The organism is Nonomuraea sp. bgisy101 (genome assembly GCF_057708945.1).
On record NZ_JBYITD010000009.1, the window covers coordinates 1 to 54,423 of the forward strand.

At 70.3% G+C, this 54,423-nt stretch carries 56 protein-coding genes and 1 pseudogene (1 of these 57 only partly in view); 36 read left to right on the top strand and 21 right to left on the bottom strand.

What is annotated here, in order from left to right:
* Nucleotides 1-253: 253 nt before the first annotated feature.
* The 3 genes from AC3EO4_RS18100 (at nucleotide 254) to AC3EO4_RS18110 (ending at nucleotide 3,836) form a co-directional block, all read left to right on the top strand.
* Nucleotides 254-610 carry an ArsR/SmtB family transcription factor gene (locus tag AC3EO4_RS18100; RefSeq protein WP_431896675.1) on the top strand — a complete coding sequence of 119 codons (357 nt, stop codon included), beginning with the start codon at nucleotides 254-256 and terminating at the stop codon, nucleotides 608-610.
* A gap of 201 nt (nucleotides 611-811) precedes the next feature.
* Nucleotides 812-1,105, top strand: a complete 294-nt coding sequence (locus tag AC3EO4_RS18105) for a DUF4158 domain-containing protein (RefSeq protein WP_431896678.1) — start codon at nucleotides 812-814, stop codon at nucleotides 1,103-1,105.
* Complete coding sequence (locus AC3EO4_RS18110) at nucleotides 1,017-3,836, top strand: Tn3 family transposase (protein WP_431896680.1); 2,820 nt, start codon at nucleotides 1,017-1,019, stop codon at nucleotides 3,834-3,836. Before AC3EO4_RS18105 ends, AC3EO4_RS18110 begins: the two co-directional genes overlap by 89 nt.
* A gap of 373 nt (nucleotides 3,837-4,209) precedes the next feature.
* On the opposite strand, the gene AC3EO4_RS18115 is transcribed toward AC3EO4_RS18110, so the two are convergent.
* Entirely contained in the window at nucleotides 4,210-5,049 is an 840-nt protein-coding gene (locus AC3EO4_RS18115) for an NAD(P)H-binding protein (protein ID WP_431896682.1), read from the bottom strand.
* 273 nt (nucleotides 5,050-5,322) lie between these two features.
* Here AC3EO4_RS18115 and AC3EO4_RS18120 point away from each other — a divergent pair, with 273 nt between their 5' ends.
* From AC3EO4_RS18120 to AC3EO4_RS18155, 8 genes are all read left to right on the top strand, one after another.
* On the top strand, nucleotides 5,323-6,204 hold the full coding sequence (locus AC3EO4_RS18120) for a sigma-70 family RNA polymerase sigma factor (protein ID WP_431896684.1): 882 nt from the start codon (nucleotides 5,323-5,325) through the stop codon (nucleotides 6,202-6,204).
* Nucleotides 6,205-6,289: 85 nt separating this feature from the next.
* Nucleotides 6,290-6,760: a carboxymuconolactone decarboxylase family protein gene (locus AC3EO4_RS18125; protein ID WP_379572317.1), complete on the top strand. Its 471-nt coding sequence runs from the start codon at nucleotides 6,290-6,292 to the stop codon at nucleotides 6,758-6,760.
* Between the two features lie 94 nt (nucleotides 6,761-6,854).
* Entirely contained in the window at nucleotides 6,855-7,241 is a 387-nt protein-coding gene (locus tag AC3EO4_RS18130; protein WP_357631771.1) for a DoxX family protein, read from the top strand.
* Between the two features lie 420 nt (nucleotides 7,242-7,661).
* Complete coding sequence (locus AC3EO4_RS18135) at nucleotides 7,662-8,624, top strand: NADP-dependent oxidoreductase (protein WP_431896685.1); 963 nt, start codon at nucleotides 7,662-7,664, stop codon at nucleotides 8,622-8,624.
* 193 nt (nucleotides 8,625-8,817) lie between these two features.
* On the top strand, nucleotides 8,818-9,006 hold the full coding sequence (locus tag AC3EO4_RS18140; RefSeq protein ID WP_431896980.1) for an SDR family oxidoreductase: 189 nt from the start codon (nucleotides 8,818-8,820) through the stop codon (nucleotides 9,004-9,006).
* A 112-nt stretch (nucleotides 9,007-9,118) separates the two neighbouring features.
* Nucleotides 9,119-9,523, top strand: a complete 405-nt coding sequence (locus AC3EO4_RS18145) for a type II toxin-antitoxin system PemK/MazF family toxin (protein WP_379572319.1) — start codon at nucleotides 9,119-9,121, stop codon at nucleotides 9,521-9,523.
* 417 nt (nucleotides 9,524-9,940) lie between these two features.
* Complete coding sequence (locus tag AC3EO4_RS18150) at nucleotides 9,941-10,882, top strand: tyrosine-type recombinase/integrase (RefSeq protein ID WP_431896688.1); 942 nt, start codon at nucleotides 9,941-9,943, stop codon at nucleotides 10,880-10,882.
* Nucleotides 10,883-11,148: 266 nt separating this feature from the next.
* On the top strand, nucleotides 11,149-12,042 hold the full coding sequence (locus tag AC3EO4_RS18155) for a TIGR03620 family F420-dependent LLM class oxidoreductase (protein ID WP_431896689.1): 894 nt from the start codon (nucleotides 11,149-11,151) through the stop codon (nucleotides 12,040-12,042).
* Between the two features lie 74 nt (nucleotides 12,043-12,116).
* Here the strand turns inward: AC3EO4_RS18155 and AC3EO4_RS18160 are convergent, their stop codons facing one another.
* Nucleotides 12,117-12,617 carry a TetR-like C-terminal domain-containing protein gene (locus tag AC3EO4_RS18160; RefSeq protein ID WP_431896691.1) on the bottom strand — a complete coding sequence of 167 codons (501 nt, stop codon included), beginning with the start codon at nucleotides 12,615-12,617 and terminating at the stop codon, nucleotides 12,117-12,119.
* Nucleotides 12,618-12,850: 233 nt separating this feature from the next.
* Nucleotides 12,851-13,543, bottom strand: coding sequence for a hypothetical protein (locus tag AC3EO4_RS18165; RefSeq protein ID WP_379572324.1), 693 nt, complete (start codon nucleotides 13,541-13,543; stop codon nucleotides 12,851-12,853).
* Nucleotides 13,544-13,765: 222 nt separating this feature from the next.
* On the opposite strand from AC3EO4_RS18165, the gene AC3EO4_RS18170 reads away from it, so the two are divergent.
* Nucleotides 13,766-14,665: a DMT family transporter gene (locus tag AC3EO4_RS18170; protein ID WP_431896693.1), complete on the top strand. Its 900-nt coding sequence runs from the start codon at nucleotides 13,766-13,768 to the stop codon at nucleotides 14,663-14,665.
* Here the strand turns inward: AC3EO4_RS18170 and clpX are convergent.
* Entirely contained in the window at nucleotides 14,662-15,927 is a 1,266-nt protein-coding gene (gene clpX, locus AC3EO4_RS18175) for an ATP-dependent Clp protease ATP-binding subunit ClpX (RefSeq protein WP_379572326.1), read from the bottom strand. The two genes, AC3EO4_RS18170 and clpX, sit on opposite strands and share 4 nt — an antisense overlap.
* Nucleotides 15,928-15,932: 5 nt before the next feature.
* Nucleotides 15,933-17,132 carry a cytochrome P450 gene (locus AC3EO4_RS18180; RefSeq protein WP_379572327.1) on the bottom strand — a complete coding sequence of 400 codons (1,200 nt, stop codon included), beginning with the start codon at nucleotides 17,130-17,132 and terminating at the stop codon, nucleotides 15,933-15,935.
* 153 nt (nucleotides 17,133-17,285) lie between these two features.
* Between AC3EO4_RS18180 and AC3EO4_RS18185 the strand changes: the two genes are divergently transcribed.
* The 5 genes and pseudogenes from AC3EO4_RS18185 to mug all read left to right on the top strand — a co-directional run bounded on the left by AC3EO4_RS18185 (nucleotide 17,286) and on the right by mug (nucleotide 20,700).
* The gene (locus tag AC3EO4_RS18185; RefSeq protein ID WP_431896695.1) at nucleotides 17,286-17,999 is read left to right on the top strand and encodes a TetR/AcrR family transcriptional regulator; all 714 of its coding nucleotides are present in this window, start codon (nucleotides 17,286-17,288) and stop codon (nucleotides 17,997-17,999) included.
* Nucleotides 17,996-18,970, top strand: a complete 975-nt coding sequence (locus AC3EO4_RS18190) for a VOC family protein (protein ID WP_379572329.1) — start codon at nucleotides 17,996-17,998, stop codon at nucleotides 18,968-18,970. Before AC3EO4_RS18185 ends, AC3EO4_RS18190 begins: the two co-directional genes overlap by 4 nt.
* Nucleotides 18,971-19,067: 97 nt before the next feature.
* Nucleotides 19,068-19,274, top strand: a pseudogene (locus AC3EO4_RS18195) (alpha/beta fold hydrolase); the annotation flags it as partial.
* A gap of 316 nt (nucleotides 19,275-19,590) precedes the next feature.
* Nucleotides 19,591-20,094, top strand: coding sequence for a TetR/AcrR family transcriptional regulator C-terminal domain-containing protein (locus AC3EO4_RS18200; RefSeq protein WP_431896697.1), 504 nt, complete (start codon nucleotides 19,591-19,593; stop codon nucleotides 20,092-20,094).
* 111 nt (nucleotides 20,095-20,205) lie between these two features.
* Nucleotides 20,206-20,700, top strand: a complete 495-nt coding sequence (gene mug, locus AC3EO4_RS18205; RefSeq protein WP_431896699.1) for a G/U mismatch-specific DNA glycosylase — start codon at nucleotides 20,206-20,208, stop codon at nucleotides 20,698-20,700.
* A 145-nt stretch (nucleotides 20,701-20,845) separates the two neighbouring features.
* Here mug and AC3EO4_RS18210 read toward each other — a convergent pair whose 3' ends face one another.
* Nucleotides 20,846-21,262: a MarR family winged helix-turn-helix transcriptional regulator gene (locus AC3EO4_RS18210; protein ID WP_431896701.1), complete on the bottom strand. Its 417-nt coding sequence runs from the start codon at nucleotides 21,260-21,262 to the stop codon at nucleotides 20,846-20,848.
* Nucleotides 21,263-21,291: 29 nt separating this feature from the next.
* Here AC3EO4_RS18210 and AC3EO4_RS18215 point away from each other — a divergent pair, with 29 nt between their 5' ends.
* Nucleotides 21,292-22,629 (top strand): FUSC family protein, encoded by a 1,338-nt coding sequence (locus tag AC3EO4_RS18215; protein ID WP_431896702.1) that lies wholly within the window; start codon nucleotides 21,292-21,294, stop codon nucleotides 22,627-22,629.
* Between the two features lie 8 nt (nucleotides 22,630-22,637).
* On the opposite strand, the gene AC3EO4_RS18220 is transcribed toward AC3EO4_RS18215, so the two are convergent.
* Both AC3EO4_RS18220 and AC3EO4_RS18225 read right to left on the bottom strand, forming a co-directional pair.
* Nucleotides 22,638-23,834, bottom strand: a complete 1,197-nt coding sequence (locus AC3EO4_RS18220) for an MFS transporter (protein ID WP_431896704.1) — start codon at nucleotides 23,832-23,834, stop codon at nucleotides 22,638-22,640.
* Between the two features lie 50 nt (nucleotides 23,835-23,884).
* Nucleotides 23,885-24,616, bottom strand: a complete 732-nt coding sequence (locus tag AC3EO4_RS18225) for a class I SAM-dependent methyltransferase (protein ID WP_431896706.1) — start codon at nucleotides 24,614-24,616, stop codon at nucleotides 23,885-23,887.
* 95 nt (nucleotides 24,617-24,711) lie between these two features.
* On the opposite strand from AC3EO4_RS18225, the gene AC3EO4_RS18230 reads away from it, so the two are divergent.
* From AC3EO4_RS18230 to AC3EO4_RS18240, 3 genes are all read left to right on the top strand, one after another.
* Entirely contained in the window at nucleotides 24,712-25,278 is a 567-nt protein-coding gene (locus AC3EO4_RS18230) for a TetR/AcrR family transcriptional regulator (protein ID WP_379572335.1), read from the top strand.
* Between the two features lie 52 nt (nucleotides 25,279-25,330).
* Complete coding sequence (locus AC3EO4_RS18235) at nucleotides 25,331-26,497, top strand: Cmx/CmrA family chloramphenicol efflux MFS transporter (protein ID WP_379572336.1); 1,167 nt, start codon at nucleotides 25,331-25,333, stop codon at nucleotides 26,495-26,497.
* Between the two features lie 94 nt (nucleotides 26,498-26,591).
* Nucleotides 26,592-27,350 carry a carbonic anhydrase gene (locus tag AC3EO4_RS18240; protein WP_379572337.1) on the top strand — a complete coding sequence of 253 codons (759 nt, stop codon included), beginning with the start codon at nucleotides 26,592-26,594 and terminating at the stop codon, nucleotides 27,348-27,350.
* Nucleotides 27,351-27,421: 71 nt separating this feature from the next.
* On the opposite strand, the gene AC3EO4_RS18245 is transcribed toward AC3EO4_RS18240, so the two are convergent.
* Nucleotides 27,422-28,669: an MFS transporter gene (locus tag AC3EO4_RS18245; protein WP_431896708.1), complete on the bottom strand. Its 1,248-nt coding sequence runs from the start codon at nucleotides 28,667-28,669 to the stop codon at nucleotides 27,422-27,424.
* 93 nt (nucleotides 28,670-28,762) lie between these two features.
* Between AC3EO4_RS18245 and AC3EO4_RS18250 the strand changes: the two genes are divergently transcribed.
* Complete coding sequence (locus AC3EO4_RS18250) at nucleotides 28,763-29,314, top strand: CGNR zinc finger domain-containing protein (protein ID WP_431896710.1); 552 nt, start codon at nucleotides 28,763-28,765, stop codon at nucleotides 29,312-29,314.
* Nucleotides 29,315-29,411: 97 nt separating this feature from the next.
* Nucleotides 29,412-29,627 carry a hypothetical protein gene (locus AC3EO4_RS18255; protein ID WP_379572340.1) on the top strand — a complete coding sequence of 72 codons (216 nt, stop codon included), beginning with the start codon at nucleotides 29,412-29,414 and terminating at the stop codon, nucleotides 29,625-29,627.
* 175 nt (nucleotides 29,628-29,802) lie between these two features.
* On the opposite strand, the gene AC3EO4_RS18260 is transcribed toward AC3EO4_RS18255, so the two are convergent.
* The 5 genes from AC3EO4_RS18260 to AC3EO4_RS18280 all read right to left on the bottom strand — a co-directional run bounded on the left by AC3EO4_RS18260 (nucleotide 29,803) and on the right by AC3EO4_RS18280 (nucleotide 34,227).
* Nucleotides 29,803-30,123 (bottom strand): GYD domain-containing protein, encoded by a 321-nt coding sequence (locus tag AC3EO4_RS18260; RefSeq protein WP_379572341.1) that lies wholly within the window; start codon nucleotides 30,121-30,123, stop codon nucleotides 29,803-29,805.
* Nucleotides 30,124-30,313: 190 nt separating this feature from the next.
* Complete coding sequence (locus AC3EO4_RS18265) at nucleotides 30,314-31,660, bottom strand: amidase family protein (RefSeq protein WP_431896712.1); 1,347 nt, start codon at nucleotides 31,658-31,660, stop codon at nucleotides 30,314-30,316.
* The gene (locus tag AC3EO4_RS18270; RefSeq protein ID WP_379572343.1) at nucleotides 31,657-31,812 is read right to left on the bottom strand and encodes a hypothetical protein; all 156 of its coding nucleotides are present in this window, start codon (nucleotides 31,810-31,812) and stop codon (nucleotides 31,657-31,659) included. The genes AC3EO4_RS18265 and AC3EO4_RS18270 overlap by 4 nt, the downstream gene beginning before the upstream one ends.
* The gene (locus tag AC3EO4_RS18275) at nucleotides 31,803-32,453 is read right to left on the bottom strand and encodes a flavin reductase family protein (protein WP_431896714.1); all 651 of its coding nucleotides are present in this window, start codon (nucleotides 32,451-32,453) and stop codon (nucleotides 31,803-31,805) included. The genes AC3EO4_RS18270 and AC3EO4_RS18275 overlap by 10 nt, the downstream gene beginning before the upstream one ends.
* 121 nt (nucleotides 32,454-32,574) lie before the next feature.
* On the bottom strand, nucleotides 32,575-34,227 hold the full coding sequence (locus tag AC3EO4_RS18280; protein ID WP_431896716.1) for a 2-isopropylmalate synthase: 1,653 nt from the start codon (nucleotides 34,225-34,227) through the stop codon (nucleotides 32,575-32,577).
* A 53-nt stretch (nucleotides 34,228-34,280) separates the two neighbouring features.
* Between AC3EO4_RS18280 and AC3EO4_RS18285 the strand changes: the two genes are divergently transcribed.
* Nucleotides 34,281-34,994 carry a FadR/GntR family transcriptional regulator gene (locus AC3EO4_RS18285; RefSeq protein WP_431896718.1) on the top strand — a complete coding sequence of 238 codons (714 nt, stop codon included), beginning with the start codon at nucleotides 34,281-34,283 and terminating at the stop codon, nucleotides 34,992-34,994.
* Nucleotides 34,984-35,610, top strand: coding sequence for a pentapeptide repeat-containing protein (locus tag AC3EO4_RS18290; protein ID WP_379572346.1), 627 nt, complete (start codon nucleotides 34,984-34,986; stop codon nucleotides 35,608-35,610). The genes AC3EO4_RS18285 and AC3EO4_RS18290 overlap by 11 nt, the downstream gene beginning before the upstream one ends.
* A gap of 60 nt (nucleotides 35,611-35,670) precedes the next feature.
* Here AC3EO4_RS18290 and AC3EO4_RS18295 read toward each other — a convergent pair whose 3' ends face one another.
* Nucleotides 35,671-36,744, bottom strand: coding sequence for an SWIM zinc finger family protein (locus AC3EO4_RS18295; RefSeq protein WP_431896720.1), 1,074 nt, complete (start codon nucleotides 36,742-36,744; stop codon nucleotides 35,671-35,673).
* Nucleotides 36,741-39,326, bottom strand: coding sequence for an SNF2-related protein (locus AC3EO4_RS18300; RefSeq protein WP_431896722.1), 2,586 nt, complete (start codon nucleotides 39,324-39,326; stop codon nucleotides 36,741-36,743). Before AC3EO4_RS18300 ends, AC3EO4_RS18295 begins: the two co-directional genes overlap by 4 nt.
* A 102-nt stretch (nucleotides 39,327-39,428) precedes the next feature.
* On the opposite strand from AC3EO4_RS18300, the gene AC3EO4_RS18305 reads away from it, so the two are divergent.
* The 4 genes from AC3EO4_RS18305 to AC3EO4_RS18320 all read left to right on the top strand — a co-directional run bounded on the left by AC3EO4_RS18305 (nucleotide 39,429) and on the right by AC3EO4_RS18320 (nucleotide 42,916).
* Nucleotides 39,429-40,064, top strand: coding sequence for a DedA family protein (locus tag AC3EO4_RS18305; protein ID WP_379572349.1), 636 nt, complete (start codon nucleotides 39,429-39,431; stop codon nucleotides 40,062-40,064).
* The gene (locus AC3EO4_RS18310; RefSeq protein WP_431896725.1) at nucleotides 40,048-41,100 is read left to right on the top strand and encodes a sensor histidine kinase; all 1,053 of its coding nucleotides are present in this window, start codon (nucleotides 40,048-40,050) and stop codon (nucleotides 41,098-41,100) included. Before AC3EO4_RS18305 ends, AC3EO4_RS18310 begins: the two co-directional genes overlap by 17 nt.
* Nucleotides 41,091-41,732 (top strand): response regulator, encoded by a 642-nt coding sequence (locus AC3EO4_RS18315; protein WP_379572351.1) that lies wholly within the window; start codon nucleotides 41,091-41,093, stop codon nucleotides 41,730-41,732. Before AC3EO4_RS18310 ends, AC3EO4_RS18315 begins: the two co-directional genes overlap by 10 nt.
* 140 nt (nucleotides 41,733-41,872) lie before the next feature.
* Complete coding sequence (locus tag AC3EO4_RS18320; RefSeq protein WP_431896727.1) at nucleotides 41,873-42,916, top strand: winged helix DNA-binding domain-containing protein; 1,044 nt, start codon at nucleotides 41,873-41,875, stop codon at nucleotides 42,914-42,916.
* On the opposite strand, the gene AC3EO4_RS18325 is transcribed toward AC3EO4_RS18320, so the two are convergent.
* Entirely contained in the window at nucleotides 42,903-43,997 is a 1,095-nt protein-coding gene (locus AC3EO4_RS18325; protein ID WP_379572353.1) for an epoxide hydrolase family protein, read from the bottom strand. The two genes, AC3EO4_RS18320 and AC3EO4_RS18325, sit on opposite strands and share 14 nt — an antisense overlap.
* A 52-nt stretch (nucleotides 43,998-44,049) precedes the next feature.
* Between AC3EO4_RS18325 and AC3EO4_RS18330 the strand changes: the two genes are divergently transcribed.
* Both AC3EO4_RS18330 and AC3EO4_RS18335 read left to right on the top strand, forming a co-directional pair.
* Entirely contained in the window at nucleotides 44,050-45,012 is a 963-nt protein-coding gene (locus AC3EO4_RS18330; RefSeq protein WP_431896728.1) for a helix-turn-helix transcriptional regulator, read from the top strand.
* A gap of 5 nt (nucleotides 45,013-45,017) precedes the next feature.
* A complete protein-coding gene (locus tag AC3EO4_RS18335; protein WP_431896730.1) occupies nucleotides 45,018-45,428 on the top strand; it encodes an SRPBCC family protein in 411 nt (136 codons plus the stop codon).
* Here AC3EO4_RS18335 and AC3EO4_RS18340 read toward each other — a convergent pair.
* Nucleotides 45,417-46,043, bottom strand: coding sequence for a DsbA family oxidoreductase (locus tag AC3EO4_RS18340; protein ID WP_431896732.1), 627 nt, complete (start codon nucleotides 46,041-46,043; stop codon nucleotides 45,417-45,419). The genes AC3EO4_RS18335 and AC3EO4_RS18340 overlap by 12 nt on opposite strands.
* A 438-nt stretch (nucleotides 46,044-46,481) precedes the next feature.
* Here AC3EO4_RS18340 and AC3EO4_RS18345 point away from each other — a divergent pair, with 438 nt between their 5' ends.
* Entirely contained in the window at nucleotides 46,482-46,697 is a 216-nt protein-coding gene (locus AC3EO4_RS18345) for a hypothetical protein (RefSeq protein ID WP_379572357.1), read from the top strand.
* A gap of 300 nt (nucleotides 46,698-46,997) precedes the next feature.
* On the opposite strand, the gene AC3EO4_RS18350 is transcribed toward AC3EO4_RS18345, so the two are convergent.
* On the bottom strand, nucleotides 46,998-47,693 hold the full coding sequence (locus AC3EO4_RS18350) for a CTP synthase C-terminal region-related (seleno)protein (protein WP_379572358.1): 696 nt from the start codon (nucleotides 47,691-47,693) through the stop codon (nucleotides 46,998-47,000).
* Nucleotides 47,694-47,925: 232 nt separating this feature from the next.
* On the opposite strand from AC3EO4_RS18350, the gene AC3EO4_RS18355 reads away from it, so the two are divergent.
* Nucleotides 47,926-48,447, top strand: coding sequence for a DUF6584 family protein (locus AC3EO4_RS18355; protein ID WP_431896734.1), 522 nt, complete (start codon nucleotides 47,926-47,928; stop codon nucleotides 48,445-48,447).
* Nucleotides 48,448-48,609: 162 nt separating this feature from the next.
* Here AC3EO4_RS18355 and AC3EO4_RS18360 read toward each other — a convergent pair whose 3' ends face one another.
* A complete protein-coding gene (locus tag AC3EO4_RS18360; protein ID WP_431896736.1) occupies nucleotides 48,610-49,419 on the bottom strand; it encodes a DUF1761 family protein in 810 nt (269 codons plus the stop codon).
* 341 nt (nucleotides 49,420-49,760) lie between these two features.
* On the opposite strand from AC3EO4_RS18360, the gene AC3EO4_RS18365 reads away from it, so the two are divergent.
* From AC3EO4_RS18365 to AC3EO4_RS18375, 3 genes are read left to right on the top strand one after another with little or no spacing between them, the layout of a single operon-like run.
* Nucleotides 49,761-50,270, top strand: a complete 510-nt coding sequence (locus AC3EO4_RS18365) for a PadR family transcriptional regulator (RefSeq protein WP_379572362.1) — start codon at nucleotides 49,761-49,763, stop codon at nucleotides 50,268-50,270.
* Nucleotides 50,267-50,959, top strand: a complete 693-nt coding sequence (locus AC3EO4_RS18370; protein ID WP_379572363.1) for an ABC transporter ATP-binding protein — start codon at nucleotides 50,267-50,269, stop codon at nucleotides 50,957-50,959. The genes AC3EO4_RS18365 and AC3EO4_RS18370 overlap by 4 nt, the downstream gene beginning before the upstream one ends.
* On the top strand, nucleotides 50,956-53,448 hold the full coding sequence (locus AC3EO4_RS18375; RefSeq protein ID WP_431896739.1) for an FtsX-like permease family protein: 2,493 nt from the start codon (nucleotides 50,956-50,958) through the stop codon (nucleotides 53,446-53,448). Before AC3EO4_RS18370 ends, AC3EO4_RS18375 begins: the two co-directional genes overlap by 4 nt.
* A 248-nt stretch (nucleotides 53,449-53,696) precedes the next feature.
* Here AC3EO4_RS18375 and AC3EO4_RS18380 read toward each other — a convergent pair whose 3' ends face one another.
* Nucleotides 53,697-54,423: the 3' portion of an SDR family oxidoreductase gene (locus AC3EO4_RS18380; RefSeq protein ID WP_431896741.1), read on the bottom strand. Its footprint extends 29 nt past the window's final position; only the last 727 of its 756 coding nucleotides appear in the window; the start codon falls outside the window, past its right edge; it ends in the stop codon at nucleotides 53,697-53,699.

A 54,423-nucleotide genomic window follows, 5' to 3' on the forward strand; every position in this document is an offset into this window, starting at 1 on the left:
TCGGAACGGACCGCGTCCGGCTGGAACCGCACGTCACGTTCGGTTCGGTGTGCTGGTCACCGGTACGGCTCGGCGTGGAGGCGCGCGCGGGTTGCGCCTCGTCGTGCCGCGCCCTATTCGGGTCTTGCCGAGTGCAGGCTTCCGCCGCTCCTGGGGGTGGCAGGACGGGCCGCGACGCCCCGGCGCCCGGGGCGGTGCGCGTCGGGCTCATATCGAAGTTCCTCGAATCGTCGTATACTCCTCTCGAAAGCTCATGACGACACACGCCCTCCCCTCACCAGACGCCGCCGCGCCGGACGACCCCGCGCAGCTGCTCGAGGTGTTCAAGGCGCTCGCCAACCCCGTGCGACTCCAGCTGCTCCAGTGGCTGCGCGAGCCCGAACGCCACTTCCCGGTGGAGGAGGGAATCGCCGACCCCGAGGAGGTCGGCGTGTGCGTGAGCCACATTCAGGCCAAGACGGGCCTCGCGCAGTCGACCGTCTCCGCCTACATGGCATCGCTGCAGCGTGCCGGGCTGGTCCGCGCCACCCGTGTCGGGAAGTGGACGCACTATCGGCGTGACGAGCAGCGCATCGCCCAGCTCGTCGACGTCCTCGGCCGCTCCCTCTAGCCGCTCGCGGGTCGGCGAGCGGAACCTCCGCGGTTGGGGCCCCACTCGGGTCGGCGCGACCAGCCCCAAAGTAGCTCTCTGTAATGTCTCAAGTCCGCGACGTGATGGTTACGGATGAGCGGTACCGCACCGTAGCGGCATCGGTGCGAGCAGGGTGCTCCCGAATCTTCAAAGCGATCGGGGGAGAAGGGATCCCTGCCGATGCGCAGAGAGTGGGAGCTGGAGGACCTCATCGAGTGCTGGACCCTGGATGAGGCCGAGGCCGAACTACTGGCGAACAAGAGCGGCGCCACCCGTCTCGGGTTCGCGTTGATGCTGAAGTACTTCGAGCTTGAGGGTCGCTTCCCGCGCCGGGAGGACGTGCCGAAGGCCGCGGTCGACTACATGGCGGGCCAGGTGAAGGTCGATGCGGCACTGTTCGCCGAGTACCGCTGGTCGGGCAGCACGATCGAGTATCACCGGGCGCAGATCCGCCGGTTTTCACGGCTTTCGTGAGCCGACGGTCGCCGACGAGGACAAGCTGACGGTCTGGCTGGCCGAGGAGATCTGCCCGGTGGAGACGTCGCGGGAGCGGCTGCGTGCCGCGCTGCTGGCTCGCTGCCGGGAGGAACGGACCGAGCCTCCCACGCCCAAGCAGATCGAACGGCTGGGGGGCGCGGCCGAGGCGCTGTTCGAGCGGGAGTTCACCGCCGCCACGGCCCAGCGCCTGCCGGCCACGGCGGTTGCCGCGCTCAAAGACTTGATCACGGTTCCCGACCCCGAGCCGGAGGGCGAAGGCGAGGCCGGCACGGCCGCAGTGCGCAGCTTCCTGCAGGAGCTGAAAGAGGACCCAGGACCGCTGCAGCTGGAGACGCTGCTGGCCGAGATCGTCAAGCTGGAACGGGTCAAGGCGATCGGGTTACCGAACCACCTGTTCGAGGGGGTGTCGGAAAAGGTGGTGGAGGTGTGGCGGGCCCGGGCGATGCGCATGTACCCCTCCGACTTCGCCGCCGCGCCGGAGCCGATCAGGCTGACCTTGCTGGCGGCGCTGTGCTGGGTGCGCAAGGCGGAGATGATCGACGGGCTGGTGGAGTTGCCGATCCAGCTCGTGCACAAGATCAGCGTACGGGCTGAGAAGAAGGTCGAGAACGAGCTCAGCAGTGAGTTCCGGCGGGTGCAGGGCAAGCACGGCATCTTGGCCCGGCTGGCCCAGGCCGCGCTGGACCTGCCCGAGGAGCTTGTCCGCAATGCGATCTACCCGGTGGTGGGCACGGCCACGCTGGCCGACATCATCGCCGAGGCCAAGGCGAACGAGAAGGAACTGCGTACCCGCGTACGGGTCAAGCTGCGCGGCTCCTACTCGCGCCACTACCGGCGCGGCCTGCCCAAGCTGCTGCGCGCGCTGGCCTTCCGCTGCAACAACACCGCCTTCCAGCCGGTGATGGACGCCTTGGCGCTGCTGGAGCGCTACGACGGCTCCGAGGCCGTCTTCTACGACCGCGCCGAGACGGTCCCGATCGAGCACGTGGTGCCCGAGGACTGGCAGGAGGCGGTGGTCGACGACCGCGGCCGTATCGAGCGCATCCCGTACGAGTTGTGCGTGCTGGTCGCGCTGCGCAAGGCCATCCGCCGGCGGGAGATCTGGGTGGAGGGCGGCAAGATCTGGCGCAACCCCGAGGCCGACCTGCCGGCTGACTTCGACGACAACCGGGACGTGCACTACGAGGCCCTGAAGAAGCCCCGGGATCCGGCGGCGTTCCTCGCCGACCTGCAGCGCCGCCACACCGCCGCCCTGGACCGGCTGGAGGGGGCGATGCGCAAGGGCACCACCGGCGGCGTGAAGATCACGCGGAAGAAGGGCGAACCGTGGATCAGCGTCCCGCCGCTGGTCAAGCAGGAGGAGCCGACGGGCCTGAAGGCGCTGAAGGCGGAGATCTCCCGCCGATGGGGCGTGATCGACCTGCTGGACGTGCTCAAGGACGTCGCCCATGTCACCGGCTACACCTCCGCCTTCACCTCGGTGGCCTCGCGCACCGTCATTGATGAGGCGGTGCTGCAGAGACGGCTGTTGCTCTGCCTGTACGGGCTGGGGACGAATGTCGGGATCAAGCGGGTGGCCGACGGGGTGGCCGCGGCCGCGCTGCCGCCCGGGCAGCTCGACAACGAGGCGGCGCTGCGGCGCACCCGCCGGCTGTTCATCAACCGCGACAACCTCCGCGAGGCGATCCGCCTCATCGTCAACGCCACCCTCAAAGCGCGCGACACGGTGCTGTGGGGCGAGGGCACCTCGTGCGCGTCCGACTCGCGCAAGTTCGGATCCTGGTCGGCGAATTTCATGACCGAGTGGCATGAGCGCTATCACGGGCCGGGGATCATGGTGTATTGGCACGTCGAACGGCGGTCCGTGTGCATCTACAGCCAAGTGACCAGCACGACCGCCTCCGAGGTGGCCTCGATGATCGAAGGCCTGCTACGGCACCTGACTGATGCCGAGATCGATCGCCAGTACACCGATACCCACGGCGCCTCGATCGTCGGGTTCGCCTTCTCCGAACTGCTGAGCTTCAAGCTGCTGCCGCGGCTGAAGAACATCGGTTCCGCCCGGCTGTACCGGCCGGGGACCGGCGAGGACGAGGCCTGGCCGCGCCTGGAGGCGGTGCTGTCGAACAAGACCATCGACTGGGACCTGATCGCCCGCCACTACGACCAGATGATCAAATACGCGACCGCGCTCAGATTGCGCACCGCCGAGTCGCACCAGATGCTGCGCCGCTTTACCCGCGGCGGCCCCAAGCACCCCACCTACCAGGCGATCGAGGAACTAGGTCGCGTCGTCCGGACAATCTTCATCTGTGACTATCTCGCGGATGAGGAACTGAGGAGGGAGATCAACGAAGGCCTGAACGTGGTGGAGAACTTCAACTCGGCCAGCAAGGATCTGTTCTACGGCAAGGCCGGCGACCTGACCGGCGACGACCGGGAGAACGTCGAGGTCTCCGCGCTGGCACTCCACCTGGTCGCGGCCGCGATCGCCTACCTCAACACGCACCTGATCCAGATCGTGCTGCGCGATCCGGCCTGGCGAAAACGGCTGAGCGCGGCCGACCGGCGCGGGCTGACCGCGCTGTTCTGGTCCCATCTGAACCTGTACGGGCGCTTCGAGCTCGACATGAACCGCCATCTGGAGTTGGACGGCGTGGGGCCCACCGCCCGCTTGTCGCCGTTCGGCCGCCGGCACATCACGTGATCGGCACCTACACCTTCGCGCTGCCCGATCTCGGTCCTGGAGGCATGCGGGATCATCAGCGGATTGTGCGGGAAGCGCTTCGCCGTCGTCGAGCAGAACGAGGGAGCCCCCGTATAGATCGCGTCACAGAACAGCAGCAGAAAGAGCGCCTCGCCGACACGGGGCGCTCTTTCGCGCGCGGAGAGTGTCAATAGCGTTCCCGCCACGGTCAAAGGATGATCATAACGCGTGCGACCAGCGGAAATACCATGCACCGCGGCGACATACCAAGCCCTGACTTTGTCGATGAGAGACGGCTTCGGTTGACAGTCGGCTGGTGCTGCCGGGCTCGTCCTCGGGACATGCGCGAAGGCCGGCAGGTGCCGCCAATCCGTCAGGCCGACGCCGCGCCGAAGGCGGCGGCGTGGTCGGCGACCCATTGTGCGTAGGTGAAGGGCGGTCTGCCGGTGACCTGTTCGACCGTCGGCAGGACCTCCGTGGGCTTGCCGACTCTCGCGGTGAGCAAGTTGACGTAATCGTCGATCCCCGGAGCGGGCATGCCGAGGCGGACCATCTCGTCCCGGAACCAGTCCTCGGACTGCTCCTCCCACCGCAACGGCCGCCCGATGGTCTCCGCGATGACGCGCAGGCGGTCGATCTGGGTCAGCGACTGCGGTCCTGTCACCGAGTACCCCTCGCCGGCACGCCCATCGAGGAGGCTGCGGACGGCGACCGCGGCGATGTCGCGCGGGTCGATCGGCGCCGTCGCGGCCTCGCCGTAGCGTCCGCGTACGACATCGCCCTCGATGATCTGAGGCGCCCAGGTCAGGTCGTTGGTCGTGAGCGCGTCGGGCCGCACGAAGGTCCACGGCAACCCGGACGCTTCGACGGATCGTTCGAGCCGCAGGTGCACGTCGCCGACCCAGCTGGGCGTGGACCACGTGACGGACACCGAGGACAGCATCACGACATGCCGCAGGCCGGCTCGCTTGGCCGCGTCGAGGAATCCGTCGACCCCCTGGAGAACGGGGAACAGGAAGGCCCGCTCGATGCCGGACAGTGCCTCAGACAGGGTCTCCGGCTGGGTCAGGTCGCCGGTCACGACCTGGACCTGGTCCGGGAACGCATGGCCGCTGGGGTTGCGGGTCATGACGCGGACCTTCTCACCCTCCTCCAGGAGTTGGCGGACGACGTGGGAACCGACGTTTCCGGTGGCACCGGTTACCAGGATCATGGTGGGGATCTCCCTTAGTTTCTTGGCTTCTTTGAGCCGGGGGCCGGTCGGTGACGATCGCGTCACTCGACCAGCCGTCCGGTGAATTCGAGGTCAGCGGTAAGTTCCACGAGGCGCGTGGATCGTTTGCGCGGCGTCCTGACGACCATGAAGCGCCGGCGACCCGATCCCTGTGACATTGCGGTCTCCCATCAGGACGCACGCCGAACGGTTACCTCGGCGCCTTCGGTCGCGTCATGACCATGACGGAATTAGCGCAAGGAAGGTAACAACATGGCCGGATCAGGTCCTCACGAAGCACTGGCGGAAGCCTTCGAACAGCAGCGCGAGCGTCTGGTGGCGGTCGCCTACCGGATGCTCGGGTCGCGGGTGGACGCCGAGGACGCGGTGCAGGAGGCGTGGATCCGGCTGGCGCGGCAGGACGCGGCCGGGATCGACAACCTGGCCGGCTGGTTGACCACGGTGGTCGGCCGGGTCTGCCTCGACGTGCTGCGCTCGCGCAAGACCCGGGCTGAGCTGTCGTACGACGACTGGCTGCCCGAGCTGGTGGTGACGGTGGACGGCGGGGCGGCACCCGAGGACGACGCGATGCTCGCCGAATCGGTCGGGCTGGCACTGCTGGTGGTGCTCGACACCCTCACGCCTACCGAGCGGCTGGCGTTCGTCCTGCATGACATGTTCGCGGTGCCCTTCGCCGAGATCGGCGAGATCATCGGCCGGTCCGCCGACGCGACGAAGATGCTCGCCAGCCGGGCCCGCCGGAAGGTGCAGGGCACCTCGCTGCCAGAGGAGGAGCCGCGGCGACAGCGCGCAGTGGTCGACGCATTTCTTGCCGCGGCGCGCAACGGGGACTTCGAAGGGCTCGTACGGCTGCTCGATCCGAAGGTGACCTGGCGCACGTACCACCCGCAGGGCGTGCTGACCACGGTCGGGGCGGCCGAGGTGGCCGGTCCGATCCTGCGCGGCATCCGGTCGATGACCTCGGCGCTGGCGGTTCTGGTCAACGGCGAGCCCGGGTTCGTGGCCTGGGGTGCGAAAGGCAAAGTACTCGGCGTGGTGGGGTGCACCGTGGTCGACGGCCGGATCGTCGAGCTCCTTACCGTGAGCGACCGCAAGCTCCTCGACACCATGGGTCTGCCCGCGCGACCCGAGTAGCGCACGTCTGTCGCATGGGGTTGTTACGTCTTGGTGGGGTGCTTCGTCGTAGTGGTGCAAGTATCCGAAGACGAAGGAGATCGAGATGGAAACCCGGATCAACCCCATGGTCAACGAGGTCGGGTCGAAGTGGGCCAAGTACATCATCTCGTCGAACAAGGTCATCACCGACTCGGCACTGCCGAAGGCGGTGCAGGAGCTGGTGAAGATCCGCGCCAGCCAGATCAACGGCTGCGGCGGCTGCCTTGACATGCACACCAAGGACGCCGCGGCCGCTGGCGAGAGCATGGTGCGGATCAACCTGGTCGGGGCATGGCGGGAGACGACCGTCTACACCGAGGCGGAGCGGGCGGCGCTGGAACTCACCGATCAGGGCACCCGCCTCGCCGACTCAAGTGGCATCACCGATGAGGCGTGGGCGAACGCGGCGAAGCACTTCGACGAGGATCAGCTGATGGCTCTGGTGGCCCTGATCTGCACGATCAACGCCTTCAACCGGCTGAACGTGATCACCCGGACGCCCGGCGGCGACTACCAGCCCGGACAGTTCGGCTGACGCGGACATTCCCCCTCAGGCTCTCAGGCGGACCCGGGACCCCGGGTCCGCCCCGCGGCCGCCGACCCCAGACCCTCTGCCAAAGAGAAGACTCATGAACATCGCACTGTGGATCATCACCGGCCTGCTGACCGCCCTCTACCTGTTCTCCGGCTTCGGGAAGCTGTTCGTGCCACGGGAGAAGATGGCCCAGATGGCCAACGCCGCGCGCTGGGTCCTCGACTTCAAGCCCGGCACCCTTAAGGCCATCGGAGCGCTCGAGGTCCTCGGTGCCGTGGGCCTGATCCTGCCCGCCTTGCTCGGCATCGCGCCGGTACTGGTACCGCTGGCGGCTAGCGGCCTGACGCTGCTCATGACCGGCGCCGTGATCATGCGGATCCGCCGTGGCGAGACCAAAGCCGCGCTGGTGGACGGGAGCTACCTTGCCCTGGCCGCCTTCGTGGCGATCGGCCGCTTCGCACTGGAACCCTTCACCGGCTGACCGGCCCGTCACCCGGGCGGGATGCGGGCCGCGATCCGCTCCTGCGGGTGGGCGCACTCGCCGAAGGGCAGCGACAGGGCAGGGCGTGCTCGATGAGCTTCTGTGCGCCCTGGTCGGCGACATGACCGGGCGGCTGCGGTGAAGGTAGCCAGGGATGACCACGACGCAGCGCTGCTGGCTGAAGAGCGCGCCGTCGAACGGCTGACGCGACTCAGTCGATCCCTTCCGAAAAAGGGTCAATGCGCCCGAGATCGCCAAATGCCCACGGGAGCGTCTGGCTCCTCGCACCAAGGTGTGAGGAGCCAGTCAACATGCCTTACATGCCTGAAAAGATCATCTCACTCTGACCTGCGAGAAGAGTCCAAGAACCCAGATAACGATGGGCTGCGCACTCATTCCCGCTTTCACGAAGGTTCTCCCATGAGCGAAGACACGACGACGGCGCGGATGCGCGCGATCATTCAGGAGTCCGCGGGCGGCCCCGAGGTGCTGACGCTGGCCGAGGTTGACCGTCCTGAGCCGATGCCGACGGAGGTCCTGGTACAGGTGCACGCGGCCGGCGTCAACGCCACGGACTGGAAGTCACGGACGGTCGGCAGGTTGCTGGGCGACCCGCCCGCCATCCTCGGCTGGGACGTGTCCGGGGTGGTCGAGGCCGTGGGCCTCGGAGTCACTCGCTTCCGGCCTGGTGACGAGGTCTTCGGCATGCCCCGCTTCCCGCACAAGGCGGGCGGCTACGCGGAGTACGTGACCGCCCCGTCGCGGCACTTCACCCGTAAACCGGCCGGCCTCGACCACGTGCACGCCGCGGCGCTGCCGCTGGCGGCGCTCACCGCGTGGCAGGTCCTGCACGACACCGCGAACGTGCAGCCGGGCCAGCGCGTGTTGATCCATGCCGCGGCCGGCGGGGTCGGCCACCTGGCCGTGCAGCTCGCCAAGCATCTCGGCGCGTACGTGATCGGTACCGCTCGTGGGTCCAAGCACGCCTTCGTACATGCGCTGGGCGCCGACGAGGTGATCGACTACACCGAGGAGGACTTCGCCGAGACGGTCCGCGACGTTGACCTGGTCATCGACAGCATCGGGGGCGACTACGGGGCGCGTTCCCTGCAGACGTTGCGGAACGGCGGCACTCTTGCCCAGCTCAACCCGGGGCCTGACGAGGACCTCCTTCGCCAGGCTGGGGAGCGCGGCATCTGGGCGGGCTTCGTCCTCGTCGAGCCGGACAACGCCGCGATGGCGACGATCGCCGAGCTGGTCGAGGCGGGACGGCTGGGCGTCGAGGTCGACACCGTCCTGCCGTTCGAGCAGGCGGCCAAGGCACATGAGCTCGGCGAGACCAACCGAGCCACCGGAAAGATCGTACTCACTGTCGCCGGATGACCGGCCGCGGAATACCGCCCACTGGTTGCCGGCTTCGAGCTGAGGATGGGATGCGGGTGTCACGTTTGCCCGCTGACCCTCAATCAGTTTCCTGGTCCCCATCGCCGCCTCCAGCGTCTGATGACGGCCATGCTCATGTACGTGATAATGGGCGAAGAGCTCGACGTCGCCAGCCGATTTCCGCTGGGCCGACCTGGGGCGCAGCGAGGAGGTCGCCAATCTGGTCGCGTTCCTGGCAGGTGAGAGCGCGTCGTTCATCACAGGCAGCGTGCTCACCATCGATGGCGGCTGGCTGGCCGGCGGCATCGAACTCGGGGGCGATGCCGAGCAACCAACGACCAGCGACGACCGCATGGCTGCCATTGCAACACGTCCTCCCTGAACTCGTAAGAACTGGCCGAACAGATCACCCGCATCGCCGACGCCGCGGCGGTGTCACCGAAGAGGCATGACCTGACCGCCGTCCGGTCTGCCGCCCTGTATCAGGAGGACATGTGCAACGTGGCGAAGTCTGGTGGGTCGCGTTCGACGAGCGGCGGCCGGTCGTACTGCTGTCGGGAGACGACGCGTCCGGGATCCGGGCGATGCGGGTCGTCGCTCCGGCGGGCGTCGACATCAGCGGCCTGGGCGTCGAAGTGGTAGTAGGAGCCGTGGAAGGACTGCCCTTTGAAGGCGTGCTGCGGATAGCGTTCCCTCATCCAGGCGTTACTCCGTGCACGTGGCTGACCACGGTGTCCCGGGACGACCTGATCGAGCAAGCGGGCGTCCTGTCCTCCGCGAAACTCAGCGAGATCGAGGATGCCCTCCGTCTCGGGGAGCAGGCGAAGGAGTGGACCCCAGCGACGACCGCGAAACTCAGCGAGATCAGGGACGCCCTCCGTCTCGGCGGACTCAGGTAGGCGGAGAAGGCGAACCCCGTCCTGGACGACCCCACCAGCGTGACCGGCGAGGCACAGCGCATGCTCGCCTCCGGCAGGCGCAGCGTGCTGACCGGGCAGGACCGGGACGCCTTTAAATCTCGTGAAGGGCAGGTCCGTGGCCCAACGTCTACCGCATCCTCGCCGACCGCCACGTGCGCCCATTCTGGCGTCTACGCGCAGGGCGCCCCGCTCATGCCAGTTATGGAGAGTTACTTCGATACGGACTCGAGCGGCGGAGCAATACTGATGTACGTGATAATGATCTATTATCACATACATGAGCGATCATGACGGTGCGGTGACCAGGACAACGCCTCGCCGGGATGGTACGCGATTCCGGCATGTTATCCGGTACATCATCCGGAGCGGTGCGACGACCGCCGCCCGGTGGCTGGCATGACTGCCACGCCGAAGATCACCGCGCTGCGCGGCGGGCACGTCACGCTCGCCGCGGCCGCCGACGCCTTCCTGGCCACCCCTCGCGCCGCCAACCCCAACACCCACCGCGCCTACGCCTCGGCCATTGACCGCACCATCGCGCTGCTCGGCCGCGACCGGCCGCTCGCCGAGGTCAGCGACGCCGAGATCGGCGCCGCGCTCACTGAGCTATGGGGGTCGAGCGCGCCGGCGACCTGGAACCGCAACCGCGCCGCCATCACCTCCTGGCTCGCCTGGTACCAGACCAAGAAGCACTGGGCCGCCCCGTCAGTCCCAGCCGACGCCGAACGCCGCAAGGAAAGCGCCGACGAGACCCGTGCGGTTGCCAAGACCGCCATCCACCGGCTGCTGTCACGCCGCGACATCCCGCTGCGGGAGAAGACGCTGTCTCGGATGCTCTATGAGACCGCCGCCCGGGCCGCCGAGATCCTGGCGCTCAACGTCGAGGACCTCGACCTGGAGCACCGGCGTGCTCCCGTCCGCTCCAAGGGGGGCGCCATCGAGTGGGTGTACTGGGACAGCGGCACCGCCCACCTGCTGCCCCGCCTCCTCCGGCTCCCGAACGGCGGCACCCGCACGCACGGCCCGCTGTTCCTGTCCGAACGCCGCCCGGTCCCCGCCCGACGCCCGGCCGCCGCCGACATCTGCCCGCATACCAGCCGCGCCCGCCTCGGCTACGACCGCGCCCGCGTCCTGCTGGACACCTACGCCGGAATCGATCTGCATCAGCTGCGGCATTCCGCGGCCACCCATCTCGGCGAGGCCGAGGTCCCGCTGCAGCTCATCATGGGCAAGACCCGGCACAAGAACCCCCGCACCGCCATACGCTACGTCAAGCCGGGTGCTGAGGCCCTCGCCAAGATCACCGAGGTGCTGGCGCCCCGTCGCCGCACTCACTGATCCATCAGTTGCCCGTGAGGGAGGCCGACATGGCCATGAGCCAGCGACCTCCGTAAACACAGCCCGTGAGCATAATTACAGAGAGCTACTTTGGGGCTGGTTGCACCGACCCGAGTGGGGGCCCCGGTTCAGTCATCACCCTCTCTCCATGTCCTCGACCTCGGCCACCGGGAGCAGATTTGACTTCTCATATCGACTTTCTGCGATACTTCGATGCGTTGATGAGTTCGTGAGGACGGTTCCGCGCCGTCGGGCAGGAGGCAGACATGGGCATGATCGATGGGATGGATCTGGGGCGCTTCGGGGTCTGGACGTTCGACTTCGAGGATCAGCCGGCGAGCATGATGCGGGAGTCCGTTCAGGAACTCGAAGAGCTCGGCTGGCAGGCGTTCTGGATCCCGGAGCGGGACGGGCGTGAGGCGATGACGCACGCGGGGTTCCTGCTTTCCTGCACCGAGCGCATCAGCGTCGTCAACGGCATCGCGCGGATCTGGTCCCGCGAGCCGCGGTGGACCCAGGGCGCGGCGTTGCTCCTCGCCGACGCCTACCCCGACCGACACCTGCTCGGCCTCGGCATCGGGGCCGGTCGCCCAGGGATCAGCCCGCTGCAAGCGATAAGCGATTATCTGGACGACATGGACGCGACGACGAGCGCCAATCCTCTCCCGCGGGCGCCGATGCGACGCCTGCTCGCGGCGTACGGGCCGAAGATGCTCGAGATGGCCCGCGATCGCTCCGAAGGCGCTCACACCTACCACGTGACGGTGCGGCACACGGCGCAGGCGCGCGAGGTGCTCGGCGACGGCCCGTTCCTCGGCGTGGAGCAGGCGGTGCTGTTCGAAAGCGACCCGGACAAGGCGCGCGAGATCGCGCGCGAGCATCTGCACGTGTACTTCACGACGAAGTACAACATCGCCAAGTTCCTTCGCCTGGGCTACACCGAGGCGGACATCGACGGCGGCCGTGGCAGCGACCGGCTCGTCGACGACCTGGTGTTCTGGGGCGATCTCGACACGATCGTCCACAAGCTGCACGACCACCTCGACGCCGGCGCCGACCACGTCGGCATCCAGGTTCTCGGCATCGAGCCCGGCCGGTCGGCCATGCCGCGATGGCGGCAGCTGGCAGAGGCGCTGCTGCCGCGGCGAGTCGCCGTGTAGGCCTCCCGCGCGGCGGAGACGGACGGTCCGCTGCCTGCAGTACAGGCGGTGAAGCAGCGGCGCCGCCGCGACGATCACTTCGGCGTCAGGCCGCGTCGCCGCACCAGGGGGAGGTACACCTCGTCCACGATCTCGACGAGGACATCGTCGGGTGCGGTAGGGACGCCGCGCACGACGAATTCGTTGCGCAGCAGGACGATGGCCACGGTGGCGACCCGCGGGTGGAGCGCCTCGGGGGAGGCTTCACCGCGCGCGACCGCGCGCCCCAGGATGGTCAACCAGGGGGCGGCCGCGGCGTCGCCCGACTGTTCCTGTAGCTGGGCCAGGAATTCCGACGCGCCGCCGGCGGCGGAGAGCAGCTCGCGCAGGATCGCGCCGAGGGGGAGCTCCAGTGCCGGTTGGCCTGTCGTAGGAGCTCGAGGGCGTCGCCGCGCAGGTTGCCGGTGTCGGGGGGTTGCACCGTGGTGGTCAGTTGACGATAGGCGGCGATGCCGAGCGTGAGCCGGTTCGGCCAGCGGCGATAGATGGCGTTCTTGTTGGTGCCGCTGCCGCAGCCGTTCGGCGCGCGCGGTCACGACCTCGGCTCCCCGTTCGTCGCCGGAGCCGAGCTCAGCATCATGAACAAGGGATTCCTGCCCGGGGAGATTCTGCACCCCCGAGCCCTGGAGAGCCTCCAATCCCCTTCCGAGGTGACGAACACGATCGGCTCGTGGCCGCTTCTGGCCGGATCTCGGCCGGACCCGCTTCTCGCTCAGCGCCCGCCAGCCCGCCCCATCCAACGGTCCAGCGAAGTGCACGAGGCCGGGGCTCAGCTCGTTGCGATGGGGGCCAGACGGTGGCAAAGCTTCATGAAGAGGTCCAGGTTGACGACATAGCTCGTCGGCTCCGAGTCCACTGTCGTGCGCTTCTGTGAACCGTTGAAGCAGACTTTGCCGACGACGTATCCCAGCTCTGTGATCTCCTCCCAGGCGGCCCGGTGCTTGCTGCCGCTCACACCCTGTTTGTCGGCCCGGTAGACGCCGAAGTCGATCGTCTCGCCGCGTTCGATGCGCGCCAGAACGTCCGGGAGCTGGAAGTTCCTGATACTGGCCTGGATGTGCCGTCCCCAGTCGTGCGGATAGAGGAATGGTGCGCCCTGCACGTGCGAGGTGACGCCGTACCGTTCCTTCTGGCGTCCGATGAAGGCCCAGCTCCCGAAGCCGATGCTCACGGCCGCGCCGTTCGGATCGATCAGCGTGTAGCGAGCGTCCGAGTCCACGCCGTTCACGGTGCGGAGGTTCTGCAAGATTCTCGCGTCGTACCACTCGTACGCAGCCATGTAGCCGTCCGGGCCGGTGATGACGGCGCCGTTGTGGTACATGTACAGGCGCGAGTCACGCCACTTCTTCAGGCCGAACCCTTTCTTCGCCTCGACCGTGAAAAGCCAATTCCCTAGGTTGCGCTGGGTGGCCAGCGTGGTGGCGGCCTGGCTGGGCGGTTCAGAAGGGGCCACGTTGCCCATGTACTCACTCCTCGGGTCAACTGCGAGTGATCGTCACAGTAACGGCCGCCTTAGATGTACGTCTATGTCTGAGAGAGATTTCACGGCGCGTACCAGGGCTTTGACGGGATCGGTGAGCTTCGGGATGGCATCCGTCGTCGCATCAAGAGATAAGCCTGGCTTACGCATCGCCAAACAAAGACTAACTGGATCTTTCTGATGTGTTTCCAGCAGGCTGGAGGTATGAACCTGCGCAGCTTCCTCGCCCTGGCGGGCACCGTGGTCCTGTGGGCCTCCGCCTTTCCCGCCATCCGGGTCGGAGTCGACGGCCTGGGCGTGGCCGCGTTGTCCTTTCTCCGCCTGGCGATCGCCGCCGTGGCGCTGGCGGCGGTCGCGCCGTTCGCGAAGGTGCGCCGGCCCAGGCGCCGCGACCTGCCGCTCATCGCGCTGTGCGGCGCCACCGGTATGACGGCCTACCAGGTCCTGCTCAACTGGGGCGAGGTGCACGTTCCCGCAGGGACCGCCAGCCTGCTGATCTCCGTCGCCCCCGTCTTCAGCGTCCTGCTCGCCGGCGCGTTCCTGTCCGAGTCCGTCACCCGCACGGTGGTCGTCGGCAGCGTCGTCGCGCTCGCGGGCACGGCGGGCGTCACGCTCGCCGAGGGATGGTCGGGATTCTCCGCCGCCAGCCTGGTCGTCCTGGCCGCCGCCGTCGTCCAGGGCGTCTACCACGTCGCGTCCAAGCCGCTCCTGCGCCACTACACAGGACTCGAGGTCGCGACCTACGCCATGGTCGCAGGAACGATCTTCGCCCTGCCTCTCGTGCCCGCCACGGCCGGCGCCGCCCTCTTCGCTCCGGCATCCGCGCTGGCGTCGGCGGCGTTCCTCGGCCTGCTCCCCTCCGCGCTCGGCTTCGTCATCTGGGGCTACGCGGTCGCCAGGCTGCCGTTGTCCGCCTCGACGGCGGCCCTGTACCTCGTGCCGCCCGTCGCGCTCGTCGTCTCCTTCGTCTGGTTGGGCGAGGTGCCGCACCCGGTGGAGCTCGCCGGCGGAGCGGTCACCGTCCTCGGCGTCGTCCTGATCAACCGCCGCGCCGCCGCGAAGGCGCCCAGGGTCCCCGGCAGGCAGCCCGTGGCGACGGTCTAGGCCGACCGCTCGCGGCTCTCGCGGCCGTCGGAGCGCGGCACCAGGACCGGGCCGGTACGGCCGAGCACCGTGTCGCGCCCGACCACCACGCGACCCACGTCGTCCCTGCCCGGTACCTCGAACATGACCGTGGCCAGCACCTGTTCGAGGATCGCGCGCGCCGCCCTGGCTCCGGTACCGCGCAGCAGCGCGAGCTCGGCGATCGCCTCGACGGCGTCGTCGTCGAACGCCAGCTCCACCCCGTCGAGCTCGAACAGTCGCTGGTACTGCCTGATCAGCGCGTTGCGCGGCTCGGTGAGGATCCGCGTCAACGCCGTCCTGTCCAGCGGCAGGCAAGGGGAGAGCACGGGAAGGCGGCCCACGAACTCGGGGATCAGCCCGAACCGCAGCAGGTCCTCCGGCATGACGTGGGCGAACGGATCACGGCCCGCCTCCGGCACGGGCGCGGCGCCGAACCCGGCGCCTCCGCGGCCCACCCGTGCCTCGATGATCTGCTCCAGCCCGGCGAAAGCGCCACCTGCGATGAACAGCACGCCGCTCGTGTCCATCCGGACCACGTCCTGCTCGGGATGCCTGCGCCCGCCCTGCGGATGGACGCCGGCGACCGTACCCTCCAGGATCTTCAGCAGCGCCTGTTGCACACCCTCGCCGGAGACGTCACGGGTGGCCGACGGGTTCTCGTCCCTGCGGGTGATCTTGTCGATCTCGTCGATGTAGACGATGCCCTTCTCCGCCCTGCCGACGTCGTTCCCGGCCGCCTGGAGCAGCTTGAGCAGGATGTTCTCGACGTCCTCCCCGACGTAGCCCGCCTCGGTGAGCGCGGTGGCGTCGGCGGTCGCGAACGGGACGTCGAGCAGGCGGGCCAGCGTCTGGACGAGGTGCGTCTTGCCGCAGCCCGTCGGGCCGATCAGCAGGATGTTGGACTTGCCGAGCTCGACCTGCTCGTCCCTCGGCGCGGACCTCGACCGGGCCGCGTGGACGCGCTTGTAGTGGTTGTACACCGCCACCGCGAGCGTTCTCTTCGCCCGGTCCTGCCCGATGACGTACTGGTCGAGAAAGGCGTGGATCTCGCGCGGCTTCCTCGGCTCGGGCAGCGTGACCGCCTGGTCGAGGTCCTCCTCGACCAGCTCGTTGCACACCTCGACGCACTCGTCGCAGATGCAGATCCGGCCGGGACCGGCGATCAGCTTCCTGACCTGGCTCTGGCTCTTGCCGCAGAACGCGCACGCCGGCACGTCGCCCCAGCCCCCTGTGCGGGCCACGGCGGTCAGAGGGTGACCGGCAGCGACGCCAGGCGCCAGGTGCCGGGATCGGGCAGGCGGCCCACCCGTCCCTCGGGTACGGCAGGCGCCAGGCAGGGGAAGCGGCGTAGCAGCGCGCCGAGCGCGACCTCGGTCTGCACGCGGGCCAGCGCGGCCCCGAGGCAGAAGTGAGGGCCGTGGGCGTAACCGAGATGCCCGGAGGCTCCTGGGGCACGGGCGATGTCGAGCCTGTCAGGATCGGCGAAAACGCGCGGATCGCGGTTGGCGGACACGATGACGGCGGTGACGGGCTCTCCCTTGGGGATCGCCGCGCCCGCGAACGCGACGTCCTCGCGGGGGCGGCGGGGAATGGTCAGCAGTTGCGGCCCGCACCAGCGCGTCAGCTCCTCGACCGCGCGCGCCATGAGCCCGGGGTCGGCGCGCAGCGCCGCGAGCTGGTCTGGATGACGCAGCAGGGCGTCGACGGCGTTGGCGATGAGGTTCGTCGGTGTCTGGCCGGCGAGGACCAGGTGCCAGACGAAGGTGACCACCTCGGTGTCGCTGAGCCTGTCGCCGTCCGCGGCCTGGGCGCGGATGAGGTCGGAGATCAGGTCGTCGCCCGCGTCGGCCCTGCGGCGCGCGACCGCCGCCTTGGCCCCGTCCACGATGGCGGGGATGGCGTCGGCGAACTGCCGCCCGTGTCCTGCGGCGACGGCGGCGCCGTACTCACGCCAGCTCGCCCGGTCCTGGGCGGGGATGCCGACCAGCTCGCAGATCACGTCGATCGGCAGCGGCCTGGCGAAGTGCGCCAGCAGGTCGACCGCGCCGGTCTTCGATCCGTCCTCGATCCGTCCGGGAAGCCGGTCGAGCAGGGCGTCGACGAGCGGCTCGATGCGTGACCGGAAGGCGGCCGCTCTTCGTGCGGTGAACGAGGGCGAGACCAGTCTGCGCAGCCTGGCGTGCTCGTCGCCCTCCATCTCCTGCATGGTCCGCAGGTAGACCAGGCACTCCTCCGGTACGGCGGGGCGCATGAAGCTGTCGGCGCCGAGCTCGAACACGGGATCGCCGAGCATGGCCTTCGCCTCGTGGTAGCGGAGGACGGCCCACATCGGGCCGAATCCGGGGGCCGTCAGGCGCGCCACCGGCGACCGCTCCCTGGCACGGCCGTAGACGGCGGCGGGGTCGCGCAGCAGTTCCTCATCGGTGAGATCGATCTCGGGGACCACGGAAGCCTCCAGCTTGTAATGGCATCAGCATCCAGATGATGTCGCCATTTGAGTGGCCACGTTATCCCGGAAGTCCGGAGGCGGCAAACGCTGACATCTGGTGACCAAATTGCTAATTTGGTCATGAGTCATTGGTCATACGAGAGGAGTCTCATGGCCGAGCCGTTGGATGCCGCCGATCGCCTGGCGCGCGCCGACCGGATCCTCGACGCCGCCAAGGACCTGCTCCTGCGCTGGGGCTACCGGCGAGCCGCGATCGACGAGATCGCCAAGCTGGCCGGTGTCGGCAAGGGCACGGTCTACCTGCACTGGCGCTCCCGCGAGCAGCTGTTCCTGGCGGTCGGGGCCAGGGAGGCGGTGGCGATGATCGGCGAGGTGGTCGCCGCGATGCGCGCCGACCCCGCCGAGATCGCCCTGCACCGCTACATGCGCAGATTCTTCGTGGAGGCGATGGAGCGGCCCGTGCTGCGCGCCATCTTCACCAGGGACGCCGACACCATGGGCGCCTTCCTGAACAACCCCGCCCGCGGGCCGCTGGAGAACGCCAAGCTGCTGTCCTCCCGCGAGTACCTGGGCGTGCTCGCCGAGCACGGGCTGCTGCGCGAAGGACTGCGCCCCGAGGACCTGGACTACCCCCTGCCGACGATCGTGTACGGCTTCTTCGCCATCGAGCCCTTCCTGCCGTCGCAGGTCACGCTCGAACTGCGGGACAAGGCCGACCACCTGGCCGAGACCCTGCACAGGACGTTCGGGCCCGCGCAGGTGCCGACAGGGGCCGCCTGCGCCCCCGCCGCGGACAGGGTGATCGAGATTTTCGAGCGGCTCGGCCGCGATTACCGGCAAACGGCCTACGGAGGCGACGCGTGACCATTCTCGGACTGCACCACATCGGACATGTCGTCAGGGACATGAGGGAGGCGGTCGAGCGGTACGGCACGCTCGGCTTCACCCTGCCTCCCGCGGCCTATCCCGTCCTGCCGCCGGCGCCGGGCGCGCCCGCCGAGCCGTTCGGCGTGGCGAACACCCACGCCTACTTCCCCGGCAACTTCGTCGAGCTGGTGACACTCGTGGGCGGCGAGGCCACGGGCCGCATGCCGGCCGACGCTCGCCCCATCCCGTTGCGCGTCCCCGACGACAGGCTGGCGGGGATCGTGGCGGCGATCCGCGACACCACCGCGAACCTGATCTCCTGCCTCGGCCGGTTCGAGGGCGTGCACATCCTCATGCTCGACACCGACGACGTCGGGCACGAGGCCGCGCGGCTGAGCCAGGAGGGCGTCGGGCACGGCGGCGTGCACGCCGTCCAGCGCCCCGTCGAGACCGCGCAGGGCACCAGGATGGAGCCCGTCCGGTTCCTGGAGATCGACGGGACGGCCCCGGGGCTGGTGGCCGAGGGCAGGGTGGGCCTGGCGGAGAACGCCGGTTCCGGCCACGGCCCGCACCCCAACGGCGCGACGGGTCTGCTCGAGTGCGTGCTGTGCGTGGCCGACGCCGAGTTGTCGGAGGTCGAGGAGCGCTACACCCGCTACCTCGGGGTTCCTGCACGCGCCGAAGGCGCTGCGAGGGTGTTCGACCTGCGCGACGCCGCGGTCACGCTGGTGGGCGCGTCGGCCCTGGGGGATCTGCTGCCCGGCGAGCGTTGCCCCGCCCTGCCCGGGTTCGCCGCCTACACGCTGGCGACACGGGACGCGGACGCGACCGAGCGGTTCCTGCGCGGCAGGGGAGTGCCGCTCGGCAGGACGGCCGGGGGCGAGATCTTCGTGCCCTCCGAGGCGGCGCTCGGCGTGGCGATCGTCTTCCGGGCGGGCGGTGGAAGACGATCGGTCAGCTCTGCTTGAGGTGATCGTTCAGCCAGGCGATGGAGTCCTTGGCCGAACGGACGCCCTGGTCCTGATCTCCGGCGGGGGAGGCGACGCCGCCGTGTACGAGGACGTGGTGCCCCTGCTGGCGGCCCGGTACACGGTGATCACATTCGATCGGCGTGGCAACTCTCGCAGCCGCCTGGAGGCCGAGCCGGAGCAGGCGTCCATCGCTGTGGGGCGACAGGCGGTCGATGTCGTCGCGATCCTCGACCACCACGGCATCGACCGCGCCTTCGTCTTCGGCAACAGCAGTGGCGCGATCATCGCTCTGGAGGCCCTGGCGCGGCACGGCGACCGGCTCCTCGGCGCCGTCGTGCACGAACCGCCGCTGATCCGCATCCTGCCCGACGGGCCGGACAGCCCCGAACAGCGCGCCATCGGCGAGATCAGCGAGCGTGAGGGACCTCTGCGAGGGTTCGTGGCGTTCGCGGCCATGACCATGGCCAGGCCACCACGGCTGTTCGCCGGCCCTGCGGGCAGGGCCGTGACGGCCGGTCTCCTGAACGCGGTGCTGGGAGGTGCGCGGTTGGTGCGGTGGGCGACCGGCCGCAGGCCTGGCGGGATGATACGGCTCATGGGGAACACCGAAGTTCTCCATGCGCAAGCTCGGGGCCGAGATCGGCGTCGACCCGATGGCGGTCTACTACTACGTCGACGACCAGGAGGCGCTGTTCGACGAGATCGACGTCGATTCGCTGCCCTGGCACGGCTCCTGGCGCGCCCTGGCCGAACAGACCTATCGGCGTATGCACGAGGTGCTCGCCGCCCACCCGCACGCTGTGCCGATCTTCGGCTCCCGCCCCGTGCGGTCGGCCAAGGCGATCGCCACGGGCGACCGGACGATCGAGTTCCCGCGGGACCGCGGCTTCCCGCCCGAGATCGCCCTGCAGATGACGCGCGCCCTGCGCGACTACACCATCGGCCACGCCATGGGGCTCGCCGCCGTCCACCTCGGCGCGCAACGGCGCAGCAGGAAGCCGAAACGGGGGACGCCCGGCTACGGACCGCTCGCCGAGAGCGCCGACGCCGTGGGCCTCGAGGAGCACTTCGACCTCGGCCTCGCCGCGATGCTCGACGGTTTCGAGCGCTGGAGACGATGACTTCCTCCGTGCCGCCGACCCCTGCCTCCCCTGGAGGACCTGCCGCGGGCACTCGGGCGGCGCCGCGTCCGCCATGCGCGAGCGCCCGCGGAGATGGGGTAGTTTGCGCAGGTGATCGACGACGTGCTCGGCCCCTCCCTCGACGTGCTCTTCTGCGGGATCAACCCGGGCCTGCTGTCGGAGGCCACCGGCCACCACTTCGCCCGCCCCGGCAACCGCTTCTGGCCCGCCCTGCACCTGTCAGGCTTCACCCCGCGCCTTCTGGCCCCCGCCGAACAGCACCTCCTGCCCTCCTACGGCCTGGGCATCACCAACGTGGTCGCCCGAGCCAGCGCGAAGGCGTCGGAGCTGACCCGCCAGGAGCTGGTCGAGGGCGGGGTACGGCTGGCCGGGCTGGTGGCCGAGGTGCGGCCCAAGACGCTGGCCGTGCTGGGGGTTTCAGCGTTCCGTACGGCTTTCGCCGTACCCAGGGCATCGATCGGGCCGCAGGAGGCGAAGATCGGTGAGACGCCTGTGTGGGTGCTGCCGAACCCGAGCGGGCTCAACGCGCACTGGACGTTGGCCGGCATCGCGGACGAGCTGCGACGCTTGCGCGCGGCGCTCTGAACGCGCCCTGGCGCGCGAGGCGATCGCCCAGCCGTACGGCGGCAGGGTGATCGTGTCCTGACCGAGTTCGCCGCTTCCCGCGATGAGGCGCCACGCGGCGCAGGCCAGTGCATGATTCCCTGATTAGTAAGAGACATCTTAGCGATTAGCTGTCGGCGAGCCGGTCCATCAGCCGCCCTGCCAGCAGCAGGACCTGGCGCTCGGTCTCGGTGAGCCCGGCCATCGCCGACGTCAGCCACGCGTCCCTTTCCGCCATGTCACGCCGCAGAGCGTCGGTGCCCGCCCGGGTGATGGTGAGGACCGATCGGCGGCGATCGGCCTCGCCGCTGTCGCGCGAGACGAGACCGTCCTGCTCGAGCTCTGCGAAGAGCCTGGTGAGCGACTGGGGTCGCTGCCGCTCTGCGGCCGCGAGCTCTCCAGGGGTGGAGGGGCCGTGACGATACAGGTGGGCGAGGACGCCGAGCTTGTTGTTGCTGAGCGCCCCAGCGGGGCGCACCGCCCGCATGCGACGGGCGAGTCTGGTGACCCCCTGTCGGATCTCCGCAGCGGATTCGTTAGCCATATTGATACGCTATCACTTACTATCCGGCCATGTTGGTCATCATGGTCGCCGTGCTTCTCGGCTACGGCACCGCCCTCCTCATCGGGCTCGACCTCGGTGCGATCATCCAGACGGTCGCTCTGACCTGGACGCTGGCCTGGACGCAGCGGACAGCGGATCTCTCCGACCACCTCATCGGTCTCGTGGTGCTGCCGGTGACCGCCCTGGCGCTGGCCGGGACGGGCTCGTTCATGCCCGCCGTCTTCGTCCTCGCGGCAGGCGTCGCCATCTGGATCCGCCGCTTCGGACCTCGGGCCACCAAAGCCGGGACCCTGGCCACCCTTCCTCTGATCACGGCGCTCGTCGTGCCGGAGCCGATCGCCTCCGGCCCGTGGACGGCGGTCGCGACGCTGATCGCCGTCTTCTGGGTCGCCGTCGCCCAGGTGCCCGGCGGCCTGCTCGGACGGACGCCTGCGGCGGCGGCCGAGCGGCGGGCGGGTTCAGGCATCCTGCCGAGCACACGGATGGCGCTGCAGATGAGTGTCGCCCTCTCCGTGGCGTTCGCCGCCGGGCACCTCGCCTTCCCCGAGCACTGGACGTGGGCGGTGCTCACCACCTTCATCGTGTGCAGCGGATCGCGCAGCCGCGGTGACGTCCTGCACAAGGGTGCGCTCCGGGCACTCGGCGCGGCGCTCGGCACTGTCGTGGCGAGCTGGATCGCTGGGCTGTTCGGCCCGCGGGATCCGTGGGCCGTCGTGCTGATCTTCGCGATCCTCGCCGCGGCCACCTGGCTCCGGCCAAAGAGCTACGGCTACTGGGCCGCCTGCATCACCGCCGCCTTGTCGCTGCTGTACGGCTATATCGGGCAGGCGGACCCAGCGCTCCTGCGACAGCGGCTCATGGCGATCGTGGCCGGCGCCGTCATCGGGATCGCGGCATCGTGGCTGATCGCTCCGATCAGGACCGTCGACGTCGTGCGCAGGCGGGTCGCGGACGCGCTGGCGGCGCTCGCCGACCTCCTCCGCGGGGAGGATCGCGAGTACCACAGGGCCCGGTTCGACCACGCCGTCGAACAGCTCGGCCTGCTGGCCGGACCGCTGAAGGCACACCGCGCGCTCCGCCGCCGTGGAGGGCCGCATCTGGCCGACGCGATCGACGCCGTACGCTCGTGCGCGGGGCCCGCCCGTGCCGTCAACCGATCATCACGGGAGCCGGAGACCGTCGCCGCGGTGCTGGCCAACATCACCGCGGTCCGGCTGGCGATCGGACGGCGGCCGGGCCCCGCCTACCGGCCGCCGTCAAGCCCCGGGGCCGATGAGGCGCTCGCCGAGATCGACGCCGCGCTGTCGAGGCTCGCCGCACTCTTCCCACACTCACCGGCGAGCTGAGGAGGCCTTCACCGTCTCGCCGCGCTCCCGCCGATCGCCATGACCGCCATGAGGAGTGCGACGGCGCCACCTGCCGTCATGACGGCGGACGGCGAGGCCGCGTCGACCACGATCCCGCCGAGCAGGGCGCCGATCGCGATGGTCGCCTGGAAGGAGGAGGTGAACAGGATGGCGGAAGCCTCGGTCGCCTGGGGGGCCGAGGCGGCGAACCAGGTCTGCGAGCAGACGGGGACGGCGCCGTAGGTCAGACCCCAGACGACCAGCAGGGCCAGCGCGCCCGCCTGGCCGCCGCCGAGCAGAGGGAGCAGCAGGGTCGAGCAGGAGATCAGGAGGCCGCAGCCGGCGAACGTCGCCTTCACCGCCCTGGTGACGAGGAAGCCCCCGACGAAGTTTCCGACGATGCCGGCCACGCCGTACACGAGGAGGAAGGTCGTGATCTGGCCGGGGCCGACCCGGGTGACCTGCTGGAGGAACGGCGTCACGTAGGTGTAGGCGCCGAAGTGGGCCAGCACGACGAGGAAGGTCAGCACGATGGCCGTCCGGATCCCGCGGCTACGGAACAGGCCGCCGACAACGCTCAGGCGCGTCACCTGGTCGGCGGGCAGGCGGGGCACCAGCGCGACCAGCGCGACGAAAACGGCCACGGACATGACGCCGAGGACGACGAAGGCGGCCCTCCAGCCCGCGAGGTGTCCGATGAGCGTGCCGGCGGGCACTCCGAGCACCGAGCCCAGCGGGACGGCCGAGAAGATCACCGCGGTCGCCGTGCCGACCCTCTCGGGCCGCACCAGCCGTATGGCGAGGCCCGCGCCGATCGACCAGAAACCGCCGATGACCAGCCCGACCAGCACCCTGGACACCGCCATGACCCAGTAGGAGGTGGCCGCGGCCGCCAGGAAGTTCGCGACGGCCAGCAGGAGCACGAGCGCGCACAGCATCGTGCGCCGGTCGAGCCGCCGGGTCGCGACGGTGACGGTGGGGGCGGCGATGGCGGCGACGATGCCCGGCATCGTCATCATCAGGCCCGCCGCGCCGTCGGAGATCGCGAAGCTCGATCCGATCGACGTCAGCAGGCCGATCGGCAGGATCTCCGCGGTGACGATGGAGAAGATCCCCGCCATCACCGACACGACGGCCAGCCAGCCGATCAGCGGTGATCGCGCGAGTGGCGTGGCGAGGGGAGTGGAAACGGTCGTTGTGGGCATCTGCCCAGTTCAGCAGCCCGGAGCAGGCGAGCGCTGGCGGGTTTGAGACCTCACCGGCTCGCGGGAGCCGCGATGGTGATGATCTCTGGGCTCGCGTCGCCGAACGGCCGCCGGTCCCAGTCCCCGTACTGCCCGAGCACCGCCAGCCCCGCCTCGGACAGGAAGCAGGAGAGCGCGGTGGCGTCCACGAAGCGCAGCGTGCTCGGGCTCACCTCGGGGGCGTCCCATGCGGGACTGCTGAAGGTCGTGGCGAACCGCACCAGGTGCCCTTCGACGGGGGTCTCGACCGCGTGCTCGACCCGCACGTCGGCGCCGTCCGCGCCGGTGACGGTCACGCCGTGCTCGGGCGTCCACCTCTCCCACGCCCTGAAGGCGGGGTTACGGGTCTCGAAGGCGAACCTGCCCCCTTCGCCATGCATCCGCCGCACGCCCGCGAGCGTCCCGCGGATGTCGTCGTCGGTCAGGAACACCTGGAAGACGTGCCCGGTCATGACCACCAGGTCGAAGGGCCCGCTGACCGAGGACAGGTCGCCCAGCACCCACTCGACGTCCGGGTGACGGCGGGCCTGGTCGAGCATCCCCTCCGCGGGGTCCACGCCGCACAACCGGCCCTCGTGCCCGCTGTCGCGGGCCCGGCGCAGCAGGGTTCCCGTGCCGCATCCCACGTCGAGGACCGAGGATGCGGACATCACCAGGTCGAGGTAGAAGTCGTCGCTCGGTCCCCATGGGTTGAGCACGTCGTACAGGCTGACGAGTCGGGCATCGGCATAGGCATCGACCATCCGAGCATCGTGTCAGAGGCGGATGTGACCGAGCCTCGACAGGTCCCGGCCGACCGTATTGAACTGATCTATCCAGAACGTGTTACGGTGAAGCCATGGCACGGCCGAGGCAGTTCGACGAGGACCTGGCGATCGACGCGGCGATGCGCGCGTTCTGGTCCGCGGGCTACGAGGCCACCTCGACGCAGGACCTCTGCGAGGCGACGGGTCTGGGCCGCAGCAGCATCTACAACACCTTCAAGAGCAAGCGGGACCTGTTCGAGAAGGCGCTGCGCCGGTACATGGACAGCAAGAACGCCGCGTTCTTCGACCTGCTCGAAGGCGGCCTTCCCCTGCGCGAGAAGGTCAGGGAACTGCTGTGGCAGGTCGTCGAGGCCGACGAGCGGGATCCGCGCGGCTGCCTGGTCGTCAACTCGATGGTCGAGTTGGCGCCGCGCGACAAGGACGTCGCGGAGATCCTGCGGCGTGATCAGGATCTGCGCTTCGAGGCGCTGCGGACGGCGCTGGAGACCGGCAGGCGACTGGGCGAGACCGACAAGGATCCCGTCGAGCTCGCCCACTTCCTGATCGCCGCGATCAGCGGCATGCGGGTCGCGGTGCGCGGCGGGGCCGACAGGTCCGTGCTCGAGTCGATCGCGCGCAACGTGCTGGACGCGATCTGATTTTTTCGTGCGCCAATTATGTACTGATCTATCCAAAAAGGAGGCGCGGCTCATGCCGCTGGCCGTCTACATCCTCGGCCTGGCGATCTTCGCCCAGGGCACCTCGGAACTGATGATCGCGGGCCTGTTGCAGGACATCGCCACCGACCTGGGCGTGTCCGTCCCCGACGCGGGCCTGCTGATCTCGGCGTTCGCCATGGGCATGCTGGTGGGCGCCCCCGTGCTGGCCGTCGTCACGTTGCGATGGCCGCGCCGTACGGCGTTGCCGGCGTTTCTCGCGATCTTCGCGGTGACACACGTGGTGGGCGCGGTCGCGCCAGGCTATGACGTGCTGTTCGCGACCAGGGTCGTGGGCGCGTTCGTGTACGCGGGGTTCTGGGCCGTCGCCGCGATCACCGCCGTCGGGCTCGTCCCGTCGGGCGCGCGCGGCAGGGCCATGGGCGTCGTCGCGGGCGGGCTCACGCTGGCGACCATCTTCGGCCTGCCCGCAGGGACGCTCGTCGGCCAGCACTTCGGCTGGCGCGCCGCCTTCTGGGCGGTGAGCGTGCTGTCGGTGCTGGCGATGGCGGGAGTGGTCGCCACCGTGCCCGCCGGCGGTACCCGCGGCGAGGACGTGCCGGTGCTGCGGCGCGAGTTGCGCGCGATGGCCAGCCCGCGGCTCTGGCTCGCCTACGGCACGACCGCGCTGTCCACCGGCGCCCTGCTGGTCGTCTTCGGCTACCTCGCGCCGCTGCTGACCGGCACCACCGGACTACCTGCCGCCTGGGTGCCCGCCGTGCTCGCGCTCTACGGCGTGGGCGCCTTCATCGGCATCACCATCGGCGGCAGGACCGCCGACGCGCACCCGTTCGCCACGCTGCTCGTCGGCCTGGCCGGGCTGGTCGTCAGCGCGGTGGCGCTCGCGCTGACCGCGCAGAGCCCGGTGGCGGCGATCGCGCTGTCGTTCCTTCTCGGCGCGTTCGGCTTCGGCATCAATCCGGCGCTGAACACGCGCGTGTTCGCGCTCGCGGAGGACGCGCCGACGCTGGCCGCCAGCACGAACTTCTCCGCCTTCAACGTCGGCATCACCGTGGGCCCCTGGCTGGGCGGCCTCGCCATCGGCGCAGGCGCCGGTTACCCGTCCGTCGCCTGGATCGGCGCCCTCCTGGCGGTCGCCGCGACCGCGACCGTGCTCGTGGCCGCCGCCAGAGAACGCCCCCGCGTCCTGGCCACCCGGTGATCGACCGGCTGCGTCGCGATTGTCCGCAGAAATCGTGACGATTCCATCCGCACCCGTTGCCGGGGTCTTGCCGGGCGCGGGAAGGATGCAGGCCATGAGCGTTGTAGCTGACGGTCCGGGGCGGCGCACGCTGCTGGCAGGCGGCGTGGCTCTCGCGGCGGCACACCTCGCCGGCTGCTCGACTGGCGAGGTGGTGCACGTCGTGAGCAAGGCGGGCAAGACGACGCCCGCGCCGCCCACGGGACCGGCTCCTGACTCGCCGAAGGCCGCCTACGAACGGCTGATGGAGGGCAACAGGCGCTGGGTGACCGGCGCGCTCCGGCATCCCGATCGCGATCCCACACGCCGCGAGCTGCTGGCGGCCAAGCAGCAGCCCTATGGAGTGGTGCTGTCGTGCATCGACTCCCGGGTCCCGCCCGAGCTCGTCTTCGACACCGGGCTGGGCGATCTGTTCGTGATGCGTACCGGCGGGCTCGCCGTGGGGCCCGTGGTCACGGGATCCGTCGAGTACGGGCCGATGACCAGCGGGACCCCGCTCATCGTCGTCCTCGGACACCAGCGGTGCGGCGCCGTCTCCGCCGCGTACAAGGCCCTGCGGGAAGGCGAGCCGCTTCCGGGCAACCTGCAGGCGATCGCGCAGGCCCTACGTCCGGCATACGAGCAGACCGTCAGGGACAGCGGCGCCGACCCCGTCGAGACGATGAGCAGAGCCCAGGTGAAACTGACCGCGGACGGCCTGCGTGGCAATCGGGACCTCGCGCCGTTGGTGAGCAGAGGAAGCCTGGCAGTGGTCAGCGCGTACTACTCGCTGGACACAGGCCAGGTCGAGACCCTGAACGGAGCCCCCGCCTGAGCGCTGCATCGCGGCCGGCTCCCCGCGGGACCGGCGCGGGCACAGCCTGTCTTCACGCTGCCCGGCCCTGCTCACGGGACGGCCAGCGGGTCGGGGCTCGCTTCAACGGTGGCTGTCAGGTCGGTGCGCAGCGCGTACACCACGAAGGCGACCAGCACGACGGCCGCGAGCACGGTGGCGAGGACGAAGACCGCGCGCACCCCCCACAGCTCCGCCCCGATACCGGCCAGTGCGGCGCTGACGGGGATCACGCCCCAGCTGAGCACCCGCGAGGCGGCGTAGACGCGGCCCAGCAGGTCAGGCGGCGATAGGTTCTGCCTGACCGTGGCCACCAGGATGCGCCAGACGCTCGAGCCGGCTCCCGCCGTCACCACGCCGGCGGCCACGATCCACACCCCGCCGTCCATCGCGACGGGCGCCACCAGCAGAACGGTCCCGGCGGCGTCGGCGATCAGCAGCCGGGTGACGCCGAACCGGCGCCGCAGCGGCTCGACGACCGCCGAGGCGAGCAGCCCTCCGACGGCCATCGCGGTGAGCAGCAGGCCGTACTGGGCGGTGGTGAGCCTGAGCGGGCCCGGGCTGACCGCGTACACGACGAGCAGGGCCGTGGCGGCCGCCCAGACGATGTTCATCGCGGCGGTGAACAGGGTCAGCGTCCGCACCACGGGCAGCCGCCACAGATACCGGAAGCCGGCGGCCACGCCGCCGCTCCCCGCGGCGGCGCCTGCCTGCTCTGGTGCGCGGCGCAGCGTCATCGCCGCGAGTCCGGCGACGGCGACGACGTAGAGGGCCGCGCTCGCGCCGGTGGCGAGGGCGAGCGTGGCGCTCGCCAGCAGTCCTGCCAGCGGTGGCCCGGCGAGTTGGTTGGTGAGGTTGATGGTCGCTTCGATCCGCGCGTTCGCGCTGTTACGGCCCACGGGTTGGACGACCATCGGGACGGTGGAGGTCAGGGCGGTGTCCACCAGCGTCTCTGCGGCGCCCAGCAGCACCGCCGCGGCCAGCAGTACCGGCAGTGACAGGGTGCCGGTGACGTGGCTGACGGAAAGGCCCGTCAGTACGGCCGCGCGAACCGCGTTGACCCCGCTCAGCAGCATCCGGCGGTCGACCCGGTCGACGATCCAGCCGGCGTGCATCCCGAAGACCGGCCAGGCGAGGGTGAGTGCCGCCGTCACCGCCGCCACCCCGCCGGGCGAGGCCTCGACGGCGACGGCGAGCAGCGGCAGCGCGAACAGCGCCATGCCGTCGCCCAGGTTGGCGGCGCCGGTGCCGAACCACAGGGCGTTGAACGGCCTGCCGAGTGACCTGGGGCGAAGGCGCATCGATTCTCACCTTTCAAACGCGTTTGATCGGTCATAGCCTGGCTCAGGCCTCCTTACCTGTCAACACGGCTTGATTGGTGAGATACTTGGGGAATGACCTATGTCGAGCTGGTCGGCAACGCGTTGTGCCTCGACTTCGCCAACACCGTCAACGCCCGCCCGGTGGCCCGGCGCGACTGGCTGGCCACGGCGCCCGGGGCCACCGACTGGGCCCGCGCGACGGGCCATCCGATCGAAGACCCGGCAGGCCTGGCCGATACGCTGCCCGCCGCCCGCGATCTACGTGAGGCGGTGTTCCGGGTGTTCCAGCCGCTCGCGCGCGGGGAGAGCGCGCCGCGAGCCGACCTCGACGCCGTCACCGCCGTGCACGCCGACGGCGTCGCTCACGGCCGGCTCGAAGGCGATGACAGCACCTTCCGGCTGTCGTGGAGCGCTCCGCGAACGGCGCGAACCCTGCTGTGGGAGGTCGCGGCGTCAACGGTCGAAGTGCTCACCCAAGGGCCGCTGGACCGTCTCGGAGAGTGCCCGTCCTGCTGCTGGCTGTTCCTCGACACCAGCAAGAACCGCCGCCGCCGGTGGTGCAGCATGACCACCTGCGGCAGCCGCGACAAGTCGCGGCGCTACTACACCACCCATTCGTCGTGAGCTGAGCATTCCCATCTCCCGAGGCCGTCGCGCGTGCCGGCCGGAAGGGAGCGACTCGCCCGAGCCTTGATGATCGCCGTACTGGCACAATGCGGGCATGCGATGCACCCAATGCGATGGCACGGAGCTCGAGCCGGGCTTCATCGAGGACGGCGGCGAGCATTCTCAGGGGTACGCTCGCTGGATCCAGGGCCCTCTGGAGCGCGGGCTGTTCGGCGGTGCCAGGCGCCTGTGGAAGACGCGCTGGATCATCGACGCCTACCGCTGTGTGGGGTGCTCGCACCTCGAGCTGTTCGTCCGTCCGAAAGACTGAGCCGAGCTCCCATTGACTGCCGACGGCCCGTCCATCCCGCCGCCTGACCATCACGTTCATCTGAACATGACGTAAACCAGCAGCGTGGCCAGGGCCACCAGGACGGCGCCCAAGGCCAGCCTGCCGTGCGGCCGTATCCCGGCGAGCTGATCGCTTCCTCCCCGGGCGGTCCCTGTCAGGTGCCGGGGGCCCGGTACTCCACCTCCTGCCTCGTAGCCTCGTCGATCTCCTCCGGCGTCAGGAGGACGACCGTCTTCGTGCGGGCTCCGCCGGCCGCCGACACCCTGAGGCCCAAGGCGGCCGAGGAGACATTGTCGGGCAGGTCGACGATGACGTAGACGTCGGTCTCGCCGAAGGCGTAGTACATCTGCTCCACGCGGCCACCGAGGCTCTCGGTCATGCGCTCCACCGCCTGGCGCCGCCCGGTGCCTCCTTCTCGCAGGACGCCCTTGATGCCGTCCGCGGTGTACGTCGCCTGAATGAGATATTTGGGCATGCTTGACCCTCTTCCCGTACCGCCGCCCCTGCCGGGACGGTCATGAAACCGGTCACGTGGACGGCGTTCTCGGCTTCGGTTGACGGTAAGCCCACTCGGTGTCCTGATTTCCGCCTGGACGCCCGACGCACCAGCGGACCCGCCGAGCCGACAGGCGCACCCGGGTCGGTACCGTGACGCCTGGCCGGCGCTACTGGCGTTGCGTCAGCCGGTTCTCGATGCGGGCGGCGGAGGCGAGCAGGCGAGAGTCACGGGCTGAGGGGGCCGACAGGAGGAGTCCGACGGCGCCCGTCCGCGGCGTTCCGATCGGGAGGGTGACGCCGGGCATGCCCAGGTAGCTGAGGAGCATCGTGGTGCGCAGGCTCCGGCGGTTGGCCAGGTCGTACAGCCGCTCGTCGGCCAGCAGCGGCGCCAGCGGGGGAGCCGTGTGGCGGACGGCGGGACAGGCCAGGATCGCGCCGCCGAGTTCACGGCCGATGTCGGTGCGAAGGCGCTCCATCGCCTGGTACACGGGAGCGGGATCGCGCGGCTGGGCGGCGAAGCCGGCCAGCCGCCGCATGACCCCGGGGTCGACCCGGGCGCCGTCGTCAGACCGGAGCAGGTGCCCGTAACGTGCGTGCGCCTCGGCCTCGACGATCGTCGCGTTCCGGTCCATGACCTCCTGTGCCTTGGCCAGGGCCGGAAGGTGGCGCTCCTCGATCCGCACGCCCTGGCTCGCCAGAGCCGCCATGTGCTCCTCGAAGCGCCGCCGGACCTGCGGCGCGCAGTCGTCGAGCAGTTCGCCACGCGGGACCACCAGGCTGGACGGGCCCTCGTCCCCGGTCGACGCAGGCTCGCCGGCCAGGACGGCGTCCGTCGCGATGATGTCGCGCATGGACGTGGCGAGGACGCCGATGCTGTCGAGGGTCGGGGAGAGTGGGAGCATGCCGTCATCGCCGTAGCGGCCCGCGCTGGCCTTGTAGCCGATCACCCCGCAGAAGGCGGCGGGCACGCGCACCGAGCCCGAGGTGTCGGTGCCGATGGCGACCGGCACGATGCCGAGGGCGACCGCCGCGGCCGACCCGGACGAGGACCCGCCGGGGACCAGCGGCTCGTCACCGGCGGTCGGGTTGATCGGGGTGCCGAAGTGCGGGTTGACGCCGAGTCCTCCGAAGGCGAACTCGCTGAGGTTGGTCTTGCCGACGCACACCATCCCCGCGTCGGCGAGCCGTCCCACGACGGACGCGTCGTGCTCCGCCGGCGGCAGGGAGGCCCGGGTGCGGGAGCCGGCGGTGGTGACCGTACCGGCGAGATCGAACAGGTCCTTCACCGCGACCGGCACGCCGTCCAGGGGGCTGTTGGTACGGCCGGCCGCGTGCCGGGCGCCGGCGGCCGCGGCCTCCCTGACCGCCCGGTCGACGGTCAGGGTGATGAACGTGCCCTCCGCCCTGGGCCTGCGCGCCAGCCGCAGGGCCCGCTCGGCCACGTCGAGCGCGTCGAGGTCGCCTGCCGCCAGCCGCTCGCCGAGACCGACGCCGTCGATCGGATCCGATGTCACCGAATGATCCCTTCCTGCGCGCTCGCCCGCCCCGTGCGAGGTTCGGCCTGTGCCGTACCCGAGGACCCGGCCACGGGGCAGCCCTTCGTGGCCTCGCCGAGAGTGACCGTCACCAGCAGGCCGGCGAGGCTCACCGCCGCCGTCACCCACATGATGTCCCACCCTTCGCGGCGTCCTGCGGGCGGCAGGCGGTCGGGAGCCGGAACGGGTTCCCGACCTGGATGAAGCGCGAGTCGACGCGGCCGAGCGGGCGCAGGCCGTCGATGTCGACGCGACCGTCGCAGGACAGGACGCCGGGCGCGAGGTGGAAGGCCACGACCTCGCCGATGACCAGGGTGTCGCTGCCCGGCCGCAGCGTCGTGTGAAGGACGCACTCCATGCTGATCTTCGATTCGCCCACCCTCGGCGGGCGGACCCGCATGGAAGGCGCCGGCGTGACCCCGCAGGCCTCGAACTCGTCCACGTCGGCGGCGTGTTCGAGGCTGGTGCCGTACATCAGGTCGGCCGCGTCGGCGCTCACGGTGTTGACGACGAACTCGCCGGTCGTCTCGATGTTGCGCAGGGTGTCCTTGGCCGTGCCGTCACCGGCCGCCTCGATGCTGAGGCACAGCATGGGCGGCCTGCTGGACACCACGGTGTAGAAGCTGAACGGCGCGAGATTGCGGACACCGTCCAGGCCGACCGTCGAGGTCCACGCGATCGGCCTGGGCACCACGGCGGCGATGAGCAGCTCGAAGATCCGCTCCTGCGGGACGTCGCCGGGGTCGATGGTCTGTGCTTGGCATGGGGACAAGAGTTCCTCCGAGAGGGCTGCCGCTCCAGGAGAACAGCGGCGCCGGCCTCGGCGGAATGGAGGAAGTCACAGACTGTCCCAGTGAAGGATGGAGATGTCTCCAGGGGCTTTGATCGCCCGTTCAGGTCCTGGCCGGGAGGAGCGAGGTCGCCCGGTGGACGGCCGACAGGACGGCGCGGACGGAGGCGGTCAGGACGGAGGTGCCCTCGCCCGCGCCCCAGCAGGTGACCTCGCCGACCCTGCACTCGGCGTAGGCCATCGCCGTGCTGTCGGTGCCCTTCGCCGTCGCGTGCTCGGCGAAGTGCAGGATGTCCACGTCGATGCCGGCGCCGTGCAGCGCGTCGGTGAGCGCGGACAGCGGGCCGCTGCCCACGCCGACGCCCAGCTCGCAGGTGAAGCGGTGCTCGCCGGGGGCGGTCTCCGAGGTGCTCCACGACATCGTGGGGCCGGCGAGGTAGGTGCCGGCGAACAGCTCCCACAGGTCCTTCGGGGTGGCCTCGTGGCCGCTGCCGTCGGTGGCCGCCTGCACGACGGAGGCGAAGTCGGCGCGCAGCCGTACCGGCAGGTCGAGGCCGTAGTGCTCGTGCAGCAGGTGCGCGATGCCGCCCTTGCCCGACTGGCTGTTGACCCTGATCACCGCCTCGTAGGAACGGCCGACGTCGGCGGGGTCGATCGGCAGGTACGGCACCTGCCACGGCGCCTCGGGCCGCTGGTGGGCCAGGCCCTTGCTGATGGCGTCCTGGTGGGTGCCGGAGAAGGCGGTGTAGACGAGCTCGCCCCCGTAGGGGTGACGCGGGTGGACGGGCAGCCTGTTGCACCACTCCACGGTCTCGCGGATGGCGTCGATGTCGGACAGGTCGAGCATCGGGTCGACGCCCTGGGCGTACAGGTTCATCGCCAGCGTGATCAGGTCGACGTTGCCCGTGCGCTCGCCGTTGCCGAACAGGCAGCCCTCCACCCGCTGCGCCCCCGCGAGCACGGCCAGCTCCGCGCAGGCCACGCCGGTGCCCCTGTCGTTGTGCGGGTGGACCGAGAGGATGACGGAGTCGCGCCTGGCCAGGTTCCGGTGCATGTACTCGATCTGGTCGGCGTAGACGTTGGGTGTGGCGATCTCGACGGTCGCGGGCAGGTTGTGGGTCACGGGACGGTCGGGCGAGGCGTCCCACAGCTCGGTCAGCCCGTCGCAGACCTCCAGGACCAGGTCAGGCTCGGTGAGGTTGAACACCTCGGGTGAGAACTGGAACCGGGTGCCGGCCCGCGCGAGCCTGGCCATGTGCTCGGCCGCGTCCGTGATCAGCGCGCGGACCTCGGCGCGGGTACGGCCCAGCACCACCTCGCGCCAGACGGGCGCGGTCGCCGTGTACAGGTGGACCACGGCGCGCGGCAGCCCTTCGATCGAGGCGAACGTCCGCTCGATGAGGTCGTGGCGGGCCGCGGTGAAGACCACTGGCGTCACGTCGTCAGGGACGGCGTCACTGCAGGCCAGGTGCCTGACGAAGTCGAAGTCGGTCTGGCTGGCCGAGGGATAGCCGATCTCGATCTCCTTGAACCCCATCCTGACCAGCAGGTCGAACAGCCGCCGCTTGCGCGCGGTGTCCATGGGCTCGGCCAGTGCCTGGTTGCCGTCGCGAAGGTCGACGGGCACCCACAGGGGCGCTGTCGTCAGGTGGTTGCCCGGCCACGAGCGGTCGGCGAGCGGCACCTCGACCCGCTCGTGAAAGGGCTGGTAGCGGTGGTAGGGCATCGGGCTGGGGCGCTGGGCATTCCAGGTCATGTGCGGTAGGTTAAGCACACCTCAGCTCCTCAGACAACCTGAGAGGTTCATCGATGCTTCGCCCCAGCCCACTGGTCGACCAGGCCACCCAGCACCTCCGTGAGCAGATCGCCGCCGGCCAGTGGCCCGTCGGCACCAGGCTGCCCGGCGAGACGACGCTGGCCGCCACCCTCGGCGTGGGCCGCTCGACCGTGCGCGAGGCGCTGCGCGCCCTGGCCGGCGCGGGGCTGCTGCAGTCGCGGCAGGGCGCGGGCGTGTTCGTGATCGCGACGGAGGTCGCGGAGGAGTGGCCCACCCGGCTGCGGAGGGCGGCCGTAGCCGACGTCTACGAGGTCAGGATGCTGGTCGAGGTGCAGGCCGCGCGGCTGGCCGCCGAGCGCAGGACCGCCGCCGACCTCGACGCCCTTCGCGCGGCGCTGGCGGCCAGGCGGGCGGCCGCCCCGGGCGACGACGCGGCGTTCGTCGACGCCGACATCGCCCTGCACGCCGCGGTCGTGGCCGCGGCGCGCAACCCCGTGCTCACCGACCTGTTCGGCGAGTTCGTGCCCGCTCTGCGACAGGGCCTGATCGACCTGGTCGACCTGCTCGCACTGCGCTCACATGACCCCAACACCGGCGACGCGTCGCACGCGGGCCTGGTGGAGGCGATCGAGAAGGGGGACGGCGTCGCGGCGAGCGTCATCCTGCAGGAGGAACTGGCCGCGACGCTGGGAGCGCTCAAGGAAATGTCGGCGGCCCCGTCTAGGCTCTCCTCCCATGATGGCTGAGCGCAAGCACGGCGTCCCCGCGCCGCCGACCGACTCCACCGTCCACGCGGCCGACTGGGACAGCAGGGACCTGTCGGGCGAGCAGCATCGGCGGGTGGCGTTCGTCGACGTCGATCTGACGGAGGCGGTCAGCAGGGGAGCGGAGTTCGTCGAGTGCACCTTTCGCAACTGCCGCTTCAACGCCTCCACCCACGAGGAGACCGGCTTCATCAACTGCACCTTTACCAGGACGTCGTTCTTCGACACGACCTTCACCAGGTGCAAGTTCGTGGGCAGCATGTTCGACGGTTCGACCCACGACCTGATGAAGGTCGTGGGCGGTGACTGGTCGTTCGTCGGGATGCCGGGAGCCGACCTGCGCAACGCCTCCTTCACCGACGTGCGGATGCGTGAGGCAGACCTGACCGGCGCCCGCTTCGCCGGCGCGAAGGTGCGAGGGGTCGACCTGTCGGGCGCCTGGCTGAGCAAGGCCGACTTCACTCGCTGTGACCTGCGTGGCAGCGACCTGTCCTCGCTCGACCCCTTGGGCAGCGAGGTGGCCGGGGCGATCATCGACCCCTTCCAGGCCGTCACCGTCGCCACCAACCTCGGCCTGAGCGTCACAGACGAGGGCTGAGCGTCAGCGGAGCGCCAGGCATCGGACAGCGCGTGTCGGCGCCGCTCATCGGGTGGGGGATCAGTCGGTTCCCTGCACGGTGGCGAGGGCGGTGGCGGGGTCGGGTTCCGGCGGTCCCGCGGGGAACCAGTCGCCGTCCGCGTCGACGAACGGATACCAGCGCCCGTCCCTGCCGTAGCGGACCTGGACGCCGCCGAGGCTCCAGCGGTTACGGCTGACCTCGAACCCGGGCAGCTGCCATCCGGCGCGGGCGACGGCCTGTTTGGGAGGGGTCCACGCGGTGGTGAGCGTGTCGAGGGCGTCGGCGCCGCCGTACCGCCATGACTGGACGGCGGCGGGCAGGCCGATGTCGAGGTCGTGGGTGGCGGCCAGCCGTACCCTGTCCTGGAACTCGGTGAGGACGGCCGCGGCGCCTGATACGAGCAGTTCGCGGGCGCGCAGGGCGGCGTCGGCGGCCAGCACCCGCAGAGCGGTGGGGTCGATGCCCGGCGCCGGCTCCACCTCGAGCGGCTCGGCGACGGCGTGCTCGGCGCCGAAGGGGTCGGAGGACCTGATCGTGAAGGACGGCAGCGGCGGAGTGCCGTGTGCGTAGGCCTCGGCGACCGGCGTACCGGTGGGCGCGGCGGCCCGCTGGAGCGAGGCGATCAGGTCGTCCTTGTCGAGCCCGCGCATGAGCATCAGCAGGAACGGGTCGCGGTCGAGCAGCCACGAGGCCTGGTAGCACAGGGCGGCGGCGTGCTTGCACGGGTGACCCCAGTCGGGGCAGTCGCACTCGGGCTCGAGATCGCCGACTCCAGGAAGGAGCTCCACCAGGTCGTACGGCAGGTCGCCGTCCAGCAGCGCGGCCAGATGGCCCGCCTTGGCCGCGATCTGCTCCACGAAGGCGGGCGTCACGGGGGCGACGTGCACGGCGGCGGTGTATTCGCCCTCGGCCACCACGGCGATGCGGCCCGCGCTGACCGTGATGGGGCCGAGCTGCCCGGTCTTGGCGTACGCGCGCCCCTTGGCGAGCAGGGTGTGGTCGAGGGAGGTGTCCTCCAGCGCCTTGAGCCAGGCCCTGCCCCACCACGAGGTGGCGAAGCGGGCGCCGGCGCCCTGCGGGGCGAAGGCGGGAAAACCCTTGGCGGCGGTCATCGCAGCTCCACGAGGTTGAGCAGGTCCGCGTCGGTGAGTTCGGTGAAGTCGTTGGAAAGGACGGCTTCGGCCAGCGAACGCTTGGTCTCGAGCATCGTCGCGATGCGGTCCTCGACGGTGCCCTCGGCGATGAGCCTGTGCACCTGCACGGGACGGGTCTGGCCGATGCGGTAGGCGCGGTCGGTGGCCTGGTCCTCGACGGCCGGGTTCCACCAGCGGTCGAAGTGGATGACATGGTCGGCCCGGGTGAGGTTGAGCCCAGTGCCTGCGGCCTTGAGCGAGAGCAGGAAGACGGGCGCCGCGCCGTCCTGGAACCGTTTCACCATCTCCTCCCGCCTGGCCACGGGGGTGCCGCCGTGGAGGAACTGGGTGGCGATGCCCCTGCCCGCGAGGAAGCGCTCCAGCAGGCGGGCCATCGTGACGTACTGGGTGAAGATCAGGACCGCGCCGTCCTCGGTGAGGATGGTCTCCAGCAGCTCTTCGAGGAGTTCGAGCTTGCCGGAGCGGCCTTCCAGCACGGGGTCCTTCTCGTGCAGGAACTGGGCGGGGTGGTTGCAGATCTGCTTGAGCCCCGTCAGGAGTTTGACGATCAGGCCGCGCCTGGCCATGCCGTCGGCCGCCGAGATGGACGACATCAGCTCGCGCACGGTCGCCTCGTAGAGCGCGGTCTGCTCCCTGGTGAGCGAGACGGGCCTGTCGGTCTCGGTCTTGGGCGGCAGTTCGGGCGCGATGCCGGGGTCGGACTTGCGGCGGCGCAACAGGAAGGGGGCTATCAGGCGGCCGAGCCGTTCGGGCTGCGGCTCCCAGCGGGTGCGGAAGCGGGTGAGCGATCCGAGGAGCCCGGGGGTGGTCCAGTCGAGGATGGCCCACAGCTCCGACAGCGTGTTCTCCACCGGCGTGCCGGTCAGCGCGACGCGCGCGGCCGAGGGGATCTCGCGCAGCGCCTTGGCGGTGCCCGAGCGGTGGTTCTTGACGTGCTGGGCCTCGTCGGCCACCACCAGGTCCCACGGGTGCTCGGCGAGCACGGCCGCGTCGAGGCGCATGGTGCCGTACGTGGTGAGCACGAAACCGGTGTCGGCCAGCGTGCGCTGGGAGCCGTGGTAGCGGCGCACCGGGACTCCAGGGGCGAACCTGGCGATCTCCCTCTCCCAGTTGCCCAGCAGTGAGGCGGGGCAGACGACCAGCGTCGGGCCGCTGTTCCTGTGCAGGTGGAGCGCGATGAGCGTGATCGTCTTACCCAGGCCCATGTCGTCGGCCAGGCAGCCGCCGAGCCCCAGCGAGGTCATCTGGGCCAGCCACCGCAGACCCGCCAGCTGGTAGTCGCGCAGTGTCGCGGCGAGCCCGCTCGGCGGCTCGACCGGCTCCGCCACCAGCCTGCCGCGCAGCTCGTCCAGGACGGGGCCGGGGGAGACCTCGATCTCCTCCTCCTCGACCAGCGCCGTGCCGGTGAGGGCGGCGCCGAGTGCCTCGATGCCGGTCAGCGGCTTCATCTCGCGGTTCCTGGCCTTGCGGGCCAGTTCGGGGTCGATGAGCACCCACTGGTCGCGCAGCCGTACGACGGGGCGGTGGGCCTCGGCCAGCCGGTCCATCTCGGCGGCGGTCAGCTCGTCGTCGCCGAGCGTCAGATGCCAGTCGAAGCGGAACAGCCCGCTGGACTCGCCGCCGAGGACGGCCCTGGCGTTGACCCCGCGCACGAGCTCGCGCGGCCAGTGCACGTCGATGCCCTTGGCCGCCCCGGCCAGCAGGTCGGACACCTCGTGGTCGGACAGGTCGAGTTCGTCGGGCACGGCGGCGTCGAGGAGCCGCTCCAGCGGCGGCCACCGCCGGGCTGCCCTGCGCAGCTCGACGACCGCGTCGACCTGCGCCCTCGGGCCGAGCCCCTGGTCGCGGCCCGCCCACAGGTCGGCGGCGTCCACGACGAGCGAGGGGTCGGCCAAGCTGTGCAGCTGCACCACCGCGCGGAAGCTCGCGTGCTCGCCGCCGCTGGTCTCGATCCGCAGCGACAGCCGGACGCCGGAGTCGGCCGCCCACTCCCTCAGCTGCGGCGTCTTGACCGGCTTGGCGGCGGAGTAAGCGGGCACGCCCACGGCGCGCACGGCGCCGGGCGAGCGTGGCATGCCGTCGGCGACGGCGTCGAGGAAGGCGCGGACCAGGCCTTCCGCGTCGGGGAGCAGGCCGGGGGCCGATGGCACGGGTACGGCTCGCGCCGTGGCGGGCATCGCGTCGGCCAGCTCCCTGACCTTGGCCAGGTCGGCGGCGTCGAGCGGGCCCGCGCGCCAGGCGGCGTACTCGCCTTCGCTCACGCCTGGCCTGATGCGCCCCTTGGCGACGATCTGGAGCGCCAGGAGCGCCACCGCGCCCCAGAACCTGCTGGCGGGGTCGGCGCTCTGGTCGGTGCGAGCCCTGCTGAGCAGCGCGACAGCGTCGGTGACGGGAACGCGGGTGACGAATGTCTCCCGCGTTCCTCCGGGCTCCGCGATCGTCACGGTCTCGTCGCCCGATGGGTCGAGGAAGGCCATGGTGCCTGCCCTGGGCGGGTCGCCCGGTTCGAAGACTGCCGCGTGCCGAAGGAGTTCCCGCATAGCCGTACAGCGTACCGTACGGTGTAGGTGTGGTTTACCCCAGGCTCAATTCGGAAGATGACCTCATTCTGGGCATATTCGATCACTCATAGGCTCTGGGGCATGACTTCTAACGACGGGATCGCCGGCTGGGCGACGGGCCTGATGGAGACCATGGGGGCGCCCGGCGCGGGACTCGCCATCGCGCTGGAGAACCTGTTTCCGCCACTGCCGAGCGAGGTGATCCTTCCCCTGGCCGGATTCACCGCGGGCCGGGGCGGAATGGGACTGATCGAGGCTCTGGCGTGGACGACGGCGGGCTCGGTCGTCGGCGCGCTCGCCCTGTACCTGATCGGGGCGCTGCTGGGCCGGGACAGGGTGGTCGCGATCGCCACCAGGCTGCCGCTGGTGAAGGTGTCCGACATCGAGAAGACCGAGGAGTGGTTCGCCAAGCACGGGGTCAAGACCGTGTTCTTCGGGCGGATGATCCCGATCTTCCGCAGCATGATCTCCATCCCCGCCGGAGTGGAACGCATGCCGCTCGGCGTCTTCCTGCTGTTCACCACCCTCGGCAGTGCGATCTGGAACACGATCTTCGTGATGGCGGGCTACTTCCTCGGCGACAACTGGTCCCTCGTGGAGGGCTACGTCGGCATCGGCACCAACCTCGTCATCGCCGCGGTGGTGCTGGCCGTCCTCGTCTTCGTCGGTGTACGGCTGACCGAACGCCGCAAGGGCCGCCATGCGGATCGTCGCTAGGGTCACCCTCGGAGCGCTGACCGCCCTGGCCGAGCTGATCGCGCTCCCCGTGCTGACCCACCCGCGCATGGCCGCCGCCGCCACCCGCGTCGTGGCCATGGAGGCGCGCAGGCTCGACGTGCGGGTGGGCGGCTTCTCCCGCGGCCAGGCCCTGCGCTACCTGGCCCTGCGGGCGCCCGTCGGCATCCTCGGCGGCATCGTCGTCGCCCTGCTGGTCATCGGCCTGGTCATCGGGGTGCGCGCGCTGTGGACCTGGGGTCATGGCGAGGCCGTCGACGGCATGCTCATGACCCCCGGGCTGCTGGCCTACTTCCTGGGGGCGGGCGTCGTGCTGCTCTTCCTCGACCTGTCGGGCATCGTCGGCGTGCACGCGCTCGAACGGCGGCTGGCCCTCCGCACGCTCGGTCCCCACTCCACCGAGGCGCTCGAACGCAGGATCGCCGAGCTGGCCGAGACCCGCGCCGGTGTCCTGGCCGCCGTCGACGCCGAACGCCGCCGCATCGAACGCGACCTGCACGACGGGCTGCAGCAGCGCCTCGTCGCGCTCGCCATGGTGATCGGCAGGGCCAAACGGGGCCGGGCCGAGCTGCTGGAGCAGGCGCACGAGGAGGCCCAGCTGGCGCTCGCGGAACTGCGCAAGGTGGCATGGCGGGCCTACCCGAGCGGCCTCGACTCCCTCGGGCTCGCCGAGGCGCTTGCCGCCGTCGCCGAACGCTCGGCCGTGCCGGTGAAGGTGGCGTGCGAGCTGCCGCGGCGGCCGCCGCGCGAGGTCGAGACGGCCGCCTACTTCGTGGTGTGCGAGGCGGTCACCAACGCGGCCAAGCACGCCGAGGCGGGCCTGATCACCGTCGGCGTCTCGGCCGATGCGAGGATCGTCAGCGTGCACATCGAAGACGACGGCAGGGGCGGCGCCGACCCCTCGGGCGGCGGGCTGTCCGGCCTGGCGCGCAGAGTGGCCGCGCTCGACGGCTCCTTCTCGGTGTCCAGCCCGCCCGGCGGGCCGACCGTGGTGAGGGCGGAGCTGCCATGCGGGTGACGCTCGCGGAGGACTCGACACTGCTGCGGGAGGGGCTGGCCAGGCTGCTGGCCGAGGAGGGGCATGACGTCGTGGCCGCGGTCGGCGACGGCGACGCGCTGGTCGAGGCGGTCGCCGCCGACCAGCCCGACATCGTGGTGGTGGACGTCCGCATGCCGCCCACCCACACCGACGAGGGACTGCGCGCGGCGCTGGAGATCAGGCGCCGCTGGCCGTCGGTCAGGGTGCTGGTGCTGTCGCAGTACGTCGAGAAGAAGTACGCCACCGAGCTGATGACCGGCGACGTGGCAGGCGTCGGCTACCTTCTGAAGGACAGGGTGGCCCAGGTGGCCGACTTCCTCGACGCGCTGGAGCGCGTCGGCGCGGGCGGCGCCGCCTTCGACCCCGAGGTCGTACGGCAGCTGCTGGCTCGCACGGCGCAGGCCGACCCGCTGGCCAGGCTCACCCCGCGCGAGCGCGAGGTGCTCGAGCACATGGCACAGGGCTACACGAACGCCTCCATCGCCGAGGCCCTGTTCGTGTCGCAGAGCGCGGTCGAGAAACACGTCAACGCCGTCTTCGACAAGCTCGGCCTGTCGCACACCACCGGCTACAGCCGCCGCGTCCTGGCCGTGCTGCGCTTCCTGTCCTAGAGACGGGACTCGGCGCTCTCCACCACCAGGCCGTCGGCGACGAAGACCAGGCAGGGCACCAGGGCGGGCCGAGCTCACGCACCCCCTGTCCACGACACGGGTTCCGCCGCCTGTCGGTGGCGCGCTCTAAGGTGGTGGCCGTGATCAGCCAGCGGGCGCTCAACCGCGCCACCCTCGCCAGACAGCTACTGCTGCGCCGGCACGCGATGAGCCCGACAGAGGTCATCGAGCACCTCGTCGGCCTGCAGGCCCAGGCGCCCTTCCCGCCCTACTTCGGGCTGTGGTCGCGCATGACGAGCTTCCAGCCGAAGGAGCTGGCCGAGCTGCTGGTCGGCCGCCAGGTCGTCCGCATCACGCTGATGCGCGGCACCGTACACCTCGTCAGCGCCCGAGACTGCCTGGCGATCAGGCCGCTCATCCAGCCCATGCTCACCCGGGCGCTGACGGCCAGGAGGGTCGACGGCATCGATCACGCGGCCGTGGTGGCCGCCGGCAGGGCGCTGCTGACCGAGCGGCCCCTGTCGGTGAAGGCCATGACCCCGCTGCTGGCCGAGCGGTTCCCCGACGCCCCTCCCGCCGACCTGCCGGTGATCCTGCGCTGGCTGCTGCCCATGGTCCAGCTGCCGCCGCGGGGGGTGTGGGGCAAGGCGGGCGACGCCGTCCTCACCCCCGTGGAGGCGTGGCTGGGCCGCGACCTCGATCCGGAGCCCGCCGTCGAGCACCTGCTGCGGCGTTACCTCGCCGCCTTCGGCCCCGCGACGGTCGCCGACATGCAGGCCTGGTCGGGCCTGACCGGGCTGCGCGCTGCCGCCGCCAAGCTCGACCTGGTCGACCTGGGCGGCGGGCTGCTCGACCTGCGGGACGCCCCACGCCCCGACGAGGACACGCCCGCCCCCGTGCGCCTGGTCGCGCCCTTCGACAACCTGGTGCTCGGCCACGCTGACCGGACCAGGGTCATCGCCGACGAACACCGCAAGCGCGTCGTCACGATCAACGGCCAGGTCAACGGCACCGTCCTGGTCGACGGCTACGTCCACGGCATCTGGAAGCGCGACAGGGCCACGGTGACCGTCTCGCCGTTCGGCGCGCTGACGACGGCCCAGCGCGAGGAGATCGAGGCCGAGGCCGTCGACCTCCTCGCCTTCGCCGAGCCTGGCAAGCGGCCGACCGTCAGATTCGACTGAAGAACGCCTTGATGTCGGCGACGAGCAGATCCGGCTCCTCCATCGCGGCGAAGTGGCCGCCCCTGTCGAACTCGCTCCAGTGCACGATGGCGTTGGTCATCTCGGCCAGCGCCCGCACCGGCTTGGCGTTCTCCCTGGGGAAGACGGCGATGCCGGTCGGCACCTCCAGGCGCTCCGGCATGCTCCACGACTTGCCGAACTCGTAGTAGAGCTGCGCGGAGGAGCCCGCGGTACCGGTCAGCCAGTAGATCATCACGTTGGTGAGCAAGAGGTCGCGGTCCACCGCCTCCTCGGGCACGTCCTTGGAGTCGGTCCACTCCTTGAACTTCTCCACGATCCACGCCAGCTGGCCCACCGGCGAGTCGTGCAGGCCGTACGCGAGGGTCTGCGGTCTGGTGGCCTGGATCCGCAGGTATCCCGACCTGTCGTCGAAGGCCTCGTACTCGGCCAGGCGCGCCTGGTCCTCCTCGCTCAGCTGGGACAGGTCGCCGAAGGGGAAGGTGAGCAGGAAGTTGAGGTGCACGCCGATCACCCGCTCGGGCTCGGCGATGCCCAGCTCGCGTGAGATGCCGGAACCCCAGTCACCGCCCTGCGCGCCGTAGCGCTCGTAGCCGAGCCGGCTCATCAGCTCCGCCCACGCCCGCGCCACCCGCTTGAGGTCCCAGCCCGCCGCTCCGGTCGGCCCCGAGAAGCCGTAGCCGGGGATGGAGGGGATCACCAGGTGGAAGTCCTGGGACAGCGGCTCGATGACGTCGAGGAACTCCACGATCGATCCCGGCCAGCCGTGCGTGAGGATCAGCGGCGTGGCGTCCTCGCGAGGCGAGCGGACATGGACGAAGTGGACGTTCGCGCCGTCGATCTCGGTGGTGAACTGCGGCAGCGAGTTCAGCCGCGCCTCGTGCGCGCGCCAGTCGTAGCGCTCCATCCAGTAGGCCGCCAGTTCGCGCAGGTAGCCGGTGGGGACGCCGCGGCTCCAACCCTGGCCCGGGATCTCGGAGGGCCATCGGGTGCGGCCCAGGCGCTCGCGAAGGTCGTCGAGGTCGGCCTGCGGGACATCGATGCGGAACTCCTTGATTTCCATGCTTCGACGGTAGAACGAATAAAGGACAGATCCCGCCCTTAATATGAAGGTCGTGACTCCGACCCGGCTGCTGCGTCTGTTGTCCCTCTTCCAGTCCCGCCGCGACTGGACCGGCGCCGAGCTGGCCGAACGCCTCGACGTCGACGTGCGCACGCTCAGGCGCGACATCGAGCGGCTGCGCGAGCTCGGCTACCCGGTCCACGCGGCCAGGGGAGTGGCGGGCGGCTACCGGCTGGGGGCGGGAGCGGCACTGCCGCCGCTGCTGCTCGACGACGAGGAGGCGGTGGCGGTCGCGGTCGGCCTGCGCACCGCGGCCGGAGGGACGGTCGCCGGCATCGAGGAGAGCTCAGTGCGGGCGCTGGCCAAGCTGGAGCAGGTGCTGCCGTCCCGGCTGCGCCATCGCGTCAGCGCGCTGCAGGACGCCACGGTCACGATGGAAGGCGGCCTCCCGCAGGTCGAGCACGCCACGCTGACCACCATCGCCGCCGCCTGCCGCGACGGGCAGCGCCTGCGCTTCGACTACCTCAGCCACCAGGGCCGGGCGGATCGCCGGCACGTCGAGCCGCTGCGCCTGGCCCACCTCGGTCGCCGCTGGTACCTGCTGGCGTGGGACGTCGACAGGGCCGACTGGCGCACCTACCGCGTCGACCGCGTCGCCGGGCCGACGCTCGGCGCCCGCTTCCCCGCGCGCCGGCCGCCCGCCGACGACCTGGCCGACTACATCTCCCGCAGGGTCAGCAGCTCGGTCTACCGCTACCGTGCCCGCGTCACGGTGCACGCCCCCATCGAGCAGGTACGGCTGAGCGTCAGCCCCACCAAGGGCACGCTCACCCCCATCGACGAGAACTCGTGCCTGCTCGACCTCGGTGCCGACTCGCTGCAGGGCATCGCCTACCTGATCGGCATGCTCGGCGTGGAGTTCGAGGTGCACGAACCGCCCGAGCTGCCCGCCGCGCTGGCCGAGCTGGCCGGACGGCTGCTGCGCGGCGCGGGCGTGCGGCCCTCCGTACAGTAGAGATCATGCCGACTCGCCTGGCCGTCGCCGTCCCGACACAACTGCCCGCCGAGCGGCTGTTCCAGGTCCTGACCGACTGGTCGAGGCATCCCGAGTGGATGTTCCTGACCACGGCCCGCGTCGTCGCGGGCGACGGGCACGGCGTGGGCAGCGAGCTGGCCGCCTTCACGGGGTTCGGGCGGCTCGGCTTCGTCGACACGATGGTCATCACCAGGTGGGAGCCGCCCACGGCGGTAGCGGTCAGGCACACGGGTCTGCTGGTGCGCGGCACCGGCATGTTCAGGATCGCCGGCGGACGCCTCTTCTGGGCCGAGGAGCTGTCGCTGCCGCTCGGCTCACTGGTCCGCCCCTTGGCCAGGGCCTTCATGCGGTGGTCGCTGCTGCGGCTGGTCAGGCTCGCCGCGTCACACCCGTGAGCGGGCGGCCTGCTCGAACAGAGTGCGCAGGGCGGCGGGCGGCTGCACGCCGGAGAACGGCGGGCCGTCGTCGATCACGACCGACGGGACGCCACGCACGCCCAGCTCGGCGGCGCGGCGCTCGTCGGCCCTGACGTCGGCGGCGTAGGCGTCACCTGACAGCACGTCGCGCACCCTGACGGCCTCCAGCCCCGCCTCGGCGCCCAGGCGTTCCAGTACCAGTGGGTCGGCCACGTTGAGCCCTTCGGTGTGATAGGCGCGGAACAGGCGTTCCATCATCTCGTCGGCCAGGCCGTGGTCGGCGGCCAGGTGGGCCAGCCGGTGGGCGTCGAAGGTGCTGACGGGGCGCGCGGCGTGCAGGTCGAGATCCAGGCCCTCCGCGGCTCCGAGGGCCTGGATCTTCGCGACCCTCGCGGACGCCTGGTCACCCCACCACATGACCATCGCCTCGGCAGCGGTCTCGCCGGGCGTCACGCTCGCGCCTGGGTCCAGCTCGAAGCTCCGCCAGACGACCTCCATGCGCTCGCGTCCGGCGACGTCCGCGAGCGCCGTGGTGATGCGCCGCTTGCCGATGTAGCACCACGGGCACAGCACATCGGTGTAGATCTCGATCACGCGCGTTCCTTCGTCTCGTGGGTGGGGTTCGATCGTGCAACCTCAACCACACTTGAGATCAAGACGAGCCCGTCCCTCGCGAGACGCACGGCGACCGCCACCCGACCTGCGTGCGGGTCCTGATCCGACGGTCTTCCTGCGAGCACGCGCCTGGTGATGACCTGCCAGAACATTGCAATCCGGGGGCGGACGTCTTTCCTCGGCCGGTAGAGGGGTTTCGGGACCGATTGTCACGGTAAGTGGCCATGCCGTCACTCTCGATAGTGGAAGGGTAATCCGACCTGCTCCAGGCTTTGGATTTCCCGAGGTGACCATCCCGTTTGTCGCTCATTAGCGTGGAATTGTCTTGCTCTGCCGCATCGGCGCCGACGGGGATGCCGGCGCGGCGCTCCTTCAGCACCCTGGGATCGCCCAGGGATTCACCATGGAGTCTCAGCCATGATCACGATCAGGAACGCTCTCGTGGCCGTCGCGATGGGGGCCGCGACCCTTGTCGTCCCAGTGACGATGCCAGGGCAGGTGGCCGGCGCCGAATCCGTGGCACACCCCTGCAGCCAGCACAAGAATCCCACCAAATGCTACGAACGGTGGGGCGGGGGCCCCATCGGCGACGACAACATCACCCATCCTTCCGGTTCAGGCATCGACGACTGACACCGGGACGTCCCTGGGACACCGACGTGCCCCGCTTGGCGCGCGCCCTTCGCCGGACACGCCGACGCGCCTGACCAGGTGCGAGCTCGCGCTGTGACACACCTGGCCAGCGCGGGCCCGCGATGTCGACGACCGACACGCGCAGACCCTCGATCGGGGCGTGCCCCGGCATGGAAGTGCGCGTGGCGTGCCGCGGCCGCTTGCCCGTCGGGCGCGCCGGCGTGTGCTCACCGGTGCCTTCGTGGGGCAGGCCTGCGCCCGAATGGGGCCGATCCGCCTCCGGGCAAGACCGGCCCGCGTTCACACGGGGCTGACCGGTGCCTTCGCGAGGCTGACCGCGGTGGCGAAGGCCGTGATGATCGGGTGCGGCCTGGAGCCGTCGCCGTGCAGTTCGGGCTGGAAGAGCGTGGCCAAGAAGAACGGATGGCCGGGGATCTCGGCCGCCCTGACCGTGCCGTCGTCCGCCCTGCCGGTGAAGGCGAGGCCGCCGTCGACGAGTCGCTGCTCGTAGTCGGAGTTGAGCCCGTAGGAACAGCTGTAGCTCTCGACCGTGGTGGGTGAACCCATGATCCGCTCGACGAGGGAGCCGGGGGCCAGCCGTACCAGGCCCTCGTGTCCTGCCAGCGAGCACTCCAGCGGCAGCAGCAGGAAGTCGCGGGCGGCGGGGTCGTTCTCGGCGTGGGCGACGTCGAGACCGAGCACGCCCCTGGCGTACTCCAGCAGGGCGTGCTGGAAGCCGCCACAGGTGCCGAGGAACGGAATGCCGCGCACGCGCGCCGTGCGCGCGGCGTTGACCGCGCCCTCCTCGCTGCGGTACGGGCTGCCGGGAAGCACCCAGATGCCGTCGAAACCATCCAGGTCGGTGGCGTCGGGTGTGGGGATCCAGTACGCGTCGAGCGCGAGGCCCTCACGCTCGCGCAGCGCCTGGAGGATCTGCGGGATGCGGGCATGGGAACGAACGCTGGGTGACCGGTCTCCGACCAGGGCGATTCTCATGAACACCATCCTGGAGGGCGGGCCACTTAAGCGCCAACGATGATTCCTGCTCCTCCGATAAGCGTTGCTGATGCCATGAGGTCGGGACCGGCGTCCTGGGGGTCAGTCCGGGGTGCTGGTTCCGGCGAGCACGTAGAGGCCCGGCACTCGGGTCGGTGTCACCAGCCGCAAAGTAGCGCTGGGAAAGTCCCACTAGTTGTCTGGGATGCTTGGCGCCATAGGTGTGACGCAGATGCTGGCGAAGGTGGCGGCCGAGGTGGACGAGGGCTCTCCGGCAGCCGTCCTGATGGCACGCCAGCGGCTGCGTAGCCTGATCGGAACCTACCCCGACCGGCTGGACCTGCGAGAGCAACTCGCCGAGGTCTACCGAACCCTCGGCGACCCCGCCCAGGCGGGACGCTGGGGATACCTGGCCGAGCAGCGGGTCCCCGCCGAGACGGCCGCTTTCGAGCGGGCCTACCGAGACCCTGTCGACCGCATGCTCGCGCTCGGCTGGCGCCATTCCCCCGATCACGCCCAGACGGCGCCTGCTCGGGAGCGCCTGACCACCGTCCTGGCGGCGGCCAGCCGACAGGCGGGCCGCCCCCTGACCTACACCTGGCGCGAAGACCCGGCAGCAGCGGACTGGAGCGAACCTTGGTGGGAGGGCGCCGCCGTCTTCGCGCTTCTCAGCTCAGCAACGCTGCTCATGGGAATCGGGCTCGTCACCGTCCTGCGCTGGCTGGGCTGCTGGCTCTTCGGCTGGTTCTGCTGACCAAAGCCCACCCCCGAAGATTTCGCTCCGGCTGACCTCCCGCCGCAGCGACAGGGCTTCACCACCTCGTTACGGTGACCGAAGAACACCCTGACCTGCGGTTCGGTCCTTAGCGTTACTACCGGCGAGCAGATTCCCCGGGCCCCAGGTCTGGCGCGGACGCTACAGTAGCCCGATCACCAGCGCCATGGCTAGAAACAGCACCAGCTGATAGCTGCTGTTGATGAGGGTCAGTTTCGGAGGTTTGAGCTCGAAGGCATTGTGCTGGAGGAGCGTGGTTGCCGAGAAAGCCAACCACGCCCGCCACTCGGCCACCACCTTGTCCGAGACCCCGTCGAACAGGGTGGCCGGCAGGCCCATCTCCCCGACCCGGCCCAGCTTCACGATCTCGGTCAGCAGCGTGTCCAGTTGGAAGGAGCCGGGATCCTCCTTCAGCTCTTGCAAGAACGCTCGCCGCCTTTCTTCGTGGGCAGCGGTGGCCTGGTCTTGTCCCTGCGGCTCGGCGTCGGCCTGTCCTGAGAGCGGATCCTCAGAACTGGCCGTGTGCGGGGGCGGGGTGATGAGCTCCTCCAGCTTGTCCACCGAATCGAACGACAACCGGTTCAGCGTCGTGTGGGTGAAGTTCCGCTCGAACAGAGTCTCGGCCGCACTCAGGACGCGTTCGATCCGGGTCGCCTTCGGCGGCTCGATCCGGTCCTCCCGGCAGCGCGTCAGCAGCGCCGCGCGCAGCCGGTCCCGCGACATCTCCACCGGGCAGATCTTGGTGGCAAGCCAGTCGGCGAGCTTGTCCTCATCGCCCACCGTCGGTTCCCGGAAGTCGTGGAACTTTCTGATCTGCGCCCGGTGGTGTTCAATCGTGCGTCCCGACCAGGCGTAGGAGACGAACAAAGCCGCCTCCACCTTGACCTGCCCGGCCATGAAGTCCACCGCGGCTCGCGGGATGTCCTCGCGCCGAGGGAAGCGCGCTTCCACTCGGGCCGCATGCCCGCACCTGTTTCTCCCCGGTCTCGCTGAAGGTCAGGAGAAACATGATCCGTGACCGTTCGACTACCGATCGGTATGTCGCAGCCGTGATCGCAACGTAGCGAACTTTGGACGAAACGCTCAGTTACCTTGCGGCCGACCTGAAGCAGACAATGCCCGACCACATCGTTCAACAGCCATCACACAGAGCTACTTTGCGGGTGGTGACACGGACCCGAGTGGAGGGTCTAGAGGACATGCGGCGGTGCACGGCGGCGTAGCCGCAGGTGGCACCCGAAATATCGTGATCGCCTTGAGAAGCGCATACTGCGTATGCATACTTGGTATCCATGTCGATCAGGCATGGGCTGCTTGCCCTGCTCAGCAGGGGGCCTCGGCACGGCTACCAATTGCGGGTGGAGTTCGAGGCGTCGACGGGGGCGACCTGGCCGCTCAACATCGGCCAGGTCTACACGACGCTGTCCCGCATGGAGCGCGACGGCCTGGTCGAGCCGGGCGAGTCGGACGAGCAGGGCCGGGTCGTCTACACGCTCACCGCGGCGGGCCGGGCGGAACTGGCGCGATGGTTCAACACCCCCGTCGTCCAGTCCGACCGGCCGCGGGACGAGCTGGTCATCAAGCTGGCCATGGCCGTCGCAGCCAAGGAGGTGGACGTCGCCGAGGTCATCCGCCGGCAGCGTACGGCGACCATGCGCACCCTTCAGCAGCTGACCAGGGCCAAGCGAGCCGCAGCGGAAGGCGCGGCTCAGCGGCTGGTGCTCGATTCGATGATTTTCCGGGCCGAGGCCGAGCAGCGATGGCTGGACCACTGCGAGGCCTTTCTTGAGGAGGAAAGATGACGGTCGTACGGCTGGCCGAAGTGGCCAGAGTCCATGACGAAGGGGCGACAGCCGTGCACGCGCTGAAAGGCGTGAGCCTCGAGGTCGACGCAGGGGAGCTGATCGCGGTCATGGGCCCGTCCGGGTCCGGCAAGTCGACCCTGCTCAACCTCGCGGGCGGGCTCGACCGGCCCACGTCGGGCACGGTGCACATCGACGAGCAGGACCTGGCCACCGTGCGCGACCTGGCCGCACTGCGGCGCCGTAGCGTCGGCTACGTCTTCCAGGACCTCAACCTGATCCCGTCGCTGACGGCGGCGGAGAACGTGATGCTGCCGCGCGAGCTCGACGGCGTGCGGTCACGCCTCGCTCGCGAGGAGGCCATGACCGTACTGGCGGAGATCGACGTGGAAGATCTGGCCGACCGCTTCCCCTGCGAGCTGTCCGGTGGCCAGCGCCAGCGGGTCGCGATCGCCCGTGCCCTGGTCGGCGAGCGGCGCCTGTTGCTGGCCGACGAACCGACCGGCGCGCTCGACACGCGCACCGGCGACGAGATCCTGCGCCTCTTACGCGCTCGCTGTGACGCGGGCGCGGCGGTCCTGCTCGTCACCCACGAGCCGCGCTACGCCGCCTGGGCCGATCGTGTGGTGTTCCTCCGCGACGGGATGATCGCGGATTCCACGAACGTGTCGCTGGTGAGCGCCCGATGAGCGCCGTTGTCGCCGCGCTGCGTATCGCCCGCCGGAACGCGTGGCGTTCCCGGGGACGAAGCGCGCTCATCATGGTGATGATCGGCTTGCCCGTCCTGGTGATCACGGCGATGTTCACCCTGATCGATACTATGAACGTCACCGGCCAGGAGGGCATGGTGGCCGAGCTCGGCGCGGCCGACGCCCGCCTCATGCAGACACCCGCGGGTACGGTACTCCGCCAGGAGCCGAACGGGGCGAGCTGGGGCCCGGGCGGCGATGGAGCGGCCGCGCCCAGCCTCGGCACCGCCGAGGTGATGGCGCTGCTCGGACCGGGCGCCCGGTTGATCCCTTTCAGTACTGGCGTGCTCCGGCTGGGCACCGAGCAGGTCGACGCGCTGGAGACCGACCTGCGCGATCCCCTCACCAGGGGAACGCTCACGCTGCGTGAGGGCAGGTTTCCCTCCGCCCGCGAGGTCGCGGTGACACCCGCGCTGGGCCTGCGGCCCGGCGACCTCCTACAGGCATCCGCTGCGACGCCGCTGACGGTGGTGGGCGTGGTCGAGCACCCGCACCGGCCGTCGCTTCGACAGGTCGTGGGTCCGGATCTCCCGTTGGCTCCGTTCGATCAATTCTCGTCTCCCGGGGAGTACGGCACCGGATGGCTCGCCGATACCGCGAAGCCTGTGTCTTGGACCGATGTGCCCACGCTGAACAAGGCCGGTCTGTACGTCACCTCCAGGGCCATGATCACGAACTCGCCGCGCACCCCGGCTCGTGCCTTCGACGTCCAGTACATGGTCGGGATCGGCGCGATGATCGTCATGGTGGCGCTGGAGACCGTGCTGCTGGCCGGGCCCGCCTTCGCGGTCGGGCTCCGCAGACGGCGCAGGGAACTGGCCGAGATCGCGGCGCAGGGCGGCTCGGCCGGACACCTGCGGACGATCGTGCTGGCGGACGGATTGGTCCTCGGCGGTGCGGCCACCATCGTGGCGACGGCCCTCGGCATCGGGATCGGAGTGCTGGGCGCCCATGTCGTGGCGCACTGGGGAGGGCAGGTCGGGCCGCCGGACGTACCGTGGTCGCAGGTCCTGGGCGTCGCCGCGCTGGGCCTGGTCACCGGGCTCGTGGCAGCGCTCGTGCCTGCCGTACAAGCGGCTCGGCAGGACACCGTGACCGTGCTGGCCGGCCGCGCGCCCGCGGTGGCCGATCGGCCGGGATGGCCCCTGGTGGGGGCTGTGCTGGTGCTGGCCGGGCTGGGGGCGACCGTGGTGGCGCGGCGCCAGCCGGGCTCGGTGTGGGTGCTCGCCTCCGCGGTGCTGATCCTGCTCGGGCTGGTGGTGGCGACGCCATGGCTGGTCGGCTACACCGGACGGCCGGCCGCGCGGTTGCGCCTCCCGCTGCGGGTGTCCGTCCGCGACGCGGTCCGCCACCGATCCCGTACGGCGAGCGCCGTGGCGGCCGTCATGGCCGTCACGGCCACGGTCGTGGCGATGGGCATCGGCACCTACAGCGACTACATGGACCGGCGCAACGCCTACACCTCGGCGCGCCCGACCGGCATGCTGGCGATCTGGGCCGGCAACATCGGCGACGCGGCCTGGACCAGACTTCGCGCCGAAACGGCCCGCCGGCTGCCGGGCGTGCCGCTGGCCGCCGGATATCAGGCGAAGGACGCCCAGGGCCGCCGCTACGCGTTGCGGTACACGATGCGATGGAACGGGACACGGACGCGTCGCACGGCGGCCATCGGAGACCAGGCTCTCCTCAGGCTCCTCCAAGGGCGCCACGACCCGCAGGCAGCAGCGGCGTTGGCGAGCGGTAAGGCCGTGGTGTTCGACGCGGCCGCGCTGCGGGACGGCAAGCTCGCGCTGCGGGCGGGCTCCACGTCCGGCCCCCCGCGCAAGCTCGAAGTGCCCGCGGTGCTGGCCACGCCCGCCGACAAGCACCAGGGCGGCGCCCTGCTGCCCCGCGCCCTGGTCGAGCAGGCCGGCTTCTCGACGGCGGAGCGCCAGCTCTATGCCATGCACCGGCTGCCGGCCGACTCGACACTGTGGCGCGATCTCGCCAAGGTGAACTCCCGCGTCACGATCGCCGCCGAGGAGGGCTACCGCAACGTGCCCGACGCTGGCTTGTGGGGCTGGCTCGTCGGCGCTCTTGTCCTCGTCGTCGGCGGCACGCTGGCCGCTACTCGCCTGGCAGCCGCCGACATGCGGTCTGATCGGGCGACGATGGCGGCCATCGGCGCACCACCCGGGACGTTGCGGATGGTCGTGGCCGGCCAGGCCCTCTACATCTCCGTGCTCGGCGCGCTGGTGGGGCTGGTCGCGGGAACGGTGACGGGCGTGGCGCTGAGCCGGCCGATGACGACACACGGCACCGGAGATCCCGCGACGATCGCGATACCGTGGCCGTTCGTGATCGCCGTGGTGGTGGGGCTGCCCATTCTGGCGACCGTGGCGGCGCTGGTCACCCGGAGCAGACTGCCTCTCGCCCGCCGGCTCCTGTGACGCGGATCCTAGGACTGCTCGCGACCTTCCATCACGTAGCCGAACGCCGGGCCTGAGTACTGGTGCGGCGGCGCGCCGGGGTCGCCGATCATGGTCATCACGCGCGCTCCCTCCGGGATGAAGGGCGGCTGGACCTCCTGCAGCATGGTGATCGCGTTCTGCCATGCGGTCGATCTCGGCTTGGCTCTGGTGGTCGCCGGGTCGTGACCTATGGGTGATGGGCCCGTGTGATGTCGGGCGGGGCCGCGCTACTTTTCGGCCGCGTTCCGGCCGGGCCAGTCGCGGTAGCGGATCTGGCCGAGGACGGCGTCGTCGTCCGGCACCAGCGACCGCTCGAGCAGTTCGGCTCCGAAGTAGTGGGCGTGCGGGTCGGTGACCACCTCGCGCGGATCGCCCCAGGATGCCAGCGCGTCACGGAAGAACTCGTCCATCCTGAACTGCTCGGGCCCGGCCACCTCGACCATGCCGTTCAGCGGCGACCCCACCGCGGTCCGGCCGACCGCCTCGGCGACGTCGTCGCCCGCCATGGGCTGGAAGAGCACGGGCGCCATCCGCACCTTGTCGCCGTCCGTGGCGTCGTCGGCGATCCTCCGGACGAACTCGAAGAACTGGGTGGCGTGCACGAGCGAGTAAGGGATCGACGATTCCTCGATCAGCTTCTCCTGGGCGATCTTCGCCCGGAAGTAGGCGTTGCCGGGCGGCCGTTCCGTTCCGACCACCGACAGCGCGACGTGGTGGCCGACGCCGGCCGCCGCCTCCGCGGCCAGCAGATTGCGGGTGGAGGTCTGGAAGAACTCCAGCACGGCGGCCTCCTCGAAGGTGGGGGAGTTCGACACGTCGATCACCACCTGCGCGCCCGCCACAGCGTCGGCCAGCCCTTCGCCGGTGAGGGTGTTCACGCCGGTGTTCGGTGACGCGGCCACCGCCTCGTGGCCTTGCTCGCCGAGCTTGGTGACGAGCTTCGACCCGATCAGG

Bases quoted from the DNA above. Each gene is read 5' to 3' on its own strand.
- AC3EO4_RS18295 (WP_431896720.1), bottom strand. From the start codon at position 36,744: ATGACCGCCGCCAAGGGTTTTCCCGCCTTCGCCCCGCAGGGCGCCGGC.
- AC3EO4_RS18315 (WP_379572351.1), top strand. From the start codon at position 41,091: ATGCGGGTGACGCTCGCGGAGGACTCGACACTGCTGCGGGAGGGGCTG.
- AC3EO4_RS18150 (WP_431896688.1), top strand. From the start codon at position 9,941: ATGACTGCCACGCCGAAGATCACCGCGCTGCGCGGCGGGCACGTCACG.
- AC3EO4_RS18370 (WP_379572363.1), top strand. From the start codon at position 50,267: ATGACGGTCGTACGGCTGGCCGAAGTGGCCAGAGTCCATGACGAAGGG.
- AC3EO4_RS18115 (WP_431896682.1), bottom strand. From the start codon at position 5,049: ATGATCCTGGTAACCGGTGCCACCGGAAACGTCGGTTCCCACGTCGTC.
- AC3EO4_RS18240 (WP_379572337.1), top strand. From the start codon at position 26,592: ATGAGCGTTGTAGCTGACGGTCCGGGGCGGCGCACGCTGCTGGCAGGC.
- AC3EO4_RS18350 (WP_379572358.1), bottom strand. From the start codon at position 47,693: ATGAGAATCGCCCTGGTCGGAGACCGGTCACCCAGCGTTCGTTCCCAT.
- AC3EO4_RS18300 (WP_431896722.1), bottom strand. From the start codon at position 39,326: ATGCGGGAACTCCTTCGGCACGCGGCAGTCTTCGAACCGGGCGACCCG.
- AC3EO4_RS18310 (WP_431896725.1), top strand. From the start codon at position 40,048: ATGCGGATCGTCGCTAGGGTCACCCTCGGAGCGCTGACCGCCCTGGCC.
- AC3EO4_RS18225 (WP_431896706.1), bottom strand. From the start codon at position 24,616: ATGGTCGATGCCTATGCCGATGCCCGACTCGTCAGCCTGTACGACGTG.
- AC3EO4_RS18255 (WP_379572340.1), top strand. From the start codon at position 29,412: ATGCGATGCACCCAATGCGATGGCACGGAGCTCGAGCCGGGCTTCATC.
- AC3EO4_RS18235 (WP_379572336.1), top strand. From the start codon at position 25,331: ATGCCGCTGGCCGTCTACATCCTCGGCCTGGCGATCTTCGCCCAGGGC.
- AC3EO4_RS18270 (WP_379572343.1), bottom strand. From the start codon at position 31,812: ATGTGGGTGACGGCGGCGGTGAGCCTCGCCGGCCTGCTGGTGACGGTC.
- AC3EO4_RS18185 (WP_431896695.1), top strand. From the start codon at position 17,286: ATGGCCGAGCCGTTGGATGCCGCCGATCGCCTGGCGCGCGCCGACCGG.
- AC3EO4_RS18200 (WP_431896697.1), top strand. From the start codon at position 19,591: ATGCGCAAGCTCGGGGCCGAGATCGGCGTCGACCCGATGGCGGTCTAC.
- AC3EO4_RS18335 (WP_431896730.1), top strand. From the start codon at position 45,018: ATGCCGACTCGCCTGGCCGTCGCCGTCCCGACACAACTGCCCGCCGAG.
- AC3EO4_RS18230 (WP_379572335.1), top strand. From the start codon at position 24,712: ATGGCACGGCCGAGGCAGTTCGACGAGGACCTGGCGATCGACGCGGCG.
- AC3EO4_RS18210 (WP_431896701.1), bottom strand. From the start codon at position 21,262: ATGGCTAACGAATCCGCTGCGGAGATCCGACAGGGGGTCACCAGACTC.
- AC3EO4_RS18155 (WP_431896689.1), top strand. From the start codon at position 11,149: ATGGGCATGATCGATGGGATGGATCTGGGGCGCTTCGGGGTCTGGACG.
- AC3EO4_RS18290 (WP_379572346.1), top strand. From the start codon at position 34,984: ATGATGGCTGAGCGCAAGCACGGCGTCCCCGCGCCGCCGACCGACTCC.
- AC3EO4_RS18100 (WP_431896675.1), top strand. From the start codon at position 254: ATGACGACACACGCCCTCCCCTCACCAGACGCCGCCGCGCCGGACGAC.
- AC3EO4_RS18135 (WP_431896685.1), top strand. From the start codon at position 7,662: ATGAGCGAAGACACGACGACGGCGCGGATGCGCGCGATCATTCAGGAG.
- AC3EO4_RS18375 (WP_431896739.1), top strand. From the start codon at position 50,956: ATGAGCGCCGTTGTCGCCGCGCTGCGTATCGCCCGCCGGAACGCGTGG.
- AC3EO4_RS18250 (WP_431896710.1), top strand. From the start codon at position 28,763: ATGACCTATGTCGAGCTGGTCGGCAACGCGTTGTGCCTCGACTTCGCC.
- AC3EO4_RS18345 (WP_379572357.1), top strand. From the start codon at position 46,482: ATGATCACGATCAGGAACGCTCTCGTGGCCGTCGCGATGGGGGCCGCG.
- AC3EO4_RS18120 (WP_431896684.1), top strand. From the start codon at position 5,323: ATGGCCGGATCAGGTCCTCACGAAGCACTGGCGGAAGCCTTCGAACAG.
- AC3EO4_RS18355 (WP_431896734.1), top strand. From the start codon at position 47,926: ATGCTGGCGAAGGTGGCGGCCGAGGTGGACGAGGGCTCTCCGGCAGCC.
- AC3EO4_RS18170 (WP_431896693.1), top strand. From the start codon at position 13,766: ATGAACCTGCGCAGCTTCCTCGCCCTGGCGGGCACCGTGGTCCTGTGG.
- AC3EO4_RS18130 (WP_357631771.1), top strand. From the start codon at position 6,855: ATGAACATCGCACTGTGGATCATCACCGGCCTGCTGACCGCCCTCTAC.
- AC3EO4_RS18165 (WP_379572324.1), bottom strand. From the start codon at position 13,543: ATGGGCAACGTGGCCCCTTCTGAACCGCCCAGCCAGGCCGCCACCACG.
- AC3EO4_RS18285 (WP_431896718.1), top strand. From the start codon at position 34,281: ATGCTTCGCCCCAGCCCACTGGTCGACCAGGCCACCCAGCACCTCCGT.
- AC3EO4_RS18325 (WP_379572353.1), bottom strand. From the start codon at position 43,997: ATGGAAATCAAGGAGTTCCGCATCGATGTCCCGCAGGCCGACCTCGAC.
- AC3EO4_RS18260 (WP_379572341.1), bottom strand. From the start codon at position 30,123: ATGCCCAAATATCTCATTCAGGCGACGTACACCGCGGACGGCATCAAG.
- AC3EO4_RS18280 (WP_431896716.1), bottom strand. From the start codon at position 34,227: ATGACCTGGAATGCCCAGCGCCCCAGCCCGATGCCCTACCACCGCTAC.
- AC3EO4_RS18215 (WP_431896702.1), top strand. From the start codon at position 21,292: ATGTTGGTCATCATGGTCGCCGTGCTTCTCGGCTACGGCACCGCCCTC.
- AC3EO4_RS18125 (WP_379572317.1), top strand. From the start codon at position 6,290: ATGGAAACCCGGATCAACCCCATGGTCAACGAGGTCGGGTCGAAGTGG.
- AC3EO4_RS18305 (WP_379572349.1), top strand. From the start codon at position 39,429: ATGACTTCTAACGACGGGATCGCCGGCTGGGCGACGGGCCTGATGGAG.
- AC3EO4_RS18105 (WP_431896678.1), top strand. From the start codon at position 812: ATGCGCAGAGAGTGGGAGCTGGAGGACCTCATCGAGTGCTGGACCCTG.
- AC3EO4_RS18110 (WP_431896680.1), top strand. From the start codon at position 1,017: ATGCGGCACTGTTCGCCGAGTACCGCTGGTCGGGCAGCACGATCGAGT.
- AC3EO4_RS18365 (WP_379572362.1), top strand. From the start codon at position 49,761: ATGTCGATCAGGCATGGGCTGCTTGCCCTGCTCAGCAGGGGGCCTCGG.
- AC3EO4_RS18220 (WP_431896704.1), bottom strand. From the start codon at position 23,834: ATGCCCACAACGACCGTTTCCACTCCCCTCGCCACGCCACTCGCGCGA.
- AC3EO4_RS18245 (WP_431896708.1), bottom strand. From the start codon at position 28,669: ATGCGCCTTCGCCCCAGGTCACTCGGCAGGCCGTTCAACGCCCTGTGG.